46 protein-coding genes (1 of these 46 running past the window's edge) are annotated in these 57,671 nt (G+C 53.7%); 18 read left to right on the forward strand and 28 right to left on the reverse strand.

Annotated elements, in window-relative coordinates:
• The coding region (locus Q1A69_RS01210; RefSeq protein WP_299579862.1) for a transposase at positions 1-293 on the reverse strand (293 nt) is incomplete at its 3' end.
• An 869-nt stretch (positions 294-1,162) separates the two neighbouring features.
• Between Q1A69_RS01210 and Q1A69_RS01215 the strand changes: the two genes are divergently transcribed.
• Positions 1,163-3,904, forward strand: a complete 2,742-nt coding sequence (locus Q1A69_RS01215) for a TonB-dependent receptor (RefSeq protein WP_299579865.1) — start codon at positions 1,163-1,165, stop codon at positions 3,902-3,904.
• Positions 3,905-4,022: 118 nt separating this feature from the next.
• On the opposite strand, the gene Q1A69_RS01220 is transcribed toward Q1A69_RS01215, so the two are convergent.
• On the reverse strand, positions 4,023-5,156 hold the full coding sequence (locus Q1A69_RS01220) for a tetratricopeptide repeat protein (RefSeq protein ID WP_299579868.1): 1,134 nt from the start codon (positions 5,154-5,156) through the stop codon (positions 4,023-4,025).
• Positions 5,157-5,536: 380 nt separating this feature from the next.
• Here Q1A69_RS01220 and Q1A69_RS01225 point away from each other — a divergent pair, with 380 nt between their 5' ends.
• A complete protein-coding gene (locus Q1A69_RS01225) occupies positions 5,537-7,069 on the forward strand; it encodes a peptide MFS transporter (RefSeq protein ID WP_299579871.1) in 1,533 nt (510 codons plus the stop codon).
• A 99-nt stretch (positions 7,070-7,168) separates the two neighbouring features.
• Here Q1A69_RS01225 and Q1A69_RS01230 read toward each other — a convergent pair whose 3' ends face one another.
• From Q1A69_RS01230 to fabV, 9 genes are all read right to left on the reverse strand, one after another.
• Positions 7,169-7,993: a sulfite exporter TauE/SafE family protein gene (locus Q1A69_RS01230; protein ID WP_299579874.1), complete on the reverse strand. Its 825-nt coding sequence runs from the start codon at positions 7,991-7,993 to the stop codon at positions 7,169-7,171.
• A 194-nt stretch (positions 7,994-8,187) separates the two neighbouring features.
• A complete protein-coding gene (locus Q1A69_RS01235) occupies positions 8,188-9,012 on the reverse strand; it encodes a sulfite exporter TauE/SafE family protein (protein WP_299579877.1) in 825 nt (274 codons plus the stop codon).
• A 94-nt stretch (positions 9,013-9,106) separates the two neighbouring features.
• Positions 9,107-9,883, reverse strand: a complete 777-nt coding sequence (locus tag Q1A69_RS01240; protein WP_299579880.1) for an MBL fold metallo-hydrolase — start codon at positions 9,881-9,883, stop codon at positions 9,107-9,109.
• Positions 9,883-11,076 carry an outer membrane protein assembly factor BamC gene (bamC, locus tag Q1A69_RS01245; protein ID WP_299579883.1) on the reverse strand — a complete coding sequence of 398 codons (1,194 nt, stop codon included), beginning with the start codon at positions 11,074-11,076 and terminating at the stop codon, positions 9,883-9,885. The genes Q1A69_RS01240 and bamC overlap by 1 nt, the downstream gene beginning before the upstream one ends.
• Before the next feature lie 34 nt (positions 11,077-11,110).
• Positions 11,111-11,986 (reverse strand): 4-hydroxy-tetrahydrodipicolinate synthase, encoded by an 876-nt coding sequence (dapA, locus tag Q1A69_RS01250; protein ID WP_299579886.1) that lies wholly within the window; start codon positions 11,984-11,986, stop codon positions 11,111-11,113.
• Between the two features lie 92 nt (positions 11,987-12,078).
• Entirely contained in the window at positions 12,079-13,044 is a 966-nt protein-coding gene (gene lpxL, locus Q1A69_RS01255) for an LpxL/LpxP family Kdo(2)-lipid IV(A) lauroyl/palmitoleoyl acyltransferase (protein ID WP_299579889.1), read from the reverse strand.
• A 113-nt stretch (positions 13,045-13,157) separates the two neighbouring features.
• A complete protein-coding gene (locus Q1A69_RS01260) occupies positions 13,158-13,391 on the reverse strand; it encodes a DUF2789 family protein (protein WP_299579892.1) in 234 nt (77 codons plus the stop codon).
• Between the two features lie 74 nt (positions 13,392-13,465).
• On the reverse strand, positions 13,466-14,509 hold the full coding sequence (locus tag Q1A69_RS01265) for an NADP(H)-dependent aldo-keto reductase (protein ID WP_299579895.1): 1,044 nt from the start codon (positions 14,507-14,509) through the stop codon (positions 13,466-13,468).
• Positions 14,510-14,683: 174 nt separating this feature from the next.
• A complete protein-coding gene (gene fabV, locus Q1A69_RS01270; protein WP_299579898.1) occupies positions 14,684-15,862 on the reverse strand; it encodes an enoyl-ACP reductase FabV in 1,179 nt (392 codons plus the stop codon).
• A 465-nt stretch (positions 15,863-16,327) separates the two neighbouring features.
• Between fabV and Q1A69_RS01275 the strand changes: the two genes are divergently transcribed.
• The gene (locus Q1A69_RS01275) at positions 16,328-16,756 is read left to right on the forward strand and encodes a hotdog domain-containing protein (protein WP_299579901.1); all 429 of its coding nucleotides are present in this window, start codon (positions 16,328-16,330) and stop codon (positions 16,754-16,756) included.
• A gap of 287 nt (positions 16,757-17,043) precedes the next feature.
• Positions 17,044-17,754 (forward strand): DUF2238 domain-containing protein, encoded by a 711-nt coding sequence (locus Q1A69_RS01280; RefSeq protein WP_299579904.1) that lies wholly within the window; start codon positions 17,044-17,046, stop codon positions 17,752-17,754.
• A gap of 9 nt (positions 17,755-17,763) precedes the next feature.
• On the opposite strand, the gene Q1A69_RS01285 is transcribed toward Q1A69_RS01280, so the two are convergent.
• Complete coding sequence (locus Q1A69_RS01285) at positions 17,764-18,240, reverse strand: Lrp/AsnC family transcriptional regulator (RefSeq protein WP_299579907.1); 477 nt, start codon at positions 18,238-18,240, stop codon at positions 17,764-17,766.
• A 193-nt stretch (positions 18,241-18,433) separates the two neighbouring features.
• Between Q1A69_RS01285 and Q1A69_RS01290 the strand changes: the two genes are divergently transcribed.
• Positions 18,434-20,107 carry an aminotransferase class V-fold PLP-dependent enzyme gene (locus Q1A69_RS01290; RefSeq protein WP_299579910.1) on the forward strand — a complete coding sequence of 558 codons (1,674 nt, stop codon included), beginning with the start codon at positions 18,434-18,436 and terminating at the stop codon, positions 20,105-20,107.
• Between the two features lie 37 nt (positions 20,108-20,144).
• On the opposite strand, the gene Q1A69_RS01295 is transcribed toward Q1A69_RS01290, so the two are convergent.
• Positions 20,145-21,044, reverse strand: a complete 900-nt coding sequence (locus Q1A69_RS01295; RefSeq protein ID WP_299579913.1) for a universal stress protein — start codon at positions 21,042-21,044, stop codon at positions 20,145-20,147.
• Complete coding sequence (locus tag Q1A69_RS01300) at positions 21,044-22,534, reverse strand: SulP family inorganic anion transporter (RefSeq protein WP_299580351.1); 1,491 nt, start codon at positions 22,532-22,534, stop codon at positions 21,044-21,046. The genes Q1A69_RS01295 and Q1A69_RS01300 overlap by 1 nt, the downstream gene beginning before the upstream one ends.
• A 411-nt stretch (positions 22,535-22,945) precedes the next feature.
• Between Q1A69_RS01300 and Q1A69_RS01305 the strand changes: the two genes are divergently transcribed.
• From Q1A69_RS01305 to Q1A69_RS01345, 9 genes are all read left to right on the forward strand, one after another.
• Positions 22,946-24,226: an efflux RND transporter periplasmic adaptor subunit gene (locus tag Q1A69_RS01305; RefSeq protein WP_299579916.1), complete on the forward strand. Its 1,281-nt coding sequence runs from the start codon at positions 22,946-22,948 to the stop codon at positions 24,224-24,226.
• Between the two features lie 89 nt (positions 24,227-24,315).
• Positions 24,316-25,017: an ABC transporter ATP-binding protein gene (locus Q1A69_RS01310; protein WP_299579919.1), complete on the forward strand. Its 702-nt coding sequence runs from the start codon at positions 24,316-24,318 to the stop codon at positions 25,015-25,017.
• A gap of 12 nt (positions 25,018-25,029) precedes the next feature.
• Positions 25,030-26,343 carry an ABC transporter permease gene (locus Q1A69_RS01315; RefSeq protein WP_299579922.1) on the forward strand — a complete coding sequence of 438 codons (1,314 nt, stop codon included), beginning with the start codon at positions 25,030-25,032 and terminating at the stop codon, positions 26,341-26,343.
• A 9-nt stretch (positions 26,344-26,352) separates the two neighbouring features.
• Positions 26,353-27,561 (forward strand): FtsX-like permease family protein, encoded by a 1,209-nt coding sequence (locus Q1A69_RS01320; RefSeq protein WP_299579925.1) that lies wholly within the window; start codon positions 26,353-26,355, stop codon positions 27,559-27,561.
• A gap of 70 nt (positions 27,562-27,631) precedes the next feature.
• Positions 27,632-28,165, forward strand: a complete 534-nt coding sequence (locus Q1A69_RS01325) for a nuclear transport factor 2 family protein (RefSeq protein ID WP_299579928.1) — start codon at positions 27,632-27,634, stop codon at positions 28,163-28,165.
• Between the two features lie 109 nt (positions 28,166-28,274).
• Entirely contained in the window at positions 28,275-29,627 is a 1,353-nt protein-coding gene (locus Q1A69_RS01330) for a sigma-54 dependent transcriptional regulator (RefSeq protein ID WP_299579931.1), read from the forward strand.
• Entirely contained in the window at positions 29,627-30,961 is a 1,335-nt protein-coding gene (locus tag Q1A69_RS01335; RefSeq protein ID WP_299579934.1) for an ATP-binding protein, read from the forward strand. Before Q1A69_RS01330 ends, Q1A69_RS01335 begins: the two co-directional genes overlap by 1 nt.
• Before the next feature lie 311 nt (positions 30,962-31,272).
• Positions 31,273-33,594 (forward strand): immune inhibitor A domain-containing protein, encoded by a 2,322-nt coding sequence (locus Q1A69_RS01340; protein WP_299579937.1) that lies wholly within the window; start codon positions 31,273-31,275, stop codon positions 33,592-33,594.
• 163 nt (positions 33,595-33,757) lie between these two features.
• On the forward strand, positions 33,758-34,042 hold the full coding sequence (locus Q1A69_RS01345) for a high-potential iron-sulfur protein (RefSeq protein WP_299579940.1): 285 nt from the start codon (positions 33,758-33,760) through the stop codon (positions 34,040-34,042).
• Here the strand turns inward: Q1A69_RS01345 and Q1A69_RS01350 are convergent.
• Entirely contained in the window at positions 34,039-35,001 is a 963-nt protein-coding gene (locus tag Q1A69_RS01350; protein WP_299579944.1) for an AraC family transcriptional regulator, read from the reverse strand. The two genes, Q1A69_RS01345 and Q1A69_RS01350, sit on opposite strands and share 4 nt — an antisense overlap.
• Positions 35,002-35,392: 391 nt before the next feature.
• Between Q1A69_RS01350 and Q1A69_RS01355 the strand changes: the two genes are divergently transcribed.
• Both Q1A69_RS01355 and Q1A69_RS01360 read left to right on the forward strand, forming a co-directional pair.
• Entirely contained in the window at positions 35,393-36,535 is a 1,143-nt protein-coding gene (locus Q1A69_RS01355; RefSeq protein WP_299579947.1) for an efflux RND transporter periplasmic adaptor subunit, read from the forward strand.
• Between the two features lie 96 nt (positions 36,536-36,631).
• Complete coding sequence (locus Q1A69_RS01360; RefSeq protein WP_299579950.1) at positions 36,632-39,826, forward strand: multidrug efflux RND transporter permease subunit; 3,195 nt, start codon at positions 36,632-36,634, stop codon at positions 39,824-39,826.
• A 77-nt stretch (positions 39,827-39,903) separates the two neighbouring features.
• Here the strand turns inward: Q1A69_RS01360 and Q1A69_RS01365 are convergent, their stop codons facing one another.
• Positions 39,904-40,284 (reverse strand): hypothetical protein, encoded by a 381-nt coding sequence (locus Q1A69_RS01365; protein ID WP_299579953.1) that lies wholly within the window; start codon positions 40,282-40,284, stop codon positions 39,904-39,906.
• 276 nt (positions 40,285-40,560) lie between these two features.
• Between Q1A69_RS01365 and Q1A69_RS01370 the strand changes: the two genes are divergently transcribed.
• Positions 40,561-41,304, forward strand: coding sequence for a glycosyltransferase domain-containing protein (locus Q1A69_RS01370; protein WP_299579956.1), 744 nt, complete (start codon positions 40,561-40,563; stop codon positions 41,302-41,304).
• Between the two features lie 128 nt (positions 41,305-41,432).
• On the opposite strand, the gene Q1A69_RS01375 is transcribed toward Q1A69_RS01370, so the two are convergent.
• The 11 genes from Q1A69_RS01375 to Q1A69_RS01425 all read right to left on the reverse strand — a co-directional run bounded on the left by Q1A69_RS01375 (position 41,433) and on the right by Q1A69_RS01425 (position 55,790).
• Positions 41,433-41,720 (reverse strand): hypothetical protein, encoded by a 288-nt coding sequence (locus tag Q1A69_RS01375; RefSeq protein WP_299579959.1) that lies wholly within the window; start codon positions 41,718-41,720, stop codon positions 41,433-41,435.
• Positions 41,710-42,006, reverse strand: coding sequence for a hypothetical protein (locus Q1A69_RS01380; RefSeq protein ID WP_299579962.1), 297 nt, complete (start codon positions 42,004-42,006; stop codon positions 41,710-41,712). The genes Q1A69_RS01375 and Q1A69_RS01380 overlap by 11 nt, the downstream gene beginning before the upstream one ends.
• Positions 42,007-42,119: 113 nt before the next feature.
• On the reverse strand, positions 42,120-42,389 hold the full coding sequence (locus Q1A69_RS01385; RefSeq protein WP_299579964.1) for a hypothetical protein: 270 nt from the start codon (positions 42,387-42,389) through the stop codon (positions 42,120-42,122).
• A 252-nt stretch (positions 42,390-42,641) separates the two neighbouring features.
• A complete protein-coding gene (gene aceF, locus Q1A69_RS01390) occupies positions 42,642-44,300 on the reverse strand; it encodes a dihydrolipoyllysine-residue acetyltransferase (RefSeq protein WP_299579968.1) in 1,659 nt (552 codons plus the stop codon).
• A gap of 17 nt (positions 44,301-44,317) precedes the next feature.
• On the reverse strand, positions 44,318-46,987 hold the full coding sequence (aceE, locus tag Q1A69_RS01395) for a pyruvate dehydrogenase (acetyl-transferring), homodimeric type (RefSeq protein WP_299579971.1): 2,670 nt from the start codon (positions 46,985-46,987) through the stop codon (positions 44,318-44,320).
• A gap of 447 nt (positions 46,988-47,434) precedes the next feature.
• Positions 47,435-48,013 (reverse strand): class GN sortase, encoded by a 579-nt coding sequence (locus tag Q1A69_RS01400; RefSeq protein WP_299579974.1) that lies wholly within the window; start codon positions 48,011-48,013, stop codon positions 47,435-47,437.
• Entirely contained in the window at positions 48,010-50,391 is a 2,382-nt protein-coding gene (locus Q1A69_RS01405; protein WP_299579977.1) for a marine proteobacterial sortase target protein, read from the reverse strand. The genes Q1A69_RS01400 and Q1A69_RS01405 overlap by 4 nt, the downstream gene beginning before the upstream one ends.
• Positions 50,392-50,799: 408 nt before the next feature.
• A complete protein-coding gene (locus Q1A69_RS01410) occupies positions 50,800-52,785 on the reverse strand; it encodes a hypothetical protein (protein WP_299579980.1) in 1,986 nt (661 codons plus the stop codon).
• Positions 52,786-53,259: 474 nt separating this feature from the next.
• On the reverse strand, positions 53,260-54,363 hold the full coding sequence (locus Q1A69_RS01415) for a phosphoribosylaminoimidazolesuccinocarboxamide synthase (RefSeq protein ID WP_299579983.1): 1,104 nt from the start codon (positions 54,361-54,363) through the stop codon (positions 53,260-53,262).
• A gap of 105 nt (positions 54,364-54,468) precedes the next feature.
• Positions 54,469-55,554: an AI-2E family transporter gene (locus tag Q1A69_RS01420; protein WP_299580353.1), complete on the reverse strand. Its 1,086-nt coding sequence runs from the start codon at positions 55,552-55,554 to the stop codon at positions 54,469-54,471.
• Positions 55,555-55,574: 20 nt separating this feature from the next.
• Positions 55,575-55,790, reverse strand: a complete 216-nt coding sequence (locus tag Q1A69_RS01425; protein ID WP_299580355.1) for a sulfurtransferase TusA family protein — start codon at positions 55,788-55,790, stop codon at positions 55,575-55,577.
• A gap of 271 nt (positions 55,791-56,061) precedes the next feature.
• Here Q1A69_RS01425 and Q1A69_RS01430 point away from each other — a divergent pair, with 271 nt between their 5' ends.
• On the forward strand, positions 56,062-57,570 hold the full coding sequence (locus Q1A69_RS01430) for a M48 family metalloprotease (RefSeq protein WP_299579987.1): 1,509 nt from the start codon (positions 56,062-56,064) through the stop codon (positions 57,568-57,570).
• Between the two features lie 93 nt (positions 57,571-57,663).
• Here Q1A69_RS01430 and nadA read toward each other — a convergent pair whose 3' ends face one another.
• Positions 57,664-57,671, reverse strand: partial view of a quinolinate synthase NadA gene (gene nadA, locus Q1A69_RS01435; RefSeq protein WP_299579990.1) — the end only. The gene runs 1,045 nt beyond the window's last position; the window shows 8 of its 1,053 coding nt (coding positions 1,046-1,053); the start codon falls outside the window, past its right edge; its stop codon occupies positions 57,664-57,666.

Consider the following 57,671-nt stretch of genomic DNA (forward strand, 5'->3'; position numbering starts at 1 on the left):
AGGCTCTTTGCAAAGTACGCTGCGGCCTTTTTTAAGATCGCCAGCTCCTCTGCCTGCTCAGCCAGCTGCCGCTTTAGTCGAGCATTTTCTGTGGCCAGTTCTCTCTCGGCATCCCCTCGGCTCTGATGTAACTTAGCCTTACTTCGCCATCCGTAAATCTGGGAAGGATGCAAGCCAAGCTGTTTAGCGGCAACGCTTACTCCGACCTTGAGTGCCAGTGCCAGGGCATCTTTTCTATATTCCTCTGAGTATTGTTTACGAGTGGTTTTGGTTGGTTTACTTGATCTTGTCATAGAGCACCTCTGCTGCGTAGTTTATCGCTTAAGAGAGTGTCCGTCGTTGGTGGGCAGGATCAGAAAGTACGTTATCGAGGTTTAGAAAAAACACACAGCGTTTTTTTCTGCTGGCCAACTTTACCAAATTATTAGTTGGGAAAAAAATCGGCGGCTCTAAGGTCAGTGTATCTTAAATCTTCTGCATGCAGATTTAAGATAGTAAAAATGGAGATGGCTGGACATAAGAACTGGAGCTTCGAACAAAAAATAACCATTTTTAGTTATGTGAAACGTGATATGAGGCTAAAGGTTAATTTTTCAGAGCATCCCTAGATCTAAATTAAAGTTATTGGACTTTTAAAGATAACATCTTATTAGTAATGACCTTCGCTCAAAAGAAGACAGCCCCTCCTGTTTAGTTAGCATTGGGTAAACAGACATCGATAAGTAATTCAAAGTGATTGAAACTAGAGAGCGTAAAACAATGACAAACAGCAGGATCTGTAGCATAACCCGAAGAGCACACTATGAAGACCCTTAAACTAATTGTTGCCGTTGGACTCCAAGGTAACAGTTACTGGCTGATTTTGACAAAATCAAAAACCGCTTAGTCTAAGACATATCCCGTAGAGAAATTATTTATCAACAACGGACTCATTAAAGCAAAAAAACTCACAAAACCTCATCTCAAGCAAAATATCCCCCCCCCAGAGGAACAAAAATTAGCCAGAAAATTAAGATTTAATCCGCTAAACATCTGATGTTGTGACTAATAAGCTGTCACAATAGTTCCAAAACGCTCTAAATTGATTTAAAGTCAGCATCGACAGGTTATCTTGTATACACCTAATAACCACAAAAGCACCTTAAGTATAAAAGGTTCCACTATGATCAAGACCAAACTGAGCGTTGCCATTGCAGCACTGGGCACCATCGCCAGCTCTGGCGTTTTCGCCCAGGAATCCATTCCCGGGCCAGAGGTTGAGGAAGTAGTTGTTACTGGCTCCCGCATTGCGCGTGACCCCCTATCCACTACCGGTCCTATCACTCTGGTTGACTCTGAAGCCATCCAGCGTTCCGGTGTGGGCACCATTGATGAGCTGCTCAACCAGCTTCCATCTATGGGTACTACCGGTATCAATGCTAATGACAACAACGGCGGTGCTGGTCTGTCATTTGTGGACCTGCGTAACCTGGGTTCTGCACGCACCCTGGTACTGGTGAACGGCCGTCGCTTTGTATCCTCCAGCTCCGGCGTGAGCTCTGCAGTGGATATGAACAATATCCCAGTAGATATGATTGACCGTATTGAGGTTCTGACCGACGGCGCCTCTGCTGTTTATGGCTCTGATGCGGTCGCCGGTGTGATCAACGTTGTACTGAAAGACTCTTTCGACGGTGTTCGTGTTAACGCCCGTGCGGGCGCCACCGAAGCGGGTGGGGGCGAGAATGGCGAGCTGTCCATTACCTTCGGTAAGGAATTCGATCGCGGTCAATTTATTGGTAATTTAACCCACAGCAAGCGTGATGAAATTACTTACAAAGACCGAGACTGGGCAGGATTAACAAGTGCTGTAGCTGCCACAGGTTCCTTATTCACCAAATATGGTGATGATGGGGCTTACACCATCAAGGAGGGCGGTACTGAGCTTGGAGATTACACCCCTTACGATATTGGCCAGTATATGTGGCTCTCTGGTGCTATGGAGCGTACCAGCTTAACAGGAAGCGGTACCTTCTCGCTCACCGACTCTATCGAGCTTTATGGTGAAGGCTCCTATACCCTTAAAACCACTAACCAGCAAATGGCCGCTCAGCCGTTATACACGGGTAATGGTTTAGCCTTAACCACAGACCATCTTCCTGCCGAAATTCAGTCACAGCTGGCAGAAGCTTGGGATGAAGCAGAGAGCCAATACCAAATTAAGCTGGCGGAGTACGAAGCCGCTAACGCAAAGTGGGAAGAGCTGGGTAAACCCGATGGACTCGAGCCTGAAAAACCCACACCTTCCCATGGTGATAATTGGTCTGATGGTGTCTCCTCTATTCTTGTTCGCCCCGTAGACGCAGGAACCCGTGACTCAGAACAAAAAACGGAAACCTTCCGTATCCTCGGCGGAGCACGTGGCGACCTGAATAATGGCTGGGGTTGGGACACCTTCTTAAGCTATGGCAAAAATGAAGGTGAAAACACCTTGGACAACGCCATCAGCAAAACAAAGCTACAGGAGATTCTCGACGGCACCAGTGGCATTGATGAAGAGAATATTCAATTCTTCGGCGGTCTCAGTGATGAAGTAGCCAACTACATCGGCTACACCGACTATGAAGATAATGAATATGAAATGATCAACTTCGGCGCCAGTCTGACTGGAGACATCGAAGCTATTCAGTTCCAGGGTGGCGCACTAGGTTTTGCGACTGGTGTTGAGTACCGCAAAGAATCTGGCGAGTTCAATCCAAGTGTAGAAACCCAAAGTGGTGACACTTTTGCCAATAAGCAGGAAGCAACTTCCGGTGATTTTGCCGTTACCGAGGTCTTTGCGGAGTTTAACCTGCCAATTTTGTCCGGGGCCAGGTTCGCAGATGAACTCTCAGTTGATGCGGCTATACGCTACTCCGACTACGATACTTTTGGCGGCCAAGCAACATACAAAGTTGGTGCCGTTTACGCACCGACAGAAAACTTGCGTTTCCGCTCCAGTCTATCTACCGCTTTCCGTGCACCTGGAATCTATGAACTCTATAGTGGCACCGCCCAGAGTTACCCATCACTAACAGACCCTTGTATCACTGATGATAAGGCTAACCCTAAAGGTCGCGGAGATAACTGTGATTCACAGCAAGTTTCCAAGACTGTAGTACAGGTAGGCAGCCAAATTCCGGTAAACATTGGCGGCAATGCTGACTTGCAGCCTGAAGAGTCAACCAGTTTCACAGCCGGTGTTGTGTGGACCCCAGCATTTACTGAAGATTTATCCATTACCTTGGACTACTTCAAGATAAAAGTTGAGGACGCAATCCAGTCTCCCGACCTCCAGCAAATACTGGACGATTGTTACCGTAACGAAGGCAAAGAGGCTGCCTGTAACTTGATTACCCGCCAGAATAATAACGATATCATCGACATAAATGGCCAAAAGATGAATGTTGGTGAAATCAATACCAGTGGTATCGATATCGATGTAGTACAAAATTTCCACTATGACGCCGGTAAGCTTGCCCTGCGCGCGCAGGCTACTCACCTACTTGAATATGAAGAGTACAATTCCCAAACGGGTAGTACTACTGACTACCTGGATAAAATCGAAGATACATCAGGTGCTTATACCAAGTGGCGTGGCTTGGCGAGCGCAACCTGGTACGCCGATAACTGGGACTTTGGCGCAGATGTCCAGTACATCGGTGATGGCCATAGCAAAACGTTGAATATGCCCTCCCACACTTACCTGAACCTAAAGGCAGGTTGGGATGTTAGTGAAGCTATGCGTTTAAGCGCAGGTATCGACAACGTAACCGATCGCGATCCATCCTATACCGCAATCAATGATGTGAATAGCTTCGATACCAATAGCACTTACGACGCCCAAGGCCGCTACGCATGGGCTGGTGTTACTTACCAGTTCTAAGTAACGACTCTCTAAGTCGAAAGTAAAAAGGGGCCATCTTGGCCCCTTTTTTGTTGGTAACGGTGTATTCGGGAGTGCCCCGCCCGATTGACCTTACCTATTTAGTCCAAGTAAGGATTTATTCACTCTCGATCACTAAGTGCAACTTACGTTGATACGCATTAACGGTTGAAAGACTAGTTACCCGCGAAAAAGCCTCTTCAAAGCTCTGTCGCGATGCGGCCATGTCACCGAGCTGATATCGAGTTAAACCAAGTAGAAAGTGGAAACGATGATCGTCCTCATGGCGTGAAACAGCTTTGCGCAGACGGCGCTCGGCGCGCTTGAAGTCCCCCTGCTCATAGGCGTCTCGTGCTTGGTAGAAAAGGAAGTAGGGATTGCGCTCCCGGTGGAAGCGGGCACGCTTGGCGTAGAGGTCGGCCAGTTCAGCTTTGCCATTGTAGCGGTGTAGCCTCTCCAGATTACTGATGGCAACGAGATTACTGCTTTTTAAATGAAGGGCCTGCAGGTAGCTCTGTTGTGCTTCGCGCATAAAACCGAAATGGCTGTACATGGCCCCCAAATTGGCCCATAGGTCACTTCTCTGCGGGCGTAACTCTAGTGCTTTACGCAGGTATAAAAAGGCCTGCTCCCTCTCGCCTGCACGCATTAATTCGACCCCACGGTTGCTGTAGTAAAGAGCGAAGGCCGTCGTGTCATCCAGGGTGTGCTGATCATAGGCGGAATCATAAGCAGAGAGGTTAAAGTCGATCACGCGACGGCCACGGGCGCTTTCCGACACCATATTCACATGGCGATAGACTACAAAGGTCTCGGCGTCGTCATGACTCCAAACCGGGGGGACTGCCACCTGATTAAAAGAGGCTTCGGCCCCTAGCTCCCTCGCCATCGCGACCATCATCAGAGTAAATGCCAAACAATTTCCCCGCGCTTGGCGGTAAGTCTCCATGGCGGTGAGAGTACTGCTTTCGTCGTATTCAACGGTAAAGTCGCGCTGCTCAAAGGCGCGAATCAATGCCGCCAAGCGGCTTTGTGGACTGGCGCTTGGAGCCAGCGCTCTCAAGTAGGCTCGTACATCGGAATCTAATCCCAGAAGATCCTCTTGTGGCAACTCCTTCATAGAGACGGTTCTGCCAAGCAAAGCTTCGCCACTCAAGGCTCTATCCAAGTCAATTGGATGGTTATCAGTGGAGGGCATGCTGACACAAGCGGTAAAAAACAAGCTCAGACTGAGTAGCAATAGGGTTTTCATTGTTATTTTCCCCTTAATATCCTTTGTTATTCAGGATTTAACACTTATCAGGCAGCAATGGAAGCACCCTATTAGCAATTCTCTAAATTGTCTCACAACGGTTCGCCTGTAAATTAGACAGCTGGTAAACTCTGGAGATTGCTTTGGAGGCTAGCGCGCTAGTTTCAATCACCGAGCTCAACGAGTAAGACTCTCTCGTAGCTAAGAATGGAACTGGTTAGCGAAAGTATCCTGAAACAATATCTTGAGGGGATATAGTTTCCCCTGAATAGACGAGAGGACCGAATGGTCACAGTGAGCCATTGCTCAGGATCAATAGAGATGTACCCGGTATGCCCCTGCATACCCTACTAGAGCTATAACAACTGGAAATTCAGCTTATGTCGTCGAACGCACATCAGAATGGGGGAGGCTTTTTTGGTCACCCAAAAGGGCTTTCCACGCTTTTCTTCACCGAAATGTGGGAGCGAATGAGTTACTACGGTATGCGCGCCCTGCTCGTACTGTTTATGACCGCCAGCTTGCAAGAAGAAGGGTTAGCCTTCACTGTTGCTGCGGCAACGGCTATTTATGGTCTTTACACCGGTGCCGTCTACTTCCTTGGTCTGCCCGGTGGCTGGATTGCGGATCGCCTACTCGGTGGTCAGCGGACGATATGGTACGGCGGCATTATCATTATGTGCGGCCATATCGTTCTGGCAATCCCGACTGATAGCAGTTTCTTTATTGGCTTGATCCTGGTTGCTTGCGGTACTGGTTTACTCAAACCCAATATCAGTGCCCTGGTCGGCCACCTCTATCAGCCCGATGATGTTCGCCGCGATAGTGGCTATGCGCTCTACTATATGGGCATCAACATCGGCTCCATACTCGGTTATGCAATTTGTGGATACTTTGGCGAAAATGTCGGCTGGCACTGGGGCTTTGGCGCCGCAGCAGTCGGGATGGCAGTCGGCCTAGTCCAGTACCGCAGGACCATTGGCAATCTTGGTGATGCCAGCCTGGCACCAGAGAATCCCTTAGCGCCAGAGAAGGCCAAGCTCGCATGGCGAGTCATTGGCGTAATCGCTATCGCTGTAGCCCTGATCACTGGTCTGGCTATGAATGGCACTATCACTATCAACCCAACCGTCATGGCCCAGTATGTCGCCGTGGCCTTTACCCTGACCTTCCTGGCCTATTTCGGATTCATCTACTTCGGCGGCAAGCTGAGCGCTTCCGAGAAAAAGAAAATGTGGGCCCTGTTCCTGGTTTGTGTGGCCTCTACCTTTTTCTGGTCAGGCTTCGAGCAGGCTGGATCTTCTCTTAACCTGTTCGGCCGCGATTACACTGACCGCCTGATCGGCTCCTTTGAGATGCCAGCATCCTGGCTGCAAAGCTTCAACTCACTATTTATCATTACCTTATCGCCTTTCTTCGCCGCTCTGTGGATTAATCTCGGTAAACGAATGATTACTCCCTCCTACGGGCTCAAGTGTGCGATTGGTCTTATCATCATGGCCAGCGGCTTCCTGGTCATGTTCTTCGCGGCTCAGTATGCTGCCGAAGGATTGAAAGTTGCGCCTTACTGGTTGGTCACAACTTACTTCCTGCACACTGTTGGTGAGCTTTGCCTGAGCCCAGTAGCATTGAGTGCAGTGAGCAAGCTGTCTCCACGCCGCTTTGCTGGACAGATGATGGGTGTCTTTGTACTGACCTACTCCATTGGCAATATCTTCTCAGGCCTACTGGCCGGACACTTTGATCCTAGCAATGTCGCCGAAATGCCAAGCTTGTACCTACAAATCAGTCTGTTTACCATCGGCGTAGGCATCATTCTCGCCCTGATCAGCTTGAAGTCGAAGTATTGGGAGAGTGACACCGGCGAGGCCCAACAGGCAGCCCCTTCTGGAGCAGGCACTAAAACTGCATAGAGCTCACTAGCAATCGTGCCTAAGAAAATAAAAAGCCGCTGTTCTCAGCGGCTTTTTATTTTTGAACATCAAAACCTATCCCCAGAATAAAATCTGGTACTAGCCAGTGATTAAGTTGTAATTTTCCCAGATAAAGTGAATCCCGATCGCAAAAAGCAATAAAGCAAAGCAAAGCTTCAACCGTGCGGCTGAGAATCGGTGGGCCAAGCTCGCGCCTAATTTGGCAAAAAATACACTGGTCAGAACAATCCCCAAAAAAGCTGGCCAATAAATATAACCACTGCTCCAGCTTGGTAGTAACCTGTTACCCCATCCCTGTACAACAAAACTAAGTGACCCGGAAATTGCAATCGGCAAGCCAAAAGCAGCAGACGTACCAACCGCTTGCTGCATAGCTACACGAAAATGTGACAGGTAGGGCACAACAAGAGCTCCCCCACCAATACCAAAGATGGCAGCAAGCCAGCCGATGCCCCCTCCCGAACACAATAGCGGGAGTGAACCTGGCAGATTGGCTTCACCATCTACTAACTCTCCTGAATGCAAACTCCCCAATCCCATGCGGAAAGCCATTACTATGGCGAAAATACCTATAAACAGCTGCAGCCAGGCGCCAGGTAATAAATCCGCCGTAACGCCGCCGAGCCAAGAGCCAAAAAGTATCCCCGGAGTCATGACCCAAAATAAGTGCCAATCCACTGCACCCTTTGCGTTATGGGCCCATACAGAACTGATGGAAGTCACGATAATAGTGGCCAGCGAGGTCCCCACAGCCATATGGGTCAACACTTCAGGAGAGACACCTGTAGCAGAAAAAATTAGTACCAGTGCCGGAACAATAATCAGGCCTCCGCCAATCCCCAGAAGACCTGCCGCAGTGCCAGCAACTGCACCGAGTAAAAGGTAAATGAATAAAATATCCATATCGTTTTAGTTTAGCCGCAAAAAACGATACGACTAATCACCCAATTATTTGGAGGGGATTGCTCCATATTTAAGGAGCCAGAAGACAATTGGATAAATGACCAAAACACCCCAAATAACTCCTGTCATTTCAAGAGCTTCAATCAAATAGCTGTACCATAGAGGCACTTTTTTATTAGGGTAAGCGAGTAGCCTTATGAAACGAGTAGATTACTATTGAGCCAAATAAAACGCCCACCGATGATACAGAGCAACACCGCAAAACCATGCTTTAACCACTTTGCCGGAAGACGGTGAGCCAGATTGGCGCCCAAGCGGGCAAAAATAGTGCTTGTTGCAACAATGCCCAAAAAGGCCGGCCAATAGATATAGCCGCTACTCCAGCCAGGTAATAGGATGTTGCCCCAGCCCTGCACCGCAAAACTCAGAGCGCCCGCTAGAGCAATAGGCAAACCACAGGCTGAGGATGTGGCAACCGCACGCTGCATTTGCACCCGGCAGCGGGATAGAAATGGCACCGTGAGTGAACCCCCTCCAATACCAAAAATCGCAGAGGCCCAGCCAATTCCAGCTCCGGAAAGAATCATTATGGGAGCGGCCGGTATATGGCCTACCCCCTCTGCCGCCTCGTTGTGCCGCAAGCCGCTCAACCACATGCGAGCGGCAATAATAATGGCAAAGATACCAATTAATAATTGCAGCCAGGCGCCGGGCAGCCACTCCGCCGTAACGCCTCCAAACCAAGAACCAAGGAGAATACCGGGAGTCATCATCCAAAATAAGCGCCAATCCACTGCGCCTTTTTTATTATGTGCGCGTACGGAGCTGATGGAGGTAATGATAATAGTTGCGAGAGATGTCCCCACCGCCATGTGGGTAAGAATATCCGAGGATATACCCATTGCAGTAAAAACCAGTACCAGTGCTGGAACAATAATCAAGCCACCGCCCACCCCAAATAGACCGGCAATAGTTCCAGCCGCAGCCCCCACCAAGAGATATACAAGTAAGGTTTCCATCCAATCCCTATCCTTACGAAGTCGCGAACACTGAGGACAGCCCTGCTTTGATTAAGAGTTCTTTATAAAGAGCATGGAAAGCGTTTTCGAGGCATTAATACCCTCGAGCTTCGACGGTAAGCCAGTCAAACCCGTCTTGCTGGCAAGCAAAAATACAGTTTTCAACACTTTCCAGCATTTCAGCCAAAGCGGAGCGGGCAAGTTCCAGCGAATTGTTTTTCTCGCTAATATGGGCAACTACCAAATGTTGAAGCTGCTCGTAACCCACGCGCTGTAGAAACCCCGCAGCCTGCTGGTTACTGAGGTGTCCATAAGCACCGCCCACCCGCCTCTTTAAAGAAGGAGGATAAGGTCCTTGGGCCAACATCTGAGGGTCGTGATTAGCCTCCAGAACCAGCGCATCGCACCCGGCAAAATGGGACTCTACGTGGGGAGTCACCGTGCCGAGGTCAGTCAAAAGACCAAGGCTGCTCCCGCGGCTGCGAAATACATACTGCGCAGCCTCTCTAGCATCGTGAGGCACGGCAACAGGTGTTACCTGGATATCGGCAACCACAAATGGCTGATGTCCCTCAATCAGATGTACTTGCGGCAGTTTGCCGATATCGCGGGCGCGGAGTGTTCCGGGGGTCAGGTAAATTGGCAGGCCATATTTACGCGCAAGCGGCGCGACACCAGAGAGATGATCGCTGTGCTCATGAGTGACCAGTATTGCCGTGAGGTCAGCAGGTGACATGCCGAGCCTCAACATGCGTCGCTCAGTTTGCTTGATCGTAAAGCCGCAGTCTACAAGGAGACATTGGTCACCACTGGCGACCAATGTACCGTTACCCTTACTGCCGCTTCCCAGAGAGGCGAAGCGCAAGCCCATTAAATCAGATTCTGCTGAATGGAAAGCAGCAGCTGGGAGGCCTTATTGCGTGAGAGAGGCTGGCCACGGGTATCGCGGACACGCACTTCGATTTCATCATTTTTGCCGCGAATCATGATCAGGTAGCCGGGGTAGTCGTCTTCGGGGACAGCGCCCACACCCAGCCCTTTAATTTCCTTGAATAGGGCCGGCTCACTTTCTACCGTGGGATCAATACCAGCGAGAATCTGCTGAAGAGTTACCTGGTCAGCGCTCTCGGCCAGCTCATCATCCTGTTTGGACTTTTTCCCCCAGGAGAACCAACCGCCGTCATCTTCTTCACTCTCCGCCAACTCGCGCTCTTCATCATAGGTGACGTAGAAAAGACCAATATCGGAGTCCTCGCGATGCAGGCGATAGGCGCCGGCGTTCACTGCGTGGGCAACCGTAGCCCAGGCGCGGTCCATTTCGAGACCCATAGAAATATAGGGCTCGTGTCCAACCGGTTCTTGCAGCTGCACTTTTACGGAGCTACCACCGATCGCCTGAGCCACCAGAGAAGCGGAGGCACCAGCAGTATCGGCAGCCAGGGCCGTGGACATTTCGTCGATCATCCAGCCCTCCCGTTCGGGACTGACAGAGCGCTCTGGCCAATTGACCGAACCACCTACCGGCGAATCGACGCCTACGGACAGGTGGCGCACATGGACTTCCGTGGTATCTGGCTGAACCCCGGTTTCGATCTGCAGACGGTATTTATCTTTGGTATCCGGACTTTCGTCGAAAGTCATCCAGGCGGTTTCCATAATACCGGTACTGGCGTCAGACATTTCCACTCGCAAGCCTGAGCTGCGAAGAAAATAGTGCAATTGAGGCCAGACCTCTTCCGGGGGCTGGGAAACCAATACCCAGCGATTGCTGCCCAGCTTCTGAATTTTTACCCGCTCCAGCCCCGCATTAACAGATATCGCCTGGGGACGCGGTACTTCAAAGTCGCCGCCCTCTAAGCCATTTGCGGCGATCTGAGGAATCTCATAGAGCTCTTCCTGATGTTTGGTATTGATACCTTCAGGGATTTGTAGGGGGGTCAGGCTATCTGCCTGCTGGTAATCGTTACTGCGATCGCGAAAATAGCCATCGTTGCCGAACACACCACAACCCGCCAGGGTGAGACTGGAAATACAGAGCGCGGCTCCAACGGTCAATTTGTTCATTAAAGCTTTCCTGATTAATTCACGATTCGCAGGTTCATAGTACGCCGGCACTGCGCAGAGCCTCGCGCACTGTAGCATGATGCTCGGGGGAGAGACTGGTCAGCGGCAGGCGGATACCGCCATCCATACGGCCCATCTCCCTGAGAGCCCATTTCACCGGTATCGGGTTGGACTCCAAAAACAAAACTTTGTGCAATATTTGAATACGTTGATCTATGGCCCACGCCGTCTCGGCATCATCAGTCAACGCGGCCTCGCACATCTGAGCCACCGCCGCCGGAGCCACATTGGCCGTCACACTAATATTGCCCTGCCCGCCCATCAGTATGAGCTCCATCGCAGTGCTGTCATCCCCGGAATAGACAGCAAACCCCTCTGGTAGAGTATCCAATAAAACTCTAGCGCGCTCCAGGTCACCGGTGGCCTCTTTGATTCCGATGATATTACTCACCGCGGCCAAGCGCTGAACCGTCTCGGGCAGCATGTCTACGGCAGTACGACCGGGTACGTTGTAGAGAATTTGCGGGATCGCCACCGCCTTGGCAATCGCGCGGTAATGCTGGTACAGCCCTTCCTGGCTCGGCTTGTTGTAATAAGGGGTCACCAGTAGGCAGGCATCGGCGCCACAGCGGGTAGCGTTTTCGGTTAAATCGATAGCCTCGGCGGTAGAGTTGGCGCCAGTTCCCGCAATTACCGGAATACGCCCCGCAACCTGATCCACCACCCGGCGGATAACCTCAATATGTTCATTGACATCGAGCGTCGCGGACTCCCCGGTAGTGCCCACGGCAACCAGCGCACGCGTGCCCTGCTCGATATGCCACTCAACCAGGTTGTGCAAACTGTCCCAGTCCAAGCTTCCGTCTGCGTACATTGGGGTGGCCAGGGCCACCATACTGCCGGTAAACATCCTCACTCCTTAATTATCGCGCTCGGCCTGGAATAGCACCGCCAGAGTCGAACCAGTATGTTACTTAGGGCGCAGAATCTATGCCAGTGCGACTAAGTCGCCACTTTTCTGCGCTTCTTTTTCTTCTTGCGCACCCCTTCGTACACATTGGTCGCTCCCTCTGGGCGGGTCTTAAAGCGGCGGTGCACCCACATATACTGCTCGGGAGCCTCGCGGATACGGGCTTCAACGAAGCGGTTGACCAGAATTGCGTCCTGGAGTTCATCTCCAGAGGGAATTTCATCAATGGGGTCGTACACCTTAAGGCGGTAACCGGAGTTGTCATCCAATCGGGTAACAACATAGGGTACGACCCGCGCGCGACCCACACGTGCGAAGCGCGAAGTCCCCGTCACCGTCGCCGCAGGCACATCAAAAAGAGGCGCAAAAACCCCCTGTTTGATCCCGTAGTCCTGGTCCGGAGCATACCAGACGATCCGGCCACGTTGCAGGGCGCGCAGTACCCCCCGCACATCTTTGCGCTGGTAAACGCTGCCACCGCGGGTATGACGCTCGCGTCCCTTGCGCTGCATATAGTCGTAAACAGGGTTCTTGTGGGGCCGGTACATGCCATCCAGGGTCATGCAGGTACCCATCAGCGCCGCTCCAAGTTCCAGCGTGGTGAAGTGCATTGCCATCAGCAATACACCCTGCCCCTGGGTATGGATTTCCTGTAGCTGCTCCAGGCCCTCGATGACACAGCGCTTGCGCAGCCAGCGCGCCGAGCGAAACCAGGCCATGCCGGTTTCCATCAAGGCGATACCGCTGGACTCGAAATTGCGGTGCAACAGGACGGCGCGCTCGGTGTCGCTGAGTTCGGGAAAGCAGAGAGCCAGGTTGCGCTCGGCAATGGTTCGGCGGCTGGTGGCCAACCGGAGCATTGTCCGGCCAAAACCACGCCCCATCGCCAGTTGCCAGCGGTAAGGTAGTTGAGCCACCAGAAACCAAAGGCCAAACAGCAGCCAGGTCAGCCAGTACCGGGGGTGCAGCAGGGCCGCTCGAAAACGGGGTTTTTCCATCGGATTTCGCTACGAAACCGGCACCCAGGTGCCGGTCCAATCGGTTGAATTCGGCGTAGTATAACCCATGGAATACGGCACTGGCGCGAACAACTGGCTAGCGCCTAGATACATTAATGGCGTAGTAACGAGTCGAGCTCATCGACCGCGACGCACCAGTCAGAGTCTTCTTCTATGGCGCTCTGCAAAAACTGTCGCTGCCCCTCGCTCCAGAAGGATGCCGCGGACAGTTTCTCGTGCCGGTGCAGGTAGTGGGTAATCAAAAATTCGTGTATTTCCGCATCCTCTGAGGCCAGCCCAAGCTGGGCGAACAAATCATTGAGGGTGTGATGTCCGGTCGTCTCCATAAATGCTCCCCTGTTGTGTTCCCTTTCCGGTTTCGCAATTTTCTCTACCAATTATAGATAGCCCGGAACCCTCACTAAGGCGCGGGATTAGGGTTATCGCTGTGAACCGCCTCAATCGCAGTCAGCAGCTCTTCGCCAAGCCGCACATCGACACTGGCGAGGTTACTGCGCAGCTGATCCAGGGAGGTCGCACCGATGATATTGGAAGTCACAAACGGCTGTTGGTTGACAAATGCCAGGGCCATTTGAGCCGGGTTCAGGCCAAACTGACGGGCCAGCTCGACGTAGGCCGCGGTAGCGATGCTGCTGCGCTCCCCGGCATAGCGCTGGAAACGCTCGTACAAAGTGAGCCGCGCACCTGCGGGTTTTTCACCCCCCAAATACTTGCCAGAGAGCATTCCAAAGGCCAGTGGTGAATAGGCCAGCAAGCCACACTGCTCGCGCAGGGACATCTCGGCGCAACCGACCTCAAAGGTACGATTCAAGAGGTTATAGGGGTTTTGGATAGAAACGATACGTGGCTTGCCTAGAGTCACCGACTCCTTGAGATACTCGTGCATACCCCAGGGCGTTTCATTGGAAATACCGATATGACGGGCCTTGCCCAATTTCACCAGTTCTTCCAGTGCACTGAGAGTCTCGGCAATGGCGATACCCTCATCTGCGCTGTGCTGGTAACCGAGGCGCCCGAAGAAGTTAGTATGGCGCTCTGGCCAGTGCACTTGGTAGAGATCGATATAGTCGGTGCCCAACCTTTTAAGAGAGTGATCGCAAGCCTCCAATATTTGCTTGCGATTGAGCCTGGGCCCGGAACGCAGATGACCCACACCGGAGTTGGCCTCACCGCGCCCAGCCACCTTGGTGGCAATAATCAGCTGGTCGCGCCCCCCCCGAGCTGTGAGCCACCTGCCGATATACGCCTCAGTCCGCCCCTGGGTTTCAGGGCGCGGTGGCACCGGATACATTTCTGCGCAGTCGATAAAGTTCACCCCCTGGCTCAGGGCATAGTCCAGCTGCTCAGCGGCATCATCGGCATTGTTTTGCTCGCCAAAGGTCATGGTGCCCAGGCAGATCTGGCTGACTTTGAGGTTGCTAGTACCGAGCTGGCGGTATTCCATGGAGTCCTCCTCCGCACAAATAAACAGGGAATTATGCCCCGCGTCGCCACTGATGGGGTAGAGGGCTAGGGGAACTTCACAAGAAGAGAGGCGGCAAATAAATAGTGCCGCAGGAGGTTGGGGGTGGCATCGCCACCCCCAACAGCAGGGACCCTGGAATTGCCCCCGCAATGATCAGCTAAATTCGGCCTCAACTTGCGGGCTGGTCTCCGCATCGTAGTCGACTCCCGCGACCCCAAAACCAAATAACTTGAGGAAATCGGCCTGGTAACCTTTGTAGTCGGTCAGCTCAAACAGGTTTTCCGCGGTTACTTGCGGCCATAATTTCTCAATTTTTGCCTGAGTCTCCGAACGCAACTCTTTGTCGTCCATGCGCAGGCGGTTTTCCCCATCGAGGCGTGGAGTGTCGGTATAAAGCCCCTCGGTGTAGAGGCGATAAAGCTGTTCAATACAGCCTTCATGGGTACCCTCTTCCTTCATCACCCTGTAAATAAGGGAAATATACAGAGGCATCACCGGAATCGCAGAACTGGACTGGGTGACCAGGGCCTTGAGCACCGCTACGTTGGCCGCCGCCGGACTACTCTCGGTAATCGCTCTGGCTGCGCGGTCCAGATCCTCCTTCGCCTTGCCAATCGTCGCGTGGCCGTATATCGGCCAGGTGAGCTTTTCGCCGATGTAGGTGTAAGCCACAGTTTTGCAGTTATCGGACAGCACACCGGCTTCGCCAAGCGCCTGCATCCACAGCTCCCAGTCCTCACCGCCCATCACCTTCACGGTGTTGGCAATCTCTTCCTCATTAGCCGGATCCACCGTGATATCAGTGATTTCCAGCTTATCGGTATTCAGGTTTTTTGCCGTGTAGGACTCGCCAATGGGTTTCAGTACAGAGCTGTAGAGCTCACCAGTCTTGGGGTCTGTGCGGCGCGGTGAGGCGAGGCTGTAGACCACAAGATCCACCTGGCCCAGATCCTCCTTAATCATCTCCACCGCCTTGGCTTTTATGGCGTCGGAGAAGGCATCGCCATTGATACTCTTGGCATAGAGACCGGCCTTGTGCGCCTCGCTTTCAAAGGCCGCAGAATTGTAGTAACCGGCAGAAGCGGTGCGCTTCTCCGTGGGCGGTTTTTCGAAGAATACCCCCAGAGTCTTGGCGCCACTACCGAAAGCGGCGGTTATCCGCGAGGCCAGTCCGTAACCGGTGGAGGCACCCACAACCAAGACCCGTTTGGGGCCATTGTCGATCGCTGGCTGCGACTGAATGTACTCAATCTGTTCGCGCACATTGGCGGCACAACCCTGCGGGTGGGCATTGGTACAAATGAATCCGCGTACTTTCGGCTGGATAATCATCCTTACTGTCTCTCCCTTTGCACTTGGGGAATCGTGGTTATGTGATCACAGATACGCTGACCGCGCATCGGGAAAACTATGGCGTAAAAAGCGGCATATCGACGCCTGAGTCACACCGCTTCGCCATTCTAATGGTTGTGTCTCAGGAGTCCCATAGCGGCTTTTCCCTCCTGTTAACCGGGCTGTCCAGAATATCCCCCGTGGCGGCCAAAGTGGCTACAATCCCTCACTATTGTGACTCAATGCACTATTTTTGAGCTAGAAATAGAGATTCGCGCCACCTTTGAGCGCTAACCCTCTATTTATGGCACCATTTTTTCTTATTTCCTTGGCTACACTTTTTCTGGCTTGGCACGCTGTATGCAGAATTTATTTTGTGGGTACCGTGATCACCTCACCCAGGTGGCTTCCGCACCCTCGATTACCATCGGCTGTTAAACCTCAAGCTAGTTAAGGAAGGTTCGCGTGAAATACTACTCCCGTCACTGTGTAAAACCCGGCGATCTGAACCCAGCCCAGCGCCTGTTTGGCGGCCAGTTACTCGCCTGGATTGATGAAGAGGCGGCCATTTTCGCCGGCTGCCAGATGGGCACGCCTATGCTGGTGACCAAAATCATGTCTGAGATTGATTTCATCAGCCCGGCCTGCTGTGGCGATGTGGTGGAGTTTGGTTTTGAGGTCGTGGGCATCGGCCAAACCTCCCTGACCGTGCACTGCGAGGTGCGCAACAAACAGACCCAGCAACTCATTGTGCACGTAGAACAGATCGTATTTGTTGCGCTGGATGCCAACGGCAAACCCACGCCCCACGCCAAAGCTGGTATGACGCTGAAACAGGCACACAACGCCACGCAACGCGAGCGGGAGGTGCGCGAACGCCGGCTCGCCAGCTAGCCCCCCAACGGTAATAAGCACAGCTTCCGGGTGGCGGTACACAAATCCTTGCGTCTACCGCCATCGAACAGATTGTCACTGGGTTATGAAACGTTGAAAGATCGAGTTCAAAGCTTCCTCAGCGGCCTCGATTTCTCCAAACAAGCCCCCTGGCAACTGGCTGCACCCATGCCCGCTTAATCACTGGGAGCCCGCACCGAAAAGAACCATAAGGCGCCATCCACAAAACAGGTCATTAGTGTATGCTGGCGCGGATATACCTTGTCTGCAATGGGGTTTCCGCAGTTATGTCCAGTCTTCGCCAACACGGGTACCGCCTGTTATTACTGGCCATTTTCACTCTTGCCTGGTCCTGGGCCGCCTGGGAACCGCTGCATCCGGATGACTGGCTATTGGAAAATTACCTGGTCTTCGCCGCCCTGCCGATTATTTTACTCAGCACCCGTATTTTTCCTCTCTCCAATGTTTCCTACACACTGATCACCCTATTTATGTGCTTGCATGTGATCGGATCGCACTACACCTATGCCGAGGTGCCCTTTGGCGTCACCCTCGGCGAGTGGCTCGATACTGAACGCAATATGTACGACCGGCTTGTGCATTTCAGTTTTGGCTTATTACTGGCCTATCCAGCCCGAGAAATTTTGATTCGCCTCGCCGGCCTGCGTGGGTTTTGGGCCTATTTTTTCCCGGTGGATATCACTTTCGCCCTCTCTTCCATCTACGAAATTATTGAGTGGCTAGCCGCGCGCAGCGTGTCACCGGAACTCGGCATCGCCTTTCTCGGTTCGCAAGGAGATATCTGGGATGCACAAAAAGATATGCTGCTTGCGGGGCTCGGCGCCATATTGGCCATGTCCATCGTCCTCGCCCTGAACCTTTGGCTGAACGCCAATACTTGGCGGGACATTCGCAATAGTGTGCAGGTGCCCGCAGGGGATCGCACCCTCGGGGAGACCAAGCTCCTGCAGTGGTGGCGCAAGCGCCACGGCCACTAAAGCAGCCTCTCAGCCCCCATCGGCATAGGTTAACGGCAGGCGAGTTGTCTGCTTCATGGTTTCCATCACAAAACTGGAACTGACGTCGAAAAGGTCGGCCTTGATCAGCGCCTTGTAGAGGCGGTCATAACCGGGCATATCGGTCACCACCGCCTTGATCAGGTAATCGAGATCCCCACTCATTCGGTGAACCTCTAAAATCTCCGCAATACCCTGCACCAGGGTATTGAATTGCGTCGCCCACTGATCATTGTGCTGGTTGGTACGGATGGAGATATACACCGTGAGCGGCAGGTTGAGCTTATGCGGATTGAGGAGCGTGACTCGCTCCGCGATCACTCCCTCCTCCTCCATTTTCTGGATACGGCGCCAGCAGGCTGATTTCGAAAGTCCTACCCTATCGGCAATTTCCCCAACCGAGAGCGTCGCATCCTGCTGCAATAACTCCAAAATTTGCCTGTCCTGCCTGTTAAGCCCTGTCCCCATTTACTCTCCCCTACCGCTACCAACCTCATCTGTGAAGCTATCGTCTCACCAAACAAATAAATTTCAAAACATTGAACCCCAATATAGAGAATATCGGCACAACGTATCGAAATTAGAAAAAAAATCGTGCAAATAGGAACATTGTTTCGGGCCCAAGGCACTAGAGTGGCACTACAAAACAAGGAGAAGGGCTATGATCACTCTTATCAAGCACATCCGTGAATCTGTCATCGGCGACAGGCTGCCAATCCCCACGCCTTTTGGATCCAGACCCCTGATCTATGCCGACTACACCGCATCCGGCCGCTCACTGAGTTTTATCGAGGATGCGATCCGCCAGCGGGTCCTGCCCTTCTATGCCAACACCCACAGTGAAAGCTCTTATACCGGCGCGCAAACCTCTGCTCTGCGGGAAGAGGCCCGCGAAGAAATTCGCCGTGCGGTCAATGCGGGCCCAGAACACAAGGTGATTTTCTGTGGTTCCGGGGCTACCGCCGCCATCAACAAATTGATCGATATCCTCAATTTACGCCTGCCGGCGGACCTGAATGAACGCTACCAACTGCTGGAGAGAATCCCGCAGGAGCAGCGGCCAGTGGTTTTTATTGGCCCCTACGAGCACCATTCAAATGAACTGCCCTGGCGAGAGAGCATTGCCGAACTGGTATCTATTCCCTTGGACAGTGATGGGAGCCTGGATACCGAGAGCCTGGAAAACCACTTGTGTACTTACGCCGAGCGCCCCCTGAAAATCGGCAGTTTTTCCGCCGCCTCCAATGTGACCGGAATCATCACCGATATAAAAGCCGTAACCCGCCTGCTGCACACGCACGGCGCCCTGTCATTTTGGGACTATGCGGCGGCGGCGCCCTATTTGAAGATCGACATGTGCCCTGCCGAGGACTCTCAGGAATATGCCACTATGGAGGCGGTCTTTATCTCTCCACACAAATTTGTCGGTGGCCCAGGCACGCCTGGTGTCCTAATCGCACATCAAAAACTGTTGCAAAACTCAGTCCCGGCAACACCCGGTGGGGGCACTGTGCTTTATGTGACTCCAGAAGATCACCGCTATCTGAAAGATCCGGAACGCTGTGAAGAGGGCGGTACGCCCGCTATTGTCGAGTCGATTCGCGCCGGAATGGTCTTCAAGCTGCAGAGCATGGTGGGCACCGATGAAATTACCCGACGTGAAGAGGTATTGGTAAAGCGCGCCCTGCGGCGCTGGTCGCAGGTGGATAACCTCGAAATTCTCGGCAGCCTGGATGCGCCGCGCCTCTCCATCGTTTCCCTACGGGTCCGCTGGCAGGATAAAGACCTGCATTACGGTTTTGTCGTGGCGCTGCTTAACGACCTTTTCGGCATTCAGGCACGCGGTGGCTGCTCCTGCGCGGGCCCATACGGTCACACCCTACTGGGCCTCGATATGGATTACAGCCACGCCCTCGAAAAACAGATTATTCAGGGGCAAAAACTCTTGCGTCCGGGCTGGGTACGCCTGAACTTTAATTATTTTATTGACGATGAGGTCTTCGAATACCTGCTAGAAGCGGTGGCCTTGATCGCGCGACACGGCTGGAGACTACTGCCCTACTACGCCTTTGACACAACCCAAGCGGTCTGGCGTTATCAGAATACAGCCCCGGAGCCGAGAACTAGCCTGGCAGAACTGGACTTTCTCAATTTAGAGGGGGGTCGGAAGGAAAGCACCCAGCCGCTGCGCGCGCTGGGCGATTATCTGGCCATCGCCAAGGAAGCGTTGTGTTGCAAGCGGCGGGAAGCACACTACTGCGATGTAACACTTCCCGCAGAGGCTGAGGCTCTACGCTGGTTCGTCAGCCCCGGGGAAGCAGCTCGCGCGCTCTAGGGCCCCAGTTCAACAGCGCCTAAGTGTCAATGCAGTATCAGCGCAACAACAGTAACGGCTGGCGAGTCTTCAACAGCATCTTTGCGGTGATGCTGCCCATTAACAGATCGCGCAGGCGATTGTGGCTAAAAGCCCCCATCACGGTGAGATCAATCTGATGTTCAGCCTGGTAGTCAATCAGGGACTCCACTGGATTGCCCTCCAGATGGCTGGCGGTCACCGCCAGGCCGGCCGCATCCAGTTCCGCACTGGCCTGCGCCAGTAGTTTTTGCGCGACGTCCTCAGGCCCCACACTCACCAAGTGGCAAGATAACGGTTGAAACAACGGGCTCTGGGCCACCAGAGACAGCGCTTTGCGCGCGGCCTCACTGCCGTCGTAAGCGAGCATGATGCGCTTCGGAGGCTGGAATTCCCGATTCACGACCAGAATGGGCTTGTGCAGCGCTCGCACCACCGTTTCCAATTGAGTGCCCAGGCCTTTATCGGAATCTGCGTGTTCTTCGCCGCGAATCCCCAACACCAGAACGCGAATGGAGTCTTCAAGCTCGACAACGGATTCGGCCAGGCTATCGTGACGCTGACAGGTCATCGCCTGCTGAACCCCGGCAGCTTCAACACGGCTTCGCGCAGCCTGTAACATCAGTTTGCCCTGCTTCACCAGCAGCTGTGCGCGCTGCTGTTCCAGCGCGGTCAACTCCTCCAGCAACTCTTCCTGACTGCCCAGGCCGATACTACCGGTAAAGTCTGTTACCGCCGGAACCTCACTGCGCTCGATGTTGTGCAACAGCTTGAGCGGCGCGCCCAGGTTATCGGCCAGCCAGGCCGAGTAATCGCAGACCGAGCCGGTATAACGGGAGCCGTCGATACAGGAAAGTATCAGCGGCGCGGTCGCGCCAGTTCCCGGTACAGGGTTGTTATCGCTGTTGCTTATGGCCATCAATGTCCTCCAAGAACCCTTTCAATTTCCTCGGGTTTATCGTGTACGCCGAACCGATCGACGATCGTCTCAGTGGCTTTATTTAACCCCACCAACTCCACCTGGGAGCCCTCGCGACGAAACTTCAACACGACCTTATCGAGGGCGCTCACCGCAGATACATCCCAGAAGTGCGCGCGGCTCAAATCAATAACGACGGTGTCCACGACTTCTTTGAAGTCGAACGACGCGGTAAATTTATCGGCGGAGTTGAAAAATACCTGCCCTATCACTTTATAGGTGCGACGACTCTGTGCCTCATCGAGCTTGCTGCTCACATACATAAAGTGGCTTACCTTGTTGGCGAAGAACAACGACGCCAGTAGCACACCGACAAATACACCATAAGCCAGGTTATGCGTCCACACTACCACAATCACCGTCGCCAGCATCACCAAGTTGGTGGAGAGCGGATAGTGCTTCAAGTTGCGGATGGAGCCCCAGTCAAAGGTGCCAATAGAAACCATGATCATCACCGCAACCAGTGCCGCCATGGGAATCACTGCCACCCAGTCACTGAGGAAAACCACCAGGGTTAAGAGGCCAATACCTGCTACCAGGGTCGAGAGACGCCCGCGACCGCCGGACTTCACGTTGATCACCGACTGGCCGATCATCGCACAGCCGGCCATGCCGCCCAGAGTGCCGGCGGCAATATTGGCAATGCCCTGCCCCTTACACTCGCGATTTTTGTCGCTGGGGGTATCGGTCAAGTCATCGACAATAGTCGCCGTCATCAGAGATTCCAGCAGACCCACCACCGCCAAACCGGCGGAATAGGGGAAGATGATCTGCAGGGTTTCGAAATTTAGCGGCACTTCGGGCCAGAGGAAAATTGGCAGAGTGTCGGGCAGTTCACCCATATCGCCGACGGTGCGGATATCTATCCCCATGATCACGGCAACCGCAGTGAGCAACAAAATACACACCAGCGGTGAAGGAATTGTCTTACCGATTACGGGCACATAGGGGAAAAGATAAATAATCCCCAGGCCCGCTGCCGTCATGGCGTAGACCTCCCAGCCACCGCCGACCAACTCGGGCATCTGTGCCAGGAAAATCAGAATCGCCAAAGCATTCACAAACCCGGTCACCACAGCGCGGGAAACGAAGCTCATCAAGCTTCCCAGCTTCAGGTAGCCGGCGATAATTTGCAGTACCCCCGTGAGCAGCGTCGCCGCCAGCAGGTATTGCAGCCCGTGCTCCTTCACCAGTGTAACCATCAGCAACGCCATGGCACCGGTGGCCGCGGAAATCATCCCCGGCCGGCCACCGACAAAGGCGATAACCACCGCAATACAGAAAGAGGCGTAGAGTCCGACCCTGGGATCTACCCCGGCGATAATGGAAAAGGCGATGGCCTCGGGAATCAGGGCCAGAGCCACTACCAGGCCGGCGAGGACGTCGCGACGTATATTGCCGAACCAGTCGGCTTTGGTCGATGAGAGCAGCGAAGGAAGGAACATAAACGCAATAAATTTGAATTGATCAAAAAAAGGCCGCGCACTCTACCACAAGCACAGCCCCCCCGCATGAATCCCCCTTTCAGACCATAGGTTGCGTGGACAGGTTTTTGCCATCCGCTTTGCCCGGTTTCACTTACCCCCACCTTTTACTGCCCCGTTCAAACACCGGACAGGGCGGACAGCGGACACTTTTCGCGGACACCCCAGTAAAACCTCGCCATCTTTCAAAAATTAAAAAAACTATATATTTCAACAGGTTAAACCATTTTCAAAAGTTGGCACAGAGCTTGCTATCTACCCGGAAAAACCAATTTTTTGGATTTGCATCCGAACAGAAAAGCTTTTGCATCCAAGTTGGGAAAGCAAAAGTATCGATACAGAGAAATGGACAGCAAGATGATCAGAGACACTTCCAGGCAAGATACAAAAATAGAAGCAGCGCCACTGTGGAAGAACCCCAAAGCAATAAAAAGTACCTTGGCTCTCGGCTTCGCCGTTGCTTTTCTCACCTGGGGAATCAACGCTTGGCACAGCACGGGCTCAGTCGATCACACCCTCTCGCTGTCGCGCATCAACATCGCCCAGGTCGAGCGCGGCAACCTGGTACGCGATCTAGTCGTACAAGGCAAAGTGATCGCCGCCAACAGCCCCACCTTGTTCAGTCCAGCGCAGGGCATAGTGAAGTTTTCCGTAAAAGCCGGCGACAGCGTCAAAGCCGCCCAGAGACTCGCCTCGGTGGATAGCCCGGAGCTGTCCAGTCAGCTCGCCCAAGAGAAGGGCCAACTCAACCAGCTTTCAGTGCAACTGCAACGACAGAAAATTCAAGCCAAGCGCCAGCAGATGGAAAACCAGCAGAAGGCCGATCTGGCCGAGGTTAATCTCATCGCGGCCAAGCGGGAACTGAAGCGCTCGGAACTCTCCATGGAGAAACAGATTATCTCCCTGCTCGATTTTGAAAGAAGCAAAGATGATATGTCCCGCGCCAAGCTGGAATACCGCCAGGCCGTACAAAATGCGGAGCTGGAAAAAGAATCCCTCACCTTTGAAACCCAGACACTGGAATTGCAGCTGTCCCAGCAACAGCTCCAGGTTGAAGAGCTCGAACGCCGCGTGCGCGAGCTCGACATTCTCTCTCCCGTAGATGGAACCATTGGCAGCCTCGCGGTCACCCAGCGCAGCGCCGTCGCCGCTAACACACCGCTGATCACCGTCGTAGACCTCACCAGCTTCGAGCTGGAAGCCGCAGTCCCCGAAAACTATGCCGACGATCTGGGCCTGAATATGGCCGTAGCAATCAATTTGGGGGGCAGTGAGCTGCCCGGTGAAATTACCGCAATATCCCCGGAAGTGATCAACAACCAGGTCATCGCCCGCGTGCGTTTTACCGAGGCACAACCACAGAACCTGCGTCAGAACCTGCGCCTCACCGCTCGCGTGCTGCTGGAGAACCGCAATAACGTATTGCTGGTAAAACGCGGCAGCTTTCTCGATCAGAGCGGGGGTCGCCATGTATTTCGCCTCAACGATGAACAACAGGCCGAGCGCGTTGCCATCCAGGTCGGCGCACTGGGTTTAAGGCAGGTGGAGATCGTTTCCGGTTTGCAGGAGGGGGACCAGATCATTATCTCCGCCGCCGAAGAGCTGGAGAGCGCGCAACTGGTTGCCTTGAAGAAATAGAGACACTCAATGACCGGCGGCTGTAGAAATTCTATGACTCCGCTAATGAAACAATTTAAAAATTCAGTGAAAAAACAAGGAACATCGCCATGCTTAAAATGCATAACGTTCGCAAGAGTTTCCGTACAGACACCATAGAAACCCACGCCCTGCGCGACTTCAGCCTGGAAGTGAAAGAGGGAGAGTTCGTCTCTGTCACCGGCCCCAGCGGCTCCGGTAAGACCACTTTTCTCAATATCGCAGGGTTATTGGAAACCCCAACCGGAGGACAATACTTGCTGGATGGTGAAGATGTCAGCAACCTGAATGACCGCCAGCGCTCACGACTGCGCAATGAGAAAATTGGTTTTATTTTCCAGGGATTTAACCTGATCCCCGACCTGAATCTGTTCGACAATATCGATGTACCGCTGCGCTATCGCGGCTTCAATGCCAACGAGCGGCGCAAGCGTATCGAAAAAGTGCTGGAACAAGTGGGCCTGTCCGCCCGCGCCAAACATCTACCCGCACAATTATCCGGTGGACAACAACAGCGTATCGCTATCGCCCGCGCCCTGGCCGGCGAACCGCGCTTTCTGCTCGCCGATGAACCCACCGGTAATCTCGACTCCCTGATGGCACGCCAGGTTATGGAGCTATTGGAGTTTATTAACGAGTGGGGCACGACCATTGTGATGGTTACCCACGATCCGGAACTGGCCCGTCGCGCACACCGAAATATTCAAATTGTGGATGGCCAGGTTTGCGATTTACGCGCAGTTCCCGCCCAGCCTGCTGCCGTTACCGTCTGAGGAGTTGGCACAATGCTTGGATACTATATATCTCTGGCCCTGCGCAGCCTGCGCGGTACGCCTATTCTCAGCGCTCTTATGATCGCCGCTATCGCCGTTGGCGTGGGCGCATCTATGACCGTACTCACTCTCAACTATATGATGTCGCAAAATGCACTGAAACATAAGGACGATGTACTTTTCGCGGTGCAGCTTGATAGCTGGGATGTTAACAAGGCTGCGAACACGGCCAATGAAATTCCCTGGCAGCTGACTTATCGGGATGCGCAGGCGCTGCTGCGCTCAGAGATCCCCACTCGCCAGGTTGCCATGCACCGCTTCGGATTTACTGTAGAGCTGTTAAATTCCTCGATACGTCCTTTCACCGCATCAACTCGTGTTACTACACGTGACTTTTTCTCTCTTTTTGACGTGCCCTTCCTCTACGGCGGAACTTGGGAAAGTGAAGCAGACGCTTCTCCAAGCCAAGTTGTCATTCTCTCTAAGTCCACCAATGAAAAACTGTTTTCCGGCGAGAACAGCGTAGGTAAAACTATTAGCCTAAACGGCGAACCCTTTACTGTGATTGGTGTTATCGACCACTGGGAACCCGCGCCCAAGGTTCACGACCTCAACAACGGTGACTTTGCTAAATCTGCAAATCTGTTTATACCGTTCGGCTTGCACAGAGAGTACGAAATTTACAGCTGGGGCAACACCAACGGATGGGACAACAAAAGACCCAATGGCTACGAAGGCTTCCTGCAGGGTGAGTACATCTGGATTCAGTACTGGGTAGAGCTCAGTAGCAGTGCGCAGAAAGCGCAATATGAAGATTTTCTGAGTGCATACATTCAAGGGGAAAAGGCCCAGGGACGCTTCGAACGACCACTGAAATTTGCCTTGAGTAAGCCCTCTGAATGGTTGGTTCTTAACGAAGTGCTCAGTGATGATAACCGTGTACTGGGCTGGGTATCCCTGGCTTTTCTCTTGGTTTGCGTTATTAATGCCGTAGCTCTACTGCTCGCCAAGTTTTTGCGTAAAGCCTCTGAAGCCGGTGTGCGTCGTGCTCTCGGTGCCAGTCGCAGCGCTATTTTTATTCAACATTTAATTGAAAGTGCTGCAATTGGACTTATTGGAGGTATCGCAGGTATTTTCATCGCCGTCATGGGAATTAGCGGAATACGCTATCTGGCCATGGGGCAGATAGACACCGTGGCAACGATGGATTGGATAATGATGCTTGCCGCTATCGGTCTCGCCTTGATCGCCAGCCTGCTTGCTGGGTTCTATCCCGCCTGGCGCATCAGCCGCACCAACCCCTCTATATACTTAAAAACCCAGTGAGGCCGAATCATGCTCGAATTAAAACCCATGCTGTCCGCCCTCTGGCGCAACAAAGTCTCAGCCCTGTTAATCACCCTACAGCTGGCATTAACACTGGCAATCATCAGTAATATTGTTGTTATTGTGCAGGATCGAATTGAAAAAATAGAACGCCCTACCGGTATTGCCGTAGAGGACATTATCGCCCTCAACTTTATGGCGATACCCCAGGACTACGATATGATCGGGGCAATCTCTGCCGACCTGGATTTGTTACGCGCACTTCCCGATGTCAAAGACGCTACAGTGACAAATCAAGTCCCTTTATCCCAGTCGGGATCGGCAGGTACTTACTATACCCAAGCAAACCAGGAAATCGGCGGAGAAAATTCAAACTACTACAATACTGATCCACATTTTATTAATACTCTGGGTCTCAAGTTAATAGCGGGCCGCAATTTCACCGATGCGGAAATTCAGTTCTCTGAACCCAATAAAAACCCGGAAATAGCCGTTGCCGTTGTTACCCAGCAGTTTGCCGAAAAGCTCTATCCTGGACAGGACCCGATTGGAAAACCTCTCTTTGATGGCAGCGACTCCAATCCCATAGAAATTATCGGTGTGGTTGAACGGCACCTGGGTGCTTGGGTAGATTGGTCAAATGCCGGTAATGTCGCCTTCTTCCCCTCAATTAAAAATACCCAGGACACAAATTACCTAATACGCACCGAGCCCGGCAAGCGCGATCAAGTATTGAAAACTTTAGTGCAGAAATTATCCGAACGCGATCCGCAGAGAGTGATTAAGACTAAGGTACTTTCAGAGTATGTGGCTCGAAGTTATGCGCGCGACAACCTGATGGTTAAAGTATTATCTATCGTTGCGGCCATGCTCAGCTTTATTGTGGCCCTCGGCATTGTCGGCCTGACCATTTTCTGGATTAACCAGCGCGCCAAGCAAATTGGTGTAAGGCGCGCACTGGGTGCGACACGTAGTAACATCAGCCGTTATTTCCTGCTGGAAAACTGCCTGATCGCCGGTTTCGGCATTACCCTGGGTAGCGCTGCAGCATTAATTGCCAACCAATATATGGTAAGCGACTACTCTCAGCCGGCGCTACCACTGACGCCGCTAGCCATCTGTGCGTTTCTAGTATTAATCGTGAGCCTCGTTGCAGCTCTGGCACCTGCGCTGCGCGCCGCCAATATCTCCCCAGCAACTGCTACTCGGAGTGTTTAAAAAACGCAACGAAGGATATTGAAAAGGCGGCTCTGCGAGGAGCCAGCCCAAAACCATACAGGTTATTTTTATGCGCAAATATATTTTAGCAGTATGCTTCTCTACACTGTCGTCCTCCTTCAGCGTAGCGTTTGCTCAGGAGCACCCCGTCGTTGCCGGGCCCCAAGTCACAAAAGCGTTAGAAAAAGAAATCAGCGCTGTGGACGCACAGCTTTTTGATGCTGTCTTCAACAGCTGCGACATTAACAAACTGAGTCAACTCGTAACCGAAGACTTTGAAATGTACCACGATAAGTGGGGAAAAACCGCAAGCTCAGCTCGCGAGTTCCTTGATGGTATCAGCAGCATGTGTGAACGACAAAAATCCGGCAGCGATATCAAGGCTCGCCGCCAGTTAATCGCTAAAAGCGTAAAGATATTTCCAATGAATAGCTACGGCGCCATCCAAACTGGAACGCATAATTTTTATGGTATTCATGCCGACAACAAAGAAGTACTGCGTGAGAGCGGGCAGTTTACCCATCTCTGGCAAAAGGTAGATGGACAATGGAGGCTCGCCAGGGTGCTGAGCTTTGACCACCAACCGGCCGGCAGTGGCCAGTAGCGCCTAGAACTTTAGTTTGTCCCTAGGGGTACCTATTACCCCTGCCGTAGTTCCCCCTCAATAGCCACTCATTGCATAATGGCCAGCTTACAAGCTGGCCCTAGACCCTATGGATAAAATACTCATCATCGACGATAACAGCGGTATCGTCTCAGCTCTCGAGATACTGCTGTCACTGCATGAGCTACAGCCTCTGTGCGCCATTACGCCCCAGGCTGGCCTACAGCTACTGCGAGAAAACAAGGATATCTGCCTGGTTATCCAGGATATGAATTTCACTGCGGATACCACCTCCGGAGAAGAGGGGCGCGAGCTGTTTTTCGCTATTCGCGAAATAAATCCAGACCTGCCCATAATCTTACTCACGGCCTGGACCCAGTTGGAAATGGCAGTGGAGCTAGTCCGGGCCGGCGCTGCGGACTACCTAGGAAAACCCTGGGATGACAACAAACTGATCGCCACTATCAATAATCTGCTGGAACTGGGCGAGTTGCAAAAGCGCCAGCGAGCCTCCCAGCAACAAGCGATGAATGCCCGCAGCGCGTTACAGGAAAAATATGATCTGCGCGATATCATCTATCGCAGCGACAAAATGCAACAACTACTGGAAATGGCTACCCAGGTAGCCACATCCGATGTCCCCGTTCTGATCACCGGGCCCAATGGCGCAGGAAAAGAAAAAATTGCCGAAATTGTGCAAGTCAACTCCCAGTTGCGCGACGGTCCCTTTGTCAAGGTCAATGTAGGTGCCCTACCGGAAGATTTGATGGAGGCAGAATTATTTGGCGCCGAGCCCGGCGCCTATACCGGTGCGGGTAACAGGGCCCGTGAGGGGCGTTTCGAGGCTGCCGATAACGGAACTCTATTCCTCGATGAGATCGGCGAGCTCTCTGCCAGCGGCCAGGTAAAATTATTACGCGTACTGCAAACCGGGGAGTTCCAACGCCTTGGCAGCAGCCAAACCCGTAAGGTTAAAGTGCGGGTTATCAGTGCCACCAATAGCGACCTGCCCAAGGCCATTGCCGAGGGTATCTTTCGCCAAGACCTGTTCTACCGCTTGAATGTAATTGAACTACGCCTACCCCCACTTTGTGAACGCCCCGAGGACATAGCTCCTCTGGCCATGAATTTTTTACTCGAAAACAGCAATTCGAAAAAACTATCTCCCCAAGCCGTGACTGCCCTCACCCGTTACCTGTGGCCCGGCAATGTGCGCGAATTGCAGAACGTAATGCAGCGCGCTTCGGTACTTTGCCGCGAAGAAACTATTGATGAAAACTTGCTGGCCCTACCGGAACACACACAAATAGAAAAAGCAGATGTAAACTTCGAACCGAGCCGCGAACTCCTGCAACAAACCCTGACCAGCTGTAACGGCATTATCGCCCAGGCTGCCAGAGAGCTGGGTATGAGTCGCCAAGCACTGTATCGCCGACTGGAAAAACACGGTATTCCCTATTGATGTCTGAGTATTTTTCTCTGGAAGGGCGCATTCTTGCCTGCACCGGCCTGGCCCTGGCTGTTGGCACCACACTCCCCTGGCTAGGCATATATTTAGGATTAGGCCCCCGGCTATCCTGGATCGCAGGCCTTCTCCTGGGCGTTATCCTCATAATTGTTTTGATTCGCTTGGCATTGAGTCCCCTAACCACCACTCTGAAATCCTTACAAAACGGATTACTCAATTTTCGCGATGGCGATTTCTCTATTTCACTAGTCCCCCCTCGGGATGTCGAGCTGCAACAAATCACAAATTTATACAACGAAATTGGGGAACACCTTAGACGCGAGCGCGCCCATATTTATCAACGAGAACTACTGCTTGATACCGTAATACAGAGCTCCCCACAGGCTTTAATTCTGGTGGATCAGAGCGAACATATTATTTATTCCAACAGCAGTGCCAAGAAATTGCTCAATGAAGGAAGGCCCATTCAGGGATTGCTGCTGAAAAAGCTACTACCGAATAGCCCCAAGGAAATTGCCAGTGCCATCGAGCACTGGGAAGACGGTCTGTTTAACTATTCCGATAGCAATGGCACGCACTCCATGCACATCGGCAATAGTACTTTTGTGCTTAATGCGCATAAGCACCGCCTCATTGTTTTGCGTGAGATGACAAAAGAGCTCACCAGAGCCGAGGTTGAAGTATGGAAAAAAGTGATTCGCCTAATCAGCCACGAATTGAATAACTCTCTGGCGCCAATTTCATCATTGGCACATTCCGGTAAAATGCTCATTGCCAAACCAGATAAGAGCGCTGCACTGGAAAAGGTCTTCGATATTATCGCCGAGCGCTGCAAACACCTTACCGAATTTACTCAAGGCTACGCCAGCTTTGCCAAGCTGCCTCCCCCCAGCTGTCGTGAAGTTAACTGGCGAGAACTGATTGAACGTATAGCCCCCCTACAGGAATTCTCCTTAAAGGGTGGGCTGCCTGAGCACCCTGGCTATTTTGACCCGATACAAATTGAGCAGGCCCTACTCAATTTAATCAAAAATTCCCGAGAAGCGGGCTCCAACAGCTTAGATATAGAATTGGCGATTAGTACCGACGGTCTCGGCCAGAAACTGGTGATCACTGACCGTGGCTGCGGTATGAGTGAAAAAATTTTGCAGCAAGCACTTCTGCCATTTTTCTCAACCAAAGAACAGGGGGTGGGGCTGGGACTGGCCCTATGCCGGGAAATTATTGATGCGCACGGAGGGCGCATTCAATTATTAAATCGAAACGGGGGCGGCCTGCAGATTACCCTTTGGCTACCCTGGGCAGCGGAACCCACCCCAAAGGGATAAAGCGGATAGAGGTACAAAATAAAAAGAAATATAAATTTAAAAAAATAAACTTTATTGGATTTTTTTATTTCCTAGAGACACCCAATAGGCCAAATAAAACCCAAGAAAAAGCAAATAGTGGTATTGCCAAGGCCGTCACAAAAAAATTATTGCGGCCAAAGCATTCTGGTTCGTTGAATCATAAGTGTCGGCTGCGAACTGCGGCCGACCTCTGCGGCCCAGGCAGAAGTGCACAATCAAAGTGCCCCAACTATTGAAACCTTGACCCCTGGGCCGTTCGTTTTTAAAACAAAAATGAAAAGAAGGGATCAATGCTTAAAATTAATAGTCTGCTGCCGGTCAGCGCACTGGCTTTCAGCCTGCTGGCTGCAAACAGCTACGCGGCCCCCTCGCCACAAGCCCAAAATAATCAAGTCGATTTGGTTATCGCCAACGAAGCCAAGCTGATCGATATGCTGAAACGCTCCGGGCGTATCAGCAAAAATGCAACTATCAGCGAAGCCGAGCGCACCCTGCATCAATTCCTGAAAGAGCGCGCCAGCCAAAACCAAAGCCTGCCTCAGGATTTGTCCAGTGAAACGGTACAAATGATGAAGCACGCCCGTGGCGGCGCTAAGCACCCGAAGCTGGGGAGAGGCAAAGGCAAGGGGCACTTTTTCCACCCCCACGGCCGCGCGCCGGGCCCCATTCAGCTTGAAAACTACGAAGGTGAGATGCGCACCGCTAAGGTGCTAGCCATCCTGATGGACTTCCCCGATTTCCCCCACAACAGCATCGAGCCCGGGGAAACGGATATGTACTACGAGGACTACGCCGCGCAGCACTATGCCAACTTACTGTTCTCCCAGGAGGGTTTCACTGGCCCGCAAGGTGAAAACCTACTCTCCATGCAGCAGTTTTACTGGCAGCAGTCCGGCAACAGCTACTCCGTGGAGGGTGCGGTTGCCGGTTGGTACACGGCCAGCCAGCCAGCGGCCTTCTACGGCAACAATGAAGATGGCGATGCCCGCGCCCTAGTGCGTGAAGCACTGCAAGCCGCTGCGGCAGATCCCAGCGTTAACCTGTCCGACTTTGATATCGAAGACCGCTACGACCTGGATGGCGATGGGGATTTCTGGGAGGCCGATGGCCTTGTGGACCACATCATGATCTTCCACTCCTCGGTGGGTGAAGAGGCCGGTGGCGGTCAGCTGGGAGAAGACGCCATCTGGGCGCACCGCTGGAATCTCGGCGATATTTTCTCCATTGCGGGAACCACGGCGGAAGTCGACTACTGGGGCGGAACCATGGCAGCCTACGACTACACCGTACAGCCGGCCGATGCCGCTGCCGGCGTTGTCAGCCATGAGTACGGCCACGATCTGGGCCTTCCCGATGAATACGATACCGATGGCTCTGGCCGCGGTGAGCCCATTTCTTCCTGGTCTGTGATGTCCAGCGGCAGCTGGGCCGGTATTATTCCCGGTTCCGAACCCACAGGTTTCTCAGCCTGGGCGAAGGAGTATTTACAGCACAACCACGGTGGTAACTGGCTGCATGGCGAGACCATCGCCCTCGAAGACATCCCCCGTCGAGGAGTCCGACTTCTGTTGGATGAGGCTGTACACAAGGGCACCAACAACGATGCTGTGCGTATAGACCTGCCCCAGAAAAAAGTCGTCGTAACTGTACCCAGCAGTGGGGAATACGCCTACTTCAGTGGCAGTGACAACAACCTGCAGAACTCAATGGTGATCCCCGTCGATCTCAGCGACGCGCAGAGTGCCAGCCTGACCTTCAAGGCCTGGTATGACATTGAGCAAGACTGGGACTACGGTTCGGTCATGATTGACCTGGGCGAAGGCTTTATCTCCATCCCCGGAAACATCACCACCGAGAGCAATCCGAATCAGCAAAATCCAGGCAACGGTATCACCGGCAGCTCCGGTGGCTGGGTCGATGCCGAGTTTGATCTAAGCGCCTTCGCCGGCCAGCAGTTCAACCTGGCAATCTCCTATACCACCGACGGCTATGAGGCTAACCCAGGTCTGTTCGCCGATGACATCGCACTCAACATCAACGGACAAGCCACCCTCTTCGACGATGCGGAGAGTGAAGGCCAGTTTGACCTGGCGGGCTTCAGCCGCCACCCCGGCTACAACCTGCACGACCACTACTACCTGCTGGAGTGGCGCACCCACCGCGGTGTGGACCAGGGCCTAGCGCACATCAATGTGGCCGGCCAACAGCTGACCTACAACGAAGGGCTGCTAATTTGGTATGCCGACACCAGCCAGGACAATAACTGGGTTGGCATCCACCCCGGCGACGGTTTCCTCGGCGTAGTGGATGCGGATCAGCAGGTGCTGAAGTGGAGCGATGATTCTGTGGCCTCTACCCGCTACCAGATTCACGATGCCACCTTCGGTGTCGACTGGGCCGAGCAGCTGAACCTGGACCTCCTGGAAGAGTTCGGCATTACCATGACCGATATCCACAACCGTCCCCACCGGGTATTCAGTGATCGCAGAAGCTTTAGCAGCGATGAGATTCCCGATGCCGGCCGTGCAATCACACCTTACGGTCTGAAAGTACGTGTTGTTGCCCAGAGCAGGGATAAATCCGTAAGTAAAATATTCATCACTAAAAAGTGATTTTTTGTAAGGCGACACAAAGTGTCGCCTTACCTGCACGGAAGTAAGATTGATTCTTACTTCCGTTCTTTTCCGCAGTAAAAATGCCTCTCCAGCAAAAATTCCAAATCCGGCTAATCTGAAAAGCTAAAGACTCTTGCAAAGCATTTTGGATATTTTGCCAATGGAAAAGCCACAGAATATTTCCCGCAGAAAGTTTCTAAGATTGTCCGGGAGCGCCCTGGTAATACTGCCGGCGACACTGATCGCTACAGACCGGGCCAATGCCCAGATCAAAGCGAAAAAAGAAGCGGTCAATTATCAAGACACCCCAAAAGACGGCAAGAAGTGCGTGGACTGCCAGCTGTTTACCCCGCCCAACGCCTGTATTGTGGTGGAGGGGGATATCAGTCCAGAGGGCTGGTGCAGCCTGTTTGTGCTCAAGCAGGGCAATGCCACCTCGGATTAAGCCGGCACCCGCAGTTCGCCACGCAGTTTGCTCACATCCGCGCGCGGCGGTAGGCCGAACATTCGGCTGTACTCCCGGCTGAAATGGGAGGGGCTCTCATAGCCCACCCGATAACTTGCGGAGGCCGCCTCCAGCCCTTCGGACAGCATCAGCCGGCGGGCCTCGTGCAGGCGCAGTTTCTTTTGAAACTGAAGTGGTGACATACGAGTGATCTGTTTGAAGCTGTGATACAGGGAGGACTCACTCATATTGGCCTGCTCAGCCAGATCGCTGATACGCAGGGGCTCGGAAAAACGATCCTTGAGGACTTCGATCACCCGCGACACCCGATTTGCCTGGCTGTCGGCCATAGCGAACTTGCGCATCCGCGCCCCTATCTCTCCCATCAGGGCTCGATAAATAATCTCCCTCCGCGCCATGGGGGCCAATATTTGCGCATCCACAGGATCTTCCGCCAGGTGCACCAGGCGGCTCACCGCATCCAGGATCCCCTGGTCCATCTGGGTCACACAGAGTCCACAGCTCACCTCCGGGCAGTCGTAACCGGCCTCGATGCCCGGGGCTTTATCCCCCAGCTCCAGAACCAGATCCGCCACTTCCTTGGGATCGATGGTCAACTTCACTCCGAGAAAGGGCACATCCACAGAGGCCCGCTCAACCCGCCCCAAAATCGGCAGGTGAACCGAAGTCGCCACATAACTGAGCGGCCTATAGGAAATTTCCCTGTCCCCCAACTCCAGAGTCTTGCTGCCCTGGATAATAAAGTTCAGAGAGGGCGCGTAGACCGAGGAGGCACAGGCAAGCGGCTCATTGCAGCGAATCAGGGCCAGACCATTGAGGTTGGTCTCCATCAGGCCCTGCTCTGGGGCCTGGCGCATCAAACTTTGGATAAGCTTCTGTCGCGCCGGCTCCAGATCCGGCGCAACCATTTCTGCTCTCACTGTATCTTCGCGGCTCATAGTTTTCCCTCGCCCCCGCTTGCGGGTGGGCAGCATCAAACAAGATGGATCGAAGTATACGGAGTTTTAGGCAATTCAAGCAGGGCTTTGCAGGATTGGGCAATCACCGTGCAGTAATAGGTAACCTCAAGCGATTTCTTTCAGTCAAATCACTGCAATAACTCAGCAGAAACATGAACCCAACAAGAAAAAGCTAGTTATATATACAGTACTAACTAGGAAGCTGAAAAGTCCGGTTGAATCCGCAGCTCCACCAACAAAAATAGAAATAGGCAATCAACCAATAGTTACCGGTTACCGCTCCCTGCTTGCCCCCCCTTAAAGTTGCGTCCCAACTGAGGGGACTGCCTAGCGGCGCCCCCTCTTCCGAAGCAAAGGGAGTACACGCGTAATGGTGAAGAAACTTACCGCCACCTTGTTAGGCCTATCCGCACTGGTATTGGCCGGTTGTGGCACCGATAAGCCCTCCGGGCAGATGCCACCACCCCCGGCGGTCGAGATAGCTCAAGTCAGCACCGAGGCTACTACCTTGTGGCGCAGCTTCACCGGACGTGTCGTCGCCCCAGAAACGGTGGCATTGCGCCCCCGTGTCAGTGGTTATATCGATCGGGTATCGTTTACCGAAGGCGCTCTAGTTGAGCGCGGCGACGTACTCTTCACTATCGATCAGCGTCCCTACAAAGCCCGACTGCGCGCCGCCGAAGCCGATCTTCAGCGCGTACGCAGTCAGGTTTCCTTCAGCGAGAAGCAGGCCAAGCGCGCCCAACAGCTGCTGAGCAGCAAGGCGATTTCGCGCGAGGAATATGACCGGCGCTTGTCTGCACGGGATGTCGAGCGCGCCGCCCTGGGCTCCGCCGAAGCAGCGCTGGAAAACGCGCGTCTCGACCTGCATTACACCGAGGTGAAGGCACCGATTAGCGGCCGCGTCAGCCGCGCCCTGGTCACCCGTGGGAATCTGGCCAATGCGGATAGCACTCTACTGACCACCCTGGTTTCCGTGGACCCCATGTACGTGTATTTCGAGAGTGACGAGCAGACTTTTGGCGCCAGTCGCACCCTGTTGGATGCAGACGCCAGCCCCCAGGTACATATCGGCCTCGCCGGTGAAAAAGGCTACCCCCACACAGGCAAACTGGACTTTATCGATAACCGCCTCAACAGCCACACCGGCACCATCCAGTTTCGCGCAGTGGTGGCCAACCCGGACGGCACCTTTCAGCCCGGCCAGTTCGCCCGTGTAGAAATGCCGATCGAGGAGATGACTCAAGCGGTATTAATCGACAGCAAGGCTGTTCTGACCGATCAGGACCGCCGTTACGTCTATGTGGTCAACCAGGACAACATCACCGAGCGCCGCCCGGTGCAGGTCGGACCGCGACAGGGGTCCCGCACTCTGATCCGCAGCGGCCTCGAAACTGGCGACAAGATTGTGGTCAACGGTCTGCAGAAGATCTTCTTCCCCGGTATGCCGGTGGCCCCCGAGATGATCGCGCAAAAGAACCCGGGCAGCGCTGCCCAGGCCGCTGGCCACTGACGTAGACATCGCCCACTGCCTGTGGGCGCCAAGTGATCAACGAGTCATTGCAATGAAATCCGAGCGGCCGACACGTCGCTCTCTGGGTAGCATCCTATGAATTTTTCCCGTTTCTTTGTCGACAGACCCATTTTTGCCTCGGTGCTGTCGATCATTATCTTTGTGGTAGGGTTAATCAGCATCCCATCACTGCCGGTCAGTGAATACCCCGAAGTTGTCCCGCCCAGCGTGCAAGTAAGCGCCCGCTATCCTGGAGCCAACCCCAAGACCATTTCCGAAACCGTCGCCACACCGCTCGAAGAAGCCATCAACGGTGTGGAGAACATGATCTACATGAAATCCGTGGCGGGCAGCGATGGCACCCTGACCCTGAATGTGACCTTTGAATTGGGTACCGACCCAGATCAAGCCCAGGTGCAGGTACAAAATCGTGTATCCCAGGCACTGCCGCGCCTGCCCGAAGATGTGCGCCGCCAGGGGGTGACTACTCAGAAGCAATCCCCCAACCTGATGATGGCGGTGCATCTGATCTCCCCAGATGACAGCCTCGACGCCACTTACATCCGCAACTACGCCGTACTGCATATCCGCGATGAATTATCGCGTATTCCCGGCGTGGGCCTCGCCGCGGTCTTTGGCTCCGGTGACTACGCGATGCGCCTGTGGGTGGACCCGCAAAAGGCCGCGGCGCTGGGCGTCACGGCAGCGGACATCGTCAACGCCGTGCGCGAGCAGAATGTACAGGTCTCCGCCGGGCAAATCGGCGCCACGCCCATGCCCGAGGGGTCTGATTTCCTGATTTCCATCAACGCCAAAGGCCGCTTGCAGAGCGAAGAGGAATTTGGCGATGTGGTCCTGAAAACAGGCGCCGGTGGGGAAATCACCCGCCTGCGGGATGTGGCGCGGGTTGAGCTGGCCTCTTCCCAAGACTCCCTGCGCGCCCTGTTGAACGGTCGCCAAGCGGTGGCCATTCCCATCTTCCAATCGCCGGGCTCCAACTCTCTGGAAGTCTCCGCCGCGGTGCGCGAGAAAATGGCCGAGCTGGGTGAGCAGTTCCCCGAGGGCCTGGACTGGGAAGTCGCCTACGACCCCACCGTATTCGTCAGCACCTCGATCAACTCCGTGATCAAGACCCTGCTCGAAGCGGTTCTGCTGGTAGTACTGGTCGTCATCCTGTTCCTGCAAACCTGGCGCGCTTCACTGATTCCCCTGTTGGCAGTGCCGGTTTCCATCGTGGGCACCTTCGCGGTGCTGCTGATGCTGGGCTTCTCCATCAACACTCTGACCCTGTTCGCGATGGTGCTGGCCATCGGCATCGTGGTGGATGACGCCATCGTGGTGGTGGAAAACGTAGAGCGCAATATCGAAGAGGGGCTTACACCCCTGGCCGCGGCTCATCAGGCCATGCGCGAAGTGAGCGGCCCCATTGTGGCGATCAGCTTGGTGCTGTGCGCGGTGTTCATTCCCATGGCATTCCTGGATGGCATTACCGGCCAGTTTTACCGTCAGTTCGCCACCACCATCGCCATCGCCACCATCATTTCCGCGATCAACTCACTGACTCTGTCTCCGGCCCTGGCAGCGACCTTACTCAAGCCGCACGGCGTGAAGCCAGATATGCCCGCGCGTATTCTCGAGCGGCTGTTCGGCTGGATTTTCCGCCCATTCAATCGCTTCTTCCAGCGCAACTCCGAGCGCTACCAGCGGGTCGTAGGCCACAGCCTCAAGCGCCGTGGATTGGTTTTCGGGGTCTATCTGGTACTGCTGGCCGGCACCTTTGCCCTGTTCCAGCAGGTGCCCGGCGGCTTCATCCCCACTCAAGATAAGACTTACCTGGTGGGCAGTATTCGCCTACCGGAAGGCGCCTCTCTGGACCGCACCGAGGAAGTGGCTCGCCGTGTCAGTGCACTGGCAGTGGAAACCGAGGGTGTGTCCCACGCCGCCGCATTTGTGGGTTTCAACGCTCTGCAGAGCACAAACACCCCCAACGTAGGCACCGTATTTATCCTGTTTGACGACTTCGATGAACGCGAACGCAGCGCCACCGAGATCGCCGCCGAGTTGAATGGCAAGCTCTCCCAAATCAAGGAGGGTTTTGCCATGACCTTTATGCCGCCGCCGATCTTCGGTCTCGGTGCCGGCTCCGGTTACACACTTTATGTACAAGACCGCCGCGGCGCCGGTTACGGCGAGCTGCAAAATGCCACCAATATGCTGGCCGGTGCCCTGAGCCAGGCCAGCGGTCTCAGCTACCCCTTCAGCTCCTACCAGGCGAATGTACCGCAGATGGATGCCGAAGTGGATCGCCTGCAGGCCAAGGCCCAAGGCGTGCGCATGGATGATTTGTTCGGCACCTTGCAGCTCTATTTCGGCTCCATGTACATCAACGACTTCAACCTGTTTGGCCGGACCTACCAGGTGGTTGCCCAGGCGGACGCGCCTTTCCGCGATGAAGTCCAGGATCTCGACAACCTCTACACCCGCAATATGAATGGGGAGATGGTGCCAATTAGCACTATGGTGACCCTGCGCCAGAGCTACGGTCCCGACCCGGTCATCCGCTACAACGGCTACCCGGCAGCAGACTTGATGGGCCAGTCCGACCCCAGCATGCTGTCCTCTTCCGAGGCGTTGGCTGCGGTGGAGAAAGTGGCCGGCCAGACCCTGCCCCCGGGGATGCAGATCCAGTGGACAGACCTGAGTTTCCAGCAGGTCAATCAGGGTAACGCCGCCATGGTGGTCTTCCCCCTCGCGGTACTGCTGGTGTTTTTGGTGCTGGCAGCCCTCTACGAGAGCTGGATCATGCCGCTGGCGGTCATCCTGATCGTGCCCATGTGTCTGCTTGCCGCGCTGTTTGGCGTCTGGGCAACCGGCGGGGATAACAATGTCTTTGTACAGGTGGGTTTGGTCGTACTGATGGGGCTCGCCTGTAAGAACGCCATTCTAATTGTGGAGTTTGCCCGCGAGCTGGAAATGGATGGCAAGGGCACTGTAGAAGCGGCGCTGGAAGCCTGTCGGATGCGTCTGCGCCCGATCATTATGACCTCGGTGGCATTTATCGCCGGTGTAATACCTCTGGTACTGGCCAGTGGTGCCGGCGCCGAGGTGCGCAATGCCATGGGCATTACTGTATTCACCGGTATGATTGGCGTGACCCTGTTCGGCCTCTTCCTCACCCCGGTGTTTTATGTCGCACTGCGCAAGCTTGCCGGTAGCAACCTCGCCATCACACAAAAAACCGACGAACCAACGCTGATCACGAGCCCCATGAAAGAGCCGAGCCACGGCTAGACACTCAATCTTTGGCCCTTTACCCCAGGTCAACCCTAAGCCCCCGCTGCACTCTGTGCACGGGGGCTTTTGTTTGCCTAACCTTTCTCTTTGCGCCAGCGGGCGCTGGGGAAGATAAACACATACAGCCAGGTAAACAGGCCGAGTGGCACGCAGAACCAAATCACGATCATTCCCAGCAGTGCACGCATAAAATCACTGCCCTCTTCATGCTTTTCCGTGTGGTCCCAAAGATAACAGCGGTAACAGTGATCCGGGCCATCGATAGGCAGAAAAGCAAAATTGATCATCCACTCTAATATCCGCCAATAGCGACGAAAGGAGGTTTCCTTTACGCGGGTGAAATAGCCGCACCGTGCAGATATGGTGGCACCGGGATTCCCCCCTGCAATGGCATTGCCGAGCTGATCAATCGCGATACAGACACTGCGAATCCAGCTTTTTTTGGCGCCTATCATTACCAGCCTGTTTTATTTCATGGGAAGCTCTGTCCACCCACAGATGCTAAGCCTGAGAGCCAAACTCCGCACCAAAAGGGAATACCATAGAAAGGATAATGCATCCGCACGCCGATGCAGGGGCGACCCTACAAGTCCACCGCCCCACCCCAGAGCCTCGGCTAGACTTCATGCGTAGGGCGAAGAAACCTTTGCCGCAACAGAAAGTTACAAGTCTCAAGGTCCCCTCCTAAAATCATGTTGCATATCGCCACTATTGCCACTCACTCAGAAAGAATGTTTCCTGTACTGCAGGAATCCGCCATACGCAATGACGTATCGTTAAGCATCCTCGGGCGCGACCATCCATGGAAGGATTTTTCATCAAAAATAGATATTTTACTCCCCTTCTTTCACCGCCTGCCCGAAGAAGACAGTGTCTGTTACCTGGACGGTTTCGATTCATTAATACTTCCGCCAATTCGCCATCTTGAAAAAAACTACCTTTCCTTTAACAAGGAAATCATTTTTTCCAATGATCACCAGCATGGGGGCGCCCAGGGTTTTTTTGAAAAATTGTTTTTTCCTGGTGAGCATATTTTTTCCACTGGGATTTTTATCGGCAAAGTAAAAGCATTGAAAACACTGTTCCATTCAGCTCAGGAGACCTACCCGAACTATCACGATGATCAGAAAATGATCCGGCGCTATTATGCCCATCACACCCCAACTGAAATGGACATAGACCGCGATTTCAAGCTCTTTTATAACTTTGATTTCGCCGACAGCAGTTACAATCTACTCAATCAAATCAGCCATATCCATTGCGGAGAAATTTATCTACACAACGGACAGAATCCCAGCATCATCTCTTTTCCATGCAGCTGGTTCTCTGTTGGCATCAAAAAAAATCTGCATGTCCTGTTGGAAGAATTGGGTTATGAATACTGCCCAGAGGTGAACATCAGAAAAACGTTTACCGGTTTAAAATATTATATTGGCAATTCAATCAAAGAGCATATTAAAACGCTACTGAAATAATCCCAGCTCCACACCGCCAAAGCACAGGTTTCCCTGTTCATGTGCCGTTGATGAATCCCGATATAATCAACTGGTTTGGCCGGGCCAAATTATTTTCGCACCCGGCATAAATCCTATCTGTGTAGCCCTTAGTAAAAACTGTAACTCAACTCAAAAGGTGAATAGGGTCCGGCACACCAGTTCCCCGTATCCAACTGGTAGCAGTGCACTCCCTCAGCAATACAGTTACTCAGGTCCCCCATATAGACATCACAAGCCAAGCAAAAGCGCGGAAAGGCGGTCTGCTCATCCGGCGGAACGGGGCTGGTCTTGTAAGTGTAATAAATTGCCGTACCGTTCAAGTCCTGCCAAAACCCATCGGCACAGCCAATAAGCAGCTGCAAAACTACCAAAGACAGAAAAATTTTAGTCTTCATAGGAAATACAACGCCTTCCACCAGAAATATCAAAGCAACGGGCACTGGAAGGGCAAATAGAGCCCGGCGCCAGCTCCTCAGAATCGCCAGGACAACTGGAGTAATTGGATTTTCGTACCGAGGGGGCCGCGGGCATGGATGGGGACGGGTAAGCGCGGTACTCCGCGTGGCGGGGCATTGGCGCGCTAGTGGGGTAAACCACTTGGTTGCGAGTATCCGATGTGCCACAAGCCGAGAGTAGAAGAACAGTAGATAGTGCAGAAATAACCAGTGGGAATTGTTGCATGGGCATGCCTCCGTATCGGTACCACGCGAAGCTAACTTCGCGTACTTCGGTAAAAGACCGGGGGGCGCAGCGACAACTCCACGCGCGGTCTTGTGCAAACCTTCCCGCGCGGCTTAATACACCCGCAGGACCGGAAAAAACCAGGTGTTAGAGTCATACACCTGGATGGCACAATCCCTGTCACATTCAAAGTTAGCCGGCAAGACCTGAGCAGATGCGGAAAGCGCTGTGCCAGCATCGACAAAACCGCTTTCCTCTACGCTCGCCTCAACCTCAAAAAAGAAAGGGTCTTCACCCTCTACCTCTTCGGCGGGTAAAAACAGGCAGCCCTGCACCGCCAGTACCGCCACAAGCGGCAGGGCGAATTTCCTTGAAAGCCTCATGATTCGACACTCCACTTTCAGTGTTACGCTGATCGCTGTCTTTCAGAAAGTCTAGCTGTCGAGGAATACCCGGCCAGCTGGCGCCGAGTCATTTATGCGCACCATTCATTATTTGGATGTTTTTGACGCCATTTTGAGCACTTTTTTACCCCCCCCTGTAGAGGGGACGCTTGTAACCAGGTCACCAGTACCAATAAAAAAAGCGGCCTATGGCCGCTTTTTTGAATCGAACGCAAGGTGGTATGAGGCGCTCTACAGCAGCAAACGGCGCACATCCGCCAGAACGCTGACAAGGTAAGTCATAAATCGCCCGGCATCACCGCCATTCACCGCGCGGTGATCGTAAGACAGTGCCAGTGGCAGCATCTGCCGCGGTGCAAAGTCTTTACCATTCCACACCGGCTTCACAGCCAACTTGGAAACACCGAGGATGCCGACTTCCGGGGAGTTAACGATCGGGGTAAATCCGCTACCACCGATAGCACCCAGGCTCGAAATGGTAAAGCAGGCACCCTGCATTTCATTGGGCTTGAGCTTACCGTCGCGGGCTTTCAGAGCCATCTCCGCGGCCTCAGCCGCCAATTCGTATAGACCCTTTTTATCCACATCGCGAATGACCGGCACCATCAGACCTTTCGGCGTATCCACCGCCATGCCCACATGCACGTAGTCCTTGTGCACAATCTGCTCGCCATCGTTGTGCAGGGACACATTGAAACTGGGCTCTGCGCGCAAGGCGGCGGCCACCGCTTTTAGCAGGAAAGGCACCGGGGTGAGCCTTACACCGCGCTTCTCCGCCTCGGCCTTCATAGACTTGCGGAAGTCCTCGAGCTCGGTGATATCAGCATCGTCAAACTGAGTGACATGGGGCACATTGAGCCAGTTGCGCGACATATTGGCCGCGGTGATTTTATGGATCTTGCTCATAGGCTCCATTGTCACCGGACCAAATTGGCTGAAGTCGATATCCGGCATCTTCGCGATACCGATACCACCGCCAACACCCACAGCGCCGCTCTCTGCTTTTTTCACCTGCTCGCGAATATAATTGTGCAGGTCATCCTTGGTCACACGGTTGCGCGGACCACTGGCCTTCACCTTGTTCAAGGTGACACCTAACTCCCGCGCCAATTTGCGCACGGCGGGGCCGGCGTAAACCTGAGCGGCTACCGTGAGATCCCGCTCCAACAGGTGGTCTTTCTGTGGAACCGCGGGTGGCTCAACCGTTTCCGGAGTCTGTTGAGGCTCAGTTTGGGCCGCAGGCGCAGACTCCTGGCTCGGCGCTGCTGTAGCGGCGGGCGCAACATTACCTTCGGCAGCCACTTTTAAGACACCCAACGCATCGCCAGTGGAAACTTTATCGCCCTCTTTGACGGCGATGGAAACTACGGTACCCGCGCTCGGCGAAGGTACATCCATTGAAGCTTTGTCGCCTTCCACCACAATCAGGGAGTCGCCCTCGGCGACCGTATCGCCGGGCTGCACAGAGATCTCAATCACGTCCACGGCATCGGCACCGCCCAGATCGGGAACCTGAATAGCCTCCTCTTTCGATTCGGCACCGCCTTTAGGCTTCGCTTTTGCCTCGGCTTGCGGCTCCGCAGCGGGCTCAGGAATTGGCTGGCTATCCTGCGCCGGGGCCTGACTGGACTCTGGTTCAGCCTCCACTGCTGTCTCGGTTTCAATTTTTCCTATCTCATCACCCTCGGAGACCTTGTCACCCTCCTTAACGGTAATACTGAGAATTTTGCCGGCCACCGGGGCCGGTACATCCATGGAGGCCTTATCGCCCTCCACCACAATCAGAGAATCCTCTTGCGCGACGATATCGCCGACAGCCACAGAGATCTCAATTACATCCACCTGATCGGCACCACCGAGATCAGGCACTTTAATGACTTGTTTTGCCATAGGAGTTCTGCCTTCTCTTAGCTGATGCGCGGGTTAACTTTTTCGGCGTCGATATTGAGTGTCACGATCGCTTCCGCAACCTCTTTCGCATCCATCACCCCCTGCTTGGCCAGGCCGTTCAGAGCGGCGATCACCACATAGTTACGATCCACTTCGAAGAAGCGACGCAGTTGCTCGCGGGTGTCACTGCGACCGAAGCCATCGGTGCCCAGAGTAGTCAGTTCGCCGTCGATAAATTCGCGCAGCGGCTCCACATAGGAACGGATGTAATCGGTGGAAGCGATCACCGGAGCCGTGTTGCCTTCGAACTGTTGGGTGATCCAGGCTTTGCGTGTTTCGGCTTGCGGGTGCAGCATATTCCAGCGCGCCACGTCCTGACCTTCACGGGCCGCTTCCACGGCAGAGGTGAGGCTCCAGACATCGGAGGTCACACCAAACTGATCGGCGAGAATGTCCGCCGCTGCCAGCACTTCGCGCAAAATGGTACCGCCGCCAATCAGCTGTACATGTTTCTTCGCCGTTTTGCCTTTGGCGCCTTTCTTGACGTTGGACTGCAGCTTGTAGATACCGCGAATAATGCCTTCTTCCACCCCCTGGGGCATTTCCGGCTGCAGATAGTTTTCGTTCTCGATGGTGATGTAATAGAAGAGGTTCTTCTGCTCTTCGTACATCTCTCTCAGACCGCGCTGCATCACCACGGCCAGCTCGTACCCGTAAGCCGGATCGTAACTGCGACAGTTGGGGATTGTTGAGGACAATACATGGCTGTGGCCATCCTGGTGCTGCAAACCTTCGCCGTTCAACGTAGTGCGGCCGGCGGTGGCGCCGATGAGGAAGCCGCGCGCCTGCATATCGCCAGCGGCCCAGGCCAGGTCACCAATACGCTGGAAGCCGAACATGGAGTAGTAGATATAAAAAGGCACCATCGGCACGCCGTGGTTGCTGTAGGCCGTGGCCAACGCCATCCAGGTGGACATAGCGCCAGCTTCGTTGATGCCTTCTTCCAGTACCTGGCCCTTCTTGTCTTCCTTGTAATACATGATCTGGCCGTGATCCACCGGGGTGTAACGCTGCCCCTGGGAGGAGTAGATCCCCAGCTGGCGGAACAGCCCTTCCATACCAAAGGTGCGCGCTTCGTCCGGAACGATCGGCGCGATGTTCTTGCCGATATTCTTGTCCTTCACCAGCGCGGCGATGGCGCGTACAAACGCCATAGTGGTGGAGATTTCCCGCTCGCCGGAGCCCTTAGTCAATGCACTGAAGGCGTCGAGGCCGGGCACTTCCAGTTTCGGGCACTCGATCTGGCGGCGCGGCACTGGCCCCCCCAGGGTCTTGCGGCGCTCGGCCATATATTTCATTTCCGGGCTATCCGGGGACGGGCGGTAGTAGGGCACTTCCTCCAGCTCTTTGTCCGTCAACGGAATAGCAAAGCGATCGCGGAAGCGCTTAAGGGAATCCAGATCCAGCTTCTTCACCGAGTGGGTGTCCATCGCCGCTTCGCCGGCGGAACCCAGACCGTAGCCTTTAACGGTCTGCGCCAGGATCACGGTGGGCTGGCCCTTGTGCGCCATCGCCGAAGCATAAGCCGCGTAAACTTTGTAGGGGTCGTGGCCGCCGCGGTTGAGCTTCATAATCTCGTCGTCGGACATATCCTTAACCAGTTCCAGCAGCTCCGGATATTTGCCGAAGAAGTGTTCGCGGGTATAGGCGCCGCCGTTGGCCTTGAAGTTCTGCATCTCACCATCGACCACTTCGTCCATGACTTTCTGCAGCAAGCCTTTGTCGTCTTTCTCCAGCAGTGGGTCCCACAGGCGACCCCAAAGCACTTTAACCACGTTCCAACCGGCACCGCGGAAGACGCCTTCCAGCTCCTGCACGATCTTGCCATTGCCGCGCACCGGGCCGTCCAGACGCTGCAGGTTGCAATTCACTACGAACACCAGGTTTTCCAGCTGCTCGCGGCCAGCCAGGGAGATGGCACCGAGTGTTTCCGGTTCGTCACACTCACCGTCACCGAGGAAAGCCCACACCTTGCGATCGCCGCGCGGAGACAAACCGCGGGCGGACAGGTAGCGCATAATATGCGCTTGATAAATCGCCTGAATCGGCCCCAATCCCATAGAGACCGTGGGGAACTGCCAGTACTCCGGCATCAACCAGGGGTGCGGGTAGGATGAAAGACCGTTGCCGTTCACTTCGCGGCGGAAGTTATCCAGCTGCCCCTCATCAAAACGCCCTTCCAGATAGGAGCGCGCGTAGATACCCGGCGCACTGTGGCCCTGGAAGAAAACAAGATCGCCACGCTCCTCACCTTCGTTACCGCGGAAAAAGTAGTTAAAACCCACATCGTAGAGGGTGGCCGCCGAGGAGAAACTGGAAATATGGCCGCCGAGATGGTCATTATTCTGGTTGGCACGCACCACCATCGCCAGTGCATTCCAGCGAATTAAGGAGCGGATACGGCGTTCCATAAACAGGTCACCGGGCATGCGTTTTTCCGCACTGGGTGGAATCGTATTGCGGTAAGGGGTCGTGATAGCCGCGGGCAGCTGCACCCCCACATCGGTAGCGCGATCAGACAGCTGCTTTAACAGGAAGGCTGCGCGCTCTTTGCCGCTGTAGCGTATTACCGCCTGCAGCGCATCCAACCACTCCTGCGTTTCGAGGTTATCGGTATCTTCGTGCATCAAGTGCTCCTCGGCGAATTAGGCGACATCAAGTCGGTCTATTTCTCATAAATCGGTACGCGGGCAAACTACAGCGCAGGCAAAAAAATGCTGCCTTTTTTTCAGAGTTCCGCCAATTCACCACCATCGTTGGCGGAAATACAAGGTGTGGATATTCACCCGATCATGGCGGAGAGGGAAGGTGACGCCAGTCTGTGCCGCGAGTGCTTAGTTTGACTGTAATTATCTGTTCCGGGGCCCGCGCAGTGTGGCGGACAAAACCCCTTTCCCGGTTATTCGCGGAGAGGATTGTAGTATTACTACAAAAAATTTTCCAGATAGGACGGTTAGTAACAAACAAAACAAAATGGTAAAACAATTATTTTTCTTTTTTGTGTTTTACCGGAATATTTTATGGGAACTTCGAGAAAACGGACTACAAAATCGAGTCCCAGATACAGAGACCAGTCACAACCGCACCACCTCCCCTCCAGATTGATATTCAGCGTAGACCAAATAGCGCAGAGGCCCTCCCGCCGCGACGGCATCAAAGGGGTAACAGGTCACGAGCAGCAATCCCCGCTCAGCAAAAACCGGGAGGCGTTCGCGTTCACTATTAACGATACGCAACTCGCTAACCCGATAGGTATGCCAGTGGCCGCGCTCATCCTGCAAGTAAATGGCGCTGCCACGCCGCACTGATTGCAGACCGGCGAAGTGGGTATCCCGGTGTGCCGCAATAACCGTGGTGCGAAAGTCCCCCGGCTTGCCGGAGCCCGCCAGCAGCCCAGGGCCAAAAGCGAGGGACGCACCACTGCCGCCGGCGAGCACAACCAGCGGGCGCTGCCCCTCCAACTTGAGCTTGGCCACCGGCCGGGTATCCGCCCAGGGCCAGGGCTTTTGTGGAACCCCGTCCTGCAGCTGTGTCTCCCAGGCCTCGGCGATCAGCCGCTGGGCCAACTGCGCCTTGGCCAGTAACCAGCCCGCAGAACCCAGCTGCCAAAGCCCCGCCGCCAGACACAACAGGAAAAGCAGGGGGCGGATCATCCGCGAATATTCCTGATTCGAGCCTCAAGGCCACCTTGAGGTCGACGTATATCCGGCACAACTCTGCGCAATTGCTGGCGCAGCTCACGCAATAAATTACCGCGAACCTTGCGCCCACGACGCAACAGTGCTGCCAGGCTGAGCAGACTCAGGGCCGCGAGCAACTGAGCGTACACCCCCGCAGCCGTGCTCGGGTAAGCCTGGCGCTGCAATACTTGCCCCTTAGGCATCGTATTGGCAACCGAACTGTGGGAAAACTCATTACCCGCCTTGCGCACGACCTCTTCCTCAACCGCGACAAAACTTGTATAGGGACTGGCGATCTGGTGCCCCAGGGCGAGGTGCAGAATTTGTTCACGCAGCGCCAATCCCGCGTTGCTACCCTCCCCCACCAGGGTCTGGCGATCACGCAAAGATTCGATCTTGCTACGCGCCCAAAGACTGCCGATTCCGACAGTGCTGGGCGACTGCCCTGCGCGCAATACCAGCTTGCGCACAAACTGTTTGCCTGCCATACGCCCACGCAACTGGATTTCTCCCTGCATTTCATCGCCTTCAATCCTGGCTACCAGCTGCAGCGGCTCACCGCGATACAGATCCGGAATACGCTTCGGGTAGGCCTCCGCAACCACCCCCTGAGGCCAGCTCAACTGCAGATCGGTGGCCATGGGGTTTTCGAGCTTGGCGAACAGAGTCTGCATACGCCCACGCACCTCGGAGATATCGCCGATGCTCACAAAGGCACCGCGACCAAATTGTGCAGCCTTGCGCATAAAGTGGTTATTGGGCGCGGAGCCAATGCCTACGGTAAACAGGCGCGCACTACCCAGGTGCTGATTAATCAACTCAAACAAAGCCTGCTCGTTACCCACGGCGCCATCGGTGATAAATACTACCTGGTGCACCAGACTGGTCTCATCGGGCAACTGCTGCCCAAGCGCCAGACGCAGAGCCGAAGCCATCTCGGTGCCCCCATCGGCATTTAACCGTTCAATTTCCCGGCGTGCGCGCTGAACATTCTGCTTACTTGCGACCACAGGACGCGTGAAGAAAGCGCGGGGACTGTTGTTAAACTCGATCACATTGAAACGGTCGTTAGCCTGCAAGCGGGAAAGTGCCAAGACCAGGCTCTCCTTGGCTTGTCGAATGGAATTACCGCCCATTGAGCCAGAAGTATCGATCACATAAACGACTTCCCGCGGCAGGCGCCGGGCGCGGGTACCCTCATCCGGCGGCAGTAACATTACCTGCAGATATCTACCGGCTTTTGCACCCGCATTTTCTTCATTGCCAATTTCTTCTTCGCGGACACGCTCACTAAATAACGCTGCACGCGGCATCGCCGAGGGCTCCGCCTGCCAGCTTAAGAGAAAGTCCCGATCCATTTTCACAGCACCATCGCGCAAGCGAATGGAATAATGCTCCCCAGCTTTCTCATCGATCGTAATGTCGTGGTAGGGGCTAGCAATTTTTACCAGTGGCAGACCACCCTCCAGTTCCACCTCTATCTCGATATTATGACTACCCACAACCTCCCGCTCTGCTGCCGGCTGCATATACGGTGAAATCGCCGGAGCGTCCTTTACCTGGTCCGTAGGCAAAGCCCAGCCACTGCCCTCTGTGACCAGTTTCTGTTCGGTACCACCAAGAGTATTAAAGGGAACCGGCTCACCGGGTATGTAACGCGGAGTCAGAGTCGTAGGCATACGCAGTGAAAAGACACCATTGTCATAGACTACTGGCTGTAAGTAGCGAATATTCACCTGTACTGTTTCCCCCGGTGCGATATTGGCCACTTTATTGGTAAACAAATTGGGGCGCTGCTGCTCCAGAAGAGCCGCGCGCTTACCCGCCGCGCGCGCGGCCTTATAAATCTTCGCCGCCTGTTTTCGTTCGCGTACCTTGCCGACAATACGGCGCTCACCCAATTGAATTTCGAGGCCGGTCACTGCGGCTCGATCCGGTAGTGGCAAAGCGTAAATCGCCTCCTGCCAGTTTTCACTGGTATTTTGGAATGCCTGTTGTAGCCACACTTCTGCCACCAGGCCGCGTACAGCAATACTGACCCGACTATCCTGGTGTACCGCCGGAATATATTTCCCCGCTTCACCGCCAGTAAACAACAAATTCCCTGCTTTCACCTCACCTAGGGTGATAGCTTCGACAGCTTCCTCATCGCCACTATCCGCCGCGTCGTCAAGCGCCTGGGCATTCACTTCGGCACCAATAGCCGCAATCACTACCGCCAATACAACCACAATAAATAATAACCAGCGGCCCACACCCCCGCTTTTCTGACGGCGACGATAGTATTCTTCCGTCGGCAACATCAGCTCATCTTTATGAAAACGCTGCCCAAACAATATCACCCTGTTCACAAACTTCTCTCCACTTTTAAACTGGAAGCTAAAGGAATTAAAAACGCTAAAACGGGCGAAAGACGGCAGGGAATCGGGTGAAAGCCGGGAGGAATAATGACGAATTGTGGCGGAGGGGATACTTTGACATATTTCAGGGGTACCAGGTAATCCTGCAATAACTCTCAGCTTTAAACGCAGATTTACAATCTAGGCTCAAATATCTAGATCCGTCAAAATATCACAGCGCGGAGCGTGAAGCTCACCGGCAACCCCACCGGGCAGGGCTGCTGCGCTGCAATCATCACACAAGGATATTGCGAGATTATTCAGAGAGTCTCTAAAGGTCTTTTATTTCACGCCAATCTCTTCCTATGACCAAAATGACACATCTTATACCAATGGAAAATATCGAAACAATCGATCACTTCAGCAATCCTTGGCCTTACAAATTTCGATATCCGTTTCACTATCCGAATTTAATGGCAAGAAGATGATAGTAATTTTTTTACCCGATGCACCTCTAATATTACCCCGTTTAAAGTCATCGGTAGCCTGTCCATTTATCTTCACCACAATATCACTTTCATTTTCCCAGCCCTCCAACACAAACGCAGGATTAAATACTGGGTTAGCGCTTGAGCCACTTAAACGAAAAGACAGTGAGTCGCTTGCATCAAAATAATACGCTCGCTGCGCCTCATCATAACCGTAGTCTGATGAGCCAGTAACATTGGCAACTACAGGTGCCTGCAACCAGGATTTCGCCAGCTTGGTCACTTGTGCAGTTGACATATTAGATAATCCAGTAAGCAGTAGCCGGGTTTGCGAAGAATCATCTTGCTTAAACGGTGGATTGAAAGCCATATGAAACAATGATGTATGACTTGGGTAAAGCGAATCGGAGGCTCCACGACCAAACGCGCGTATTTGGTTTACCGGCCAGTGATCCCAGCGCACAAAGTGATGATCTGGATATTCTTCTTCGAAACCCACTTCAGAATAGGGGATAATCTCCAGCGAACCACCATGCTCCATAATCGTGAAGGTGTCAAACTCTGTATCTTTCAAATTAATACGAGCTATATTCGCCTGTAAAGGTAGTTCAAAAGCCTCACTACCTCGGTTATTAATCCCACCATTGGCCCCATCATAACTTTCTGCCTGCCCATTCATATTTACAAGCGTGAGCGTGTTGTCAATCTCAATGTTATCCCATGGATCTTTGCCGGCACTGTGAATAATCATAGCCTCATGGTATTCGAACCCATTGGGAGCATCACCGTAGGTATTGACTTGCTGACTGAATAACGTGTTTCGGGAAAGCACCGTTCCATCTGGATAGATATAAAAAACAAATTCTGACGCTGCACCCCATCCATCTGGCGAGTCTTCCGTATCAATTAAGTTGTAACAAATACCGGTGGGATGATATCGCCACTGAACCACGACCCTTGCAGGAGTATTTTCAATGACGCGAACATGACTGTAGCGAACCTGCTTATCATTCATGGGTTCAGCACCACCACTTTCACACATTTCCGGCCACCCCCAACTTTCATTGAATTCATTACTGAACCATGCACCGTTTTCAGAAACCAAACTTGGCACAAAGCCTAAGCCTCGCCAAAATACCCACTTAGTGTCATTGCCATCAAAATTAACAATCACATCGGGATCGGCATGTACTTGCCAGTTATCATTCCACAAATTTGACCTTGGCTGATATTGATCCTCTGGGCCTGTATCCCATGCCCCGACGTATCCCAATTTAGTGTATTGCGCTCCAAAGCCTGAATCTGGTCCCGCAGGCAAAGCATCGGCACTATAAAACTCGGGCACAGGTGAGACGTAAGCGGACGGCTGAGCAGAAACTTGAGTGATAGTGCCATTCGGATTTAAGGTCAAATTATGAGTAATCTTACGCTCGTTATCATGATCATATGTCTCACGTAAGATCGTTCGGTCAGGTTTCACTGTGTAGTATTCATCAACCCATCCGGTCCAACCCGGCAGCATTGGATCCTTGTGAACATCAAACTTTGGTGCATAACGCCAATGTATTACCACGTCGTTTTGTGACTGGCGAATGATCCGTACATGAGAGTGGCGATTGAGTTTATCCCAACGCAATCCGACTCCATCCCCCCGCGTCTCGAAGAGTTGCTCCACGTAGTTGACACCCTGACCGGTGTGCCACCTTGGTAGATAGCTCGAAGCTCTCCAGAAATAGAACTGTTCAGTGTCAGAAAAGTTTACAACGATGTCAGCAAACTCACTGACCATCTGGTGAGCCTCCCAGGATTCACCGGAATCCATTCGCGAGTAATATGCGTAAAAATCAGTCTCAGTATTTTCACTTGTCGATTTATCATCTCCTTTTGAGTCTGAACCGGTGGAACATGCAGTACCCATAAAAAGGATACAGAACGGGAGTAGACACTTATATAGAAGTGTTGCCTTAATCGTTTTTATCAACATTAAACATCTTCACTTTACAGTAATGAATTGTGTTTTCTTAACGCTATATTTATTAAGTTTACACAGTGGGCACAGCGAAAAGTGAAACATAAAAAATATTTAATCTAAGGTTAGCGCCTTGAAAAAGACTAGCCGCCCTCTCAGAAGCCATGAATTTTATTGTGTCACTGCTCATGCCCCGCGCCTTACATGACTGATATCTCTAAAGTCACGGAGTAAATCCTGGAATTGGCACAACACCCAGATACCCTTCTAGTGCAACCTCCAGCACCATCTTGGTATTTTTTTTCGCAAAACACAGTAAGGAAGAAATTATGCCTTTGGGCATAGCCTCAAACTGAGGGGGGGGGAATTAGCGGGCATAAAAAAACCGGCGCAAGCGCCGGTTTTTTTTCGATGAGGGCTCGGTCAGTCGATCAGCCCATAATCCTTGCGCAAAACCTCAACCAGCTCCGCTTTTGGATTATCAGACAGCTTCAATTCCTTTCCGGTAATTTTCTCCGCGATACCGACATAGGTTTTAGAAAGATCCATCAGCATGGATTCCGGCAGCTCGTTATCACGGGCCAAGGCCAGGCGCTCATCCATGCGGTCTTTATTCAGCAGAATATCGGCATCTGGGAAGTAATTGAGCAGGGCCTGACGGAAACCCTCTTTGGAGTTTTCCACAACCTTGCCGGTGCGGTACTGCTCACCGTCCCAAATGCGGGAGGAGTCCGGGGTGCCCACTTCGTCCATATAGATCAACTTTTCTTCACCATTGGCATCGGTGACATAGCCGAATTCGAATTTAGTATCGACAAAAATCTGGTCGAGCTTCTCCAGCTCTGCGGAGATCACATCGAAACCTTCTTTCAGCAGTTTTTCGTACAGGTCGATATCCCCTGCACTGCGGAAATTAAAAGCGTCGACGTTGTCTTCGATATTCTTACGGGTGATATTCACATCATCCGCTTCCGGCACGCCGGGAATATCTTTGAGAATACCTTTGGTGGAGGGGGTGATCAGCAGCTCGGGCAGCTTCTGGTCCTTCTGCAGACCATCCGGAATCTCGATACCGCAGAAGTCGCGCTCGCCCTTTTGGTAGGAGCGCCACATGGAGCCGGTGATGTACTGTCGGGCGATAGCCTCGATCATGACCGGGCGGGCCTTCTGTACGATCCAAACCAGGGGATGGGGAATATCTAGGATATGGCTGTCGGCCAGGCCCTGCTCCTTGAACAGCTTGAACCAGTGGTTGGAAATAGCGTTCAGTGCGGCACCTTTCCCGGGTACGCCGCGCATGCCGCCTTTGCCGGTCCATATGCAGTCGAATGCGGAGATGCGGTCGGAAATGACCATCACCGCGAGAGGGGCATCCGGTGCTACCGGGTATCCTTTCTCCTCGATCAGGCGACGGCTATCGGCTTCGGTCAACCAGTAAACGGAGCGGACCTTACCGCTGTGGATGGGCTTGTCGGTACGGATCGGCAGGTCATTATTGACCGCTAGAACTTTGTCAGCCAGGCTCATGAGCTCTCACCTATTTGGAGGGACAAATAAAGGAAAGCGCGGCATTCTAACAACGGCCTCGTGCGGACACAAAGAAAAGATATCGGCCGGCCGCGCCAGGGGCTGTTATTCCGATATCCGTTTGGCCTCCCACTCCGCCTGGTGCTCACTGGTGGGCCAAGCCGTCATAATCGCTTTGAGCAGGGTGGCCAACGGAATTGCGAAGAAGACCCCCCAAAACCCCCAAATTCCCCCAAAAAACAAGACCGCCAGAATAATTGCCACCGGGTGCAGATTAACCGCCTCGGAAAACAGCAGTGGCACCAGCACATTGCCGTCGAGCAGCTGAATAATGCCGTAGGTCATGATCAGGTAAAAAAACTCGTTGCTCCAGCCCCACTGAAACAAGCCGATAGCCGCCACCGGGATAGTCACCACCGCCGCACCGATATAGGGGATCAATACGCTAAAGCCCACAGCCACCGCGAGCAGCAGCGCATAATTCACCCCCAGTAACAGGAAAGCGGCATAACTCACCGCCGTCACTATGCCGATCTCTACCACCTTGCCGCGCACATAGTTGGCCACCTGATCGTTCATCTCGTGCCAAATCTGATGCAACATCGGGCGCTGTTTGGGCAGGAAAGACGTACACCAGCGAATTAGCTGATCCGAGTCCTTAAGGAAGAAAAACACCAAAATCGGCACCACCACCACATAAATCAGCAAGCCGGCAAAAATGGGCAGGTTGGTGAGGGAGAAGGCCAGGAGGGTCTGCCCCATGCCTCCGAGTTCCTTGCCGAGAGTATTGAATACCTCATCGATCTGCGCAGCCGAGACCAGGCGCGGGTAGCGCTCCGGTAACAACAAGAGTAACTCCTGTCCGCGCTGCACCATATTTGGCAACTCCGCACCGAGACGCACTAGCTGACGCCAAATAATCGGCAGCACTACAAACAGCAGCGCTACGATGGCACCGACCAACACCAGGCAGGATAGTGTTACCGCGAGCCAGTGAGGCACCCGCCAGGACTTCAGCTTCTGCACCATGCCCTGCATCAGAAAAGCGATAACCAGGGCCGTAAGTACAGGCGCCAGTACAGCTCCGAGCGTGGCCAGTATCACCAGCGCTACCGTGAGAAGCAGCACGAGCAGCACCACTTCCTCCTGACTGAAGTAACGGTTCACCCAGCCTTTAACAATCGACAACATAGACTCTCGGGATTGATTCTTCATTTGCCAGCGTACAGCCAATAGTGGAAGGTATTATCACGCCTTTCAGCGCGCAGCAGGGGTCTGCCACTCAGAGCGGCAAAGCTGTGAAAGTCTCGCCAGGAGCCCTCATCGGTGGCCATAACACACAGCAGAGTACCCGTTTCATATTCGTTTAGGGCTCTGCGCATGGCCAATAGAGGCTGCGGGCACGGCAGCTGGCGGGCATCCACCATCACCGCGGCACGCCAATCCGGCTCTGGTTGTTCACGGATGGTATCGGAGGAAGGCACGACCATTGATTAATCAGTCACAAATTTTGCAGAGCCGTGGATTATAACGCGGAATCCGTGCCAGATACCGCCAAAGCTTTACGCTTTTTAACCCACCGCGTGGCGTAAACCCGAACCTTTTAGGGGCTACCCGGTCAAAACCTCGACAGTTCAACGGGGTTGCGTATAGAGTTGGACTATAGATCCTTCACGGACAGACCGAGCAGTAATCAAGATGACTAACCCACAAAAAAACCTGCCTCGTCGATCACACAAATTGCCACCCTCACAGCGATTGCGCCGCGGTATAAAGGCACTGGGTATCGGCCTGCTGCTTGCCAGCACCCCTATCGCCGCCACAACTGAGCCGGAGGGTATCCGCCTGCCGGAGCTGGGCGATAGCACGAGCGGCGTCGTATCCCCACAGCGGGAAAAGGAACTCGGGCAGATGTGGTTGCGCATGTTTCGCAGCCAGGTAAAAACATCCTCGGACGCGCTTCTGCAACAATATGTAGAGAAAACCGTTAAAGAGCTCGCCAGTTACACCCCCCTGGAAGACAAGAATATCGATGTGGTCGTGGTCAACAATGAAACCATGAACGCATTCGCGGTCCCCGGCGGCATTATGGGGGTACACACAGGCCTCTTCCTGTTCGCCGAAAATGAAGACCAGTTTGCCTCGGTGATCGCCCACGAACTCGGCCACCTCAGCCAGCGACACTATGCCCGCTCTCTCGAAGCGCAGCGCAACAACAGAATTCCCACCCTGGCCGGTATGCTCGGCGCCCTCGTACTTGCCGCCACCGCTGGCGGCGGAGCGGGAATCGCCGCCATGACCGCCACCCAGGCGGCGGCACTGGACAGCCAACTGCGCTTTAGTCGCAAGAACGAACAAGAAGCGGACCGAGTCGGTATCGAGACCCTGGCGGCATCCGGGCGCGATCCAGATGCCGCCGGTGAAATGTTCGAGCAGATGCTCAAGGCCACACGCTACTATCAGCGTCCACCCGAGTTCCTCCTGACTCACCCCGTTACCGAAAAACGGATCGCCGATGCCAAGCTCCGCTCCCAGCGAATGGAGACTGTACCGCCGAGCGACAGCCGCGACTTCCACCTGATGCGCGCCCGTATTCGTGTCGCTGGCGAACCCACTCCTCAACAGGCGGTGAAACGTTTCCAGGCCGAGCTCAACGGTATCAATGACAACGAAGACGCCGCTCGCTATGGCCTGGCTCTGGCGCAACTGGCGGCCGGCAGGCCCGACAATGCACTGGACACCCTGCAGCCGCTGCTCGACAAAGAACCCTCCAAGGGTGCTTTTGTACTGGCGCGCGCGGATATCGACCTGGTACGCCGGGATTACAGCGGCGCCACCCAACGGCTGCAATACGCCCTCGACCGCAACCCCGGCGACCACGCCCTGCTCATGGGACTCGCCAATGCACACTTCAAGGCGGGTAACTTCCTCGCGGCAGAGCGCATGCTGGCCAAGTACAGCCGCGCACGCAAGAAAGACCCCACCGTATGGTATCTGCTGGCTGAAACCCACGGCTTGGCCGGAGATATCGTCGGAGTGCATGAAGCTCGCGCTGAGTACTACATTTTGAACGGGGTTTTCGACAAGGCCCTGCAGCACCTGCGCCACGGTATTCGCATGACCAAAGACAACTACCAGACCAACGCTATCTTGAAACAGCGCCTCAAAGATGTCATCAAGATGCAGGAGAAAGCCAAAGAGCTTTAAGTCGGCACCATAAATGCCTCAGGCGGCGGGATAACCAAAAAGAGCGGCCAATGGCCGCTCTTTCTCTGTCCGCTAGGATCACCGTACCGGGCACTAGCCCT

Source organism: uncultured Microbulbifer sp., from assembly GCF_947498635.1.
GTDB lineage: Bacteria > Pseudomonadota > Gammaproteobacteria > Pseudomonadales > Cellvibrionaceae > Microbulbifer > Microbulbifer echini.

Bases quoted from the DNA above. Each gene is read 5' to 3' on its own strand.
- lpxL (WP_299579889.1), bottom strand. From the start codon at position 13,044: ATGGAAAAACCCCGTTTTCGAGCGGCCCTGCTGCACCCCCGGTACTGG.
- Q1A69_RS01260 (WP_299579892.1), bottom strand. From the start codon at position 13,391: ATGGAGACGACCGGACATCACACCCTCAATGATTTGTTCGCCCAGCTT.
- Q1A69_RS01400 (WP_299579974.1), bottom strand. From the start codon at position 48,013: ATGATCCGCCCCCTGCTTTTCCTGTTGTGTCTGGCGGCGGGGCTTTGG.
- bamC (WP_299579883.1), bottom strand. From the start codon at position 11,076: ATGAACAAATTGACCGTTGGAGCCGCGCTCTGTATTTCCAGTCTCACC.
- Q1A69_RS01225 (WP_299579871.1), top strand. From the start codon at position 5,537: ATGTCGTCGAACGCACATCAGAATGGGGGAGGCTTTTTTGGTCACCCA.
- aceF (WP_299579968.1), bottom strand. From the start codon at position 44,300: ATGGCAAAACAAGTCATTAAAGTGCCTGATCTCGGTGGTGCCGATCAG.
- Q1A69_RS01360 (WP_299579950.1), top strand. From the start codon at position 36,632: ATGAATTTTTCCCGTTTCTTTGTCGACAGACCCATTTTTGCCTCGGTG.
- Q1A69_RS01280 (WP_299579904.1), top strand. From the start codon at position 17,044: ATGTCCAGTCTTCGCCAACACGGGTACCGCCTGTTATTACTGGCCATT.
- Q1A69_RS01340 (WP_299579937.1), top strand. From the start codon at position 31,273: ATGCTTAAAATTAATAGTCTGCTGCCGGTCAGCGCACTGGCTTTCAGC.
- Q1A69_RS01355 (WP_299579947.1), top strand. From the start codon at position 35,393: ATGGTGAAGAAACTTACCGCCACCTTGTTAGGCCTATCCGCACTGGTA.
- Q1A69_RS01385 (WP_299579964.1), bottom strand. From the start codon at position 42,389: ATGAGGCTTTCAAGGAAATTCGCCCTGCCGCTTGTGGCGGTACTGGCG.
- Q1A69_RS01430 (WP_299579987.1), top strand. From the start codon at position 56,062: ATGACTAACCCACAAAAAAACCTGCCTCGTCGATCACACAAATTGCCA.
- Q1A69_RS01335 (WP_299579934.1), top strand. From the start codon at position 29,627: ATGTCTGAGTATTTTTCTCTGGAAGGGCGCATTCTTGCCTGCACCGGC.
- Q1A69_RS01350 (WP_299579944.1), bottom strand. From the start codon at position 35,001: ATGAGCCGCGAAGATACAGTGAGAGCAGAAATGGTTGCGCCGGATCTG.
- Q1A69_RS01420 (WP_299580353.1), bottom strand. From the start codon at position 55,554: ATGTTGTCGATTGTTAAAGGCTGGGTGAACCGTTACTTCAGTCAGGAG.
- Q1A69_RS01410 (WP_299579980.1), bottom strand. From the start codon at position 52,785: ATGGGTACTGCATGTTCCACCGGTTCAGACTCAAAAGGAGATGATAAA.
- Q1A69_RS01375 (WP_299579959.1), bottom strand. From the start codon at position 41,720: ATGAAGACTAAAATTTTTCTGTCTTTGGTAGTTTTGCAGCTGCTTATT.
- Q1A69_RS01240 (WP_299579880.1), bottom strand. From the start codon at position 9,883: ATGGGCTTGCGCTTCGCCTCTCTGGGAAGCGGCAGTAAGGGTAACGGT.
- Q1A69_RS01235 (WP_299579877.1), bottom strand. From the start codon at position 9,012: ATGGAAACCTTACTTGTATATCTCTTGGTGGGGGCTGCGGCTGGAACT.
- Q1A69_RS01220 (WP_299579868.1), bottom strand. From the start codon at position 5,156: ATGAAAACCCTATTGCTACTCAGTCTGAGCTTGTTTTTTACCGCTTGT.
- Q1A69_RS01315 (WP_299579922.1), top strand. From the start codon at position 25,030: ATGCTTGGATACTATATATCTCTGGCCCTGCGCAGCCTGCGCGGTACG.
- Q1A69_RS01330 (WP_299579931.1), top strand. From the start codon at position 28,275: ATGGATAAAATACTCATCATCGACGATAACAGCGGTATCGTCTCAGCT.
- Q1A69_RS01295 (WP_299579913.1), bottom strand. From the start codon at position 21,044: ATGGCCATAAGCAACAGCGATAACAACCCTGTACCGGGAACTGGCGCG.
- Q1A69_RS01265 (WP_299579895.1), bottom strand. From the start codon at position 14,509: ATGGAATACCGCCAGCTCGGTACTAGCAACCTCAAAGTCAGCCAGATC.
- Q1A69_RS01365 (WP_299579953.1), bottom strand. From the start codon at position 40,284: ATGATAGGCGCCAAAAAAAGCTGGATTCGCAGTGTCTGTATCGCGATT.
- Q1A69_RS01325 (WP_299579928.1), top strand. From the start codon at position 27,632: ATGCGCAAATATATTTTAGCAGTATGCTTCTCTACACTGTCGTCCTCC.
- Q1A69_RS01310 (WP_299579919.1), top strand. From the start codon at position 24,316: ATGCTTAAAATGCATAACGTTCGCAAGAGTTTCCGTACAGACACCATA.
- Q1A69_RS01305 (WP_299579916.1), top strand. From the start codon at position 22,946: ATGATCAGAGACACTTCCAGGCAAGATACAAAAATAGAAGCAGCGCCA.
- Q1A69_RS01415 (WP_299579983.1), bottom strand. From the start codon at position 54,363: ATGAGCCTGGCTGACAAAGTTCTAGCGGTCAATAATGACCTGCCGATC.
- fabV (WP_299579898.1), bottom strand. From the start codon at position 15,862: ATGATTATCCAGCCGAAAGTACGCGGATTCATTTGTACCAATGCCCAC.
- Q1A69_RS01425 (WP_299580355.1), bottom strand. From the start codon at position 55,790: ATGGTGGATGCCCGCCAGCTGCCGTGCCCGCAGCCTCTATTGGCCATG.
- Q1A69_RS01370 (WP_299579956.1), top strand. From the start codon at position 40,561: ATGTTTCCTGTACTGCAGGAATCCGCCATACGCAATGACGTATCGTTA.
- Q1A69_RS01290 (WP_299579910.1), top strand. From the start codon at position 18,434: ATGATCACTCTTATCAAGCACATCCGTGAATCTGTCATCGGCGACAGG.
- Q1A69_RS01285 (WP_299579907.1), bottom strand. From the start codon at position 18,240: ATGGGGACAGGGCTTAACAGGCAGGACAGGCAAATTTTGGAGTTATTG.
- Q1A69_RS01320 (WP_299579925.1), top strand. From the start codon at position 26,353: ATGCTCGAATTAAAACCCATGCTGTCCGCCCTCTGGCGCAACAAAGTC.
- Q1A69_RS01230 (WP_299579874.1), bottom strand. From the start codon at position 7,993: ATGGATATTTTATTCATTTACCTTTTACTCGGTGCAGTTGCTGGCACT.
- aceE (WP_299579971.1), bottom strand. From the start codon at position 46,987: ATGCACGAAGATACCGATAACCTCGAAACGCAGGAGTGGTTGGATGCG.
- Q1A69_RS01380 (WP_299579962.1), bottom strand. From the start codon at position 42,006: ATGCAACAATTCCCACTGGTTATTTCTGCACTATCTACTGTTCTTCTA.
- Q1A69_RS01345 (WP_299579940.1), top strand. From the start codon at position 33,758: ATGGAAAAGCCACAGAATATTTCCCGCAGAAAGTTTCTAAGATTGTCC.
- dapA (WP_299579886.1), bottom strand. From the start codon at position 11,986: ATGTTTACCGGCAGTATGGTGGCCCTGGCCACCCCAATGTACGCAGAC.
- Q1A69_RS01215 (WP_299579865.1), top strand. From the start codon at position 1,163: ATGATCAAGACCAAACTGAGCGTTGCCATTGCAGCACTGGGCACCATC.